The organism is Alishewanella sp. WH16-1, from assembly GCF_001441695.1.
GTDB classification, from domain to species: domain Bacteria; phylum Pseudomonadota; class Gammaproteobacteria; order Enterobacterales; family Alteromonadaceae; genus Alishewanella; species Alishewanella agri.
This window is the reverse complement of record NZ_LCWL01000003.1, coordinates 1-57,671: the sequence shown is the minus strand read 5'-3', so window position 1 is coordinate 57,671 and position 57,671 is coordinate 1. Positions and strand designations below refer to the sequence as shown.

General features: G+C 52.2%; 53 protein-coding genes and 1 riboswitch (1 of these 54 running past the window's edge). Of the genes, 32 read left to right on the top strand and 21 right to left on the bottom strand.

The genetic code is table 11. The features are described 5' to 3' along the window. Positions 1-1,168, bottom strand: the 5' portion of a protein-coding gene (gene malQ, locus AAY72_RS00890; protein ID WP_057785209.1) for a 4-alpha-glucanotransferase. 1,025 nt of this gene lie to the left of the window's left edge; the window shows 1,168 of its 2,193 coding nt (coding positions 1-1,168); it begins with the start codon at positions 1,166-1,168; the stop codon falls past the left edge of the window. Positions 1,169-1,403: 235 nt separating this feature from the next. Here malQ and gap point away from each other — a divergent pair, with 235 nt between their 5' ends. Then, on the top strand, positions 1,404-2,411 hold the full coding sequence (gene gap / locus AAY72_RS00885; protein WP_057785208.1) for a type I glyceraldehyde-3-phosphate dehydrogenase: 1,008 nt from the start codon (positions 1,404-1,406) through the stop codon (positions 2,409-2,411). Between the two features lie 109 nt (positions 2,412-2,520). Further along, a complete protein-coding gene (locus AAY72_RS00880; RefSeq protein ID WP_057785207.1) occupies positions 2,521-3,378 on the top strand; it encodes a D-hexose-6-phosphate mutarotase in 858 nt (285 codons plus the stop codon). Here the strand turns inward: AAY72_RS00880 and AAY72_RS00875 are convergent. Beyond that, a complete protein-coding gene (locus tag AAY72_RS00875; RefSeq protein ID WP_008983286.1) occupies positions 3,362-3,769 on the bottom strand; it encodes a hypothetical protein in 408 nt (135 codons plus the stop codon). The genes AAY72_RS00880 and AAY72_RS00875 overlap by 17 nt on opposite strands. A 290-nt stretch (positions 3,770-4,059) precedes the next feature. Here AAY72_RS00875 and ccoN point away from each other — a divergent pair, with 290 nt between their 5' ends. From ccoN to ttcA, 11 genes are all read left to right on the top strand, one after another. Continuing rightward, positions 4,060-5,487 (top strand): cytochrome-c oxidase, cbb3-type subunit I, encoded by a 1,428-nt coding sequence (gene ccoN / locus AAY72_RS00870; protein WP_008983285.1) that lies wholly within the window; start codon positions 4,060-4,062, stop codon positions 5,485-5,487. A 10-nt stretch (positions 5,488-5,497) separates the two neighbouring features. Beyond that, positions 5,498-6,106 (top strand): cytochrome-c oxidase, cbb3-type subunit II, encoded by a 609-nt coding sequence (gene ccoO, locus AAY72_RS00865; protein ID WP_008983284.1) that lies wholly within the window; start codon positions 5,498-5,500, stop codon positions 6,104-6,106. A 5-nt stretch (positions 6,107-6,111) separates the two neighbouring features. Further along, positions 6,112-6,294, top strand: a complete 183-nt coding sequence (locus AAY72_RS00860; RefSeq protein WP_008983283.1) for a cbb3-type cytochrome c oxidase subunit 3 — start codon at positions 6,112-6,114, stop codon at positions 6,292-6,294. Further along, the gene (gene ccoP, locus AAY72_RS00855) at positions 6,287-7,261 is read left to right on the top strand and encodes a cytochrome-c oxidase, cbb3-type subunit III (protein WP_057785206.1); all 975 of its coding nucleotides are present in this window, start codon (positions 6,287-6,289) and stop codon (positions 7,259-7,261) included. The genes AAY72_RS00860 and ccoP overlap by 8 nt, the downstream gene beginning before the upstream one ends. A gap of 68 nt (positions 7,262-7,329) precedes the next feature. Further along, positions 7,330-7,818, top strand: coding sequence for a FixH family protein (locus AAY72_RS00850; RefSeq protein ID WP_057785205.1), 489 nt, complete (start codon positions 7,330-7,332; stop codon positions 7,816-7,818). A 35-nt stretch (positions 7,819-7,853) separates the two neighbouring features. Then, positions 7,854-10,235: a heavy metal translocating P-type ATPase gene (locus AAY72_RS00845; RefSeq protein ID WP_057785204.1), complete on the top strand. Its 2,382-nt coding sequence runs from the start codon at positions 7,854-7,856 to the stop codon at positions 10,233-10,235. Then, positions 10,232-10,444 (top strand): cbb3-type cytochrome oxidase assembly protein CcoS, encoded by a 213-nt coding sequence (ccoS, locus tag AAY72_RS00840; protein WP_057785203.1) that lies wholly within the window; start codon positions 10,232-10,234, stop codon positions 10,442-10,444. Before AAY72_RS00845 ends, ccoS begins: the two co-directional genes overlap by 4 nt. Then, positions 10,434-11,108 carry a sulfite exporter TauE/SafE family protein gene (locus AAY72_RS00835; protein ID WP_057785202.1) on the top strand — a complete coding sequence of 225 codons (675 nt, stop codon included), beginning with the start codon at positions 10,434-10,436 and terminating at the stop codon, positions 11,106-11,108. Before ccoS ends, AAY72_RS00835 begins: the two co-directional genes overlap by 11 nt. A 36-nt stretch (positions 11,109-11,144) precedes the next feature. Continuing rightward, positions 11,145-11,849: a fumarate/nitrate reduction transcriptional regulator Fnr gene (fnr, locus tag AAY72_RS00830; RefSeq protein WP_057785201.1), complete on the top strand. Its 705-nt coding sequence runs from the start codon at positions 11,145-11,147 to the stop codon at positions 11,847-11,849. Between the two features lie 157 nt (positions 11,850-12,006). Next, positions 12,007-12,939 (top strand): universal stress protein UspE, encoded by a 933-nt coding sequence (gene uspE, locus AAY72_RS00825; protein WP_057785200.1) that lies wholly within the window; start codon positions 12,007-12,009, stop codon positions 12,937-12,939. A gap of 77 nt (positions 12,940-13,016) precedes the next feature. Further along, positions 13,017-13,934: a tRNA 2-thiocytidine(32) synthetase TtcA gene (gene ttcA, locus AAY72_RS00820; protein ID WP_057785199.1), complete on the top strand. Its 918-nt coding sequence runs from the start codon at positions 13,017-13,019 to the stop codon at positions 13,932-13,934. Positions 13,935-13,993: 59 nt separating this feature from the next. Here ttcA and AAY72_RS00815 read toward each other — a convergent pair whose 3' ends face one another. Further along, positions 13,994-14,860, bottom strand: a complete 867-nt coding sequence (locus tag AAY72_RS00815; protein WP_008983274.1) for a glucosaminidase domain-containing protein — start codon at positions 14,858-14,860, stop codon at positions 13,994-13,996. A gap of 224 nt (positions 14,861-15,084) precedes the next feature. Between AAY72_RS00815 and AAY72_RS00810 the strand changes: the two genes are divergently transcribed. Beyond that, complete coding sequence (locus AAY72_RS00810) at positions 15,085-16,302, top strand: pyridoxal phosphate-dependent aminotransferase (RefSeq protein WP_057785198.1); 1,218 nt, start codon at positions 15,085-15,087, stop codon at positions 16,300-16,302. Between the two features lie 53 nt (positions 16,303-16,355). On the opposite strand, the gene AAY72_RS00805 is transcribed toward AAY72_RS00810, so the two are convergent. After that, positions 16,356-16,916 carry a YSC84-related protein gene (locus AAY72_RS00805; RefSeq protein WP_057785197.1) on the bottom strand — a complete coding sequence of 187 codons (561 nt, stop codon included), beginning with the start codon at positions 16,914-16,916 and terminating at the stop codon, positions 16,356-16,358. 167 nt (positions 16,917-17,083) lie between these two features. On the opposite strand from AAY72_RS00805, the gene AAY72_RS00800 reads away from it, so the two are divergent. Next, positions 17,084-18,499: a sodium:alanine symporter family protein gene (locus tag AAY72_RS00800; RefSeq protein WP_057785196.1), complete on the top strand. Its 1,416-nt coding sequence runs from the start codon at positions 17,084-17,086 to the stop codon at positions 18,497-18,499. Positions 18,500-18,575: 76 nt separating this feature from the next. Here AAY72_RS00800 and AAY72_RS00795 read toward each other — a convergent pair whose 3' ends face one another. Next, positions 18,576-18,902 (bottom strand): YebG family protein, encoded by a 327-nt coding sequence (locus AAY72_RS00795; RefSeq protein ID WP_008983270.1) that lies wholly within the window; start codon positions 18,900-18,902, stop codon positions 18,576-18,578. A gap of 124 nt (positions 18,903-19,026) precedes the next feature. On the opposite strand from AAY72_RS00795, the gene AAY72_RS00790 reads away from it, so the two are divergent. Genes AAY72_RS00790 through AAY72_RS00780 form a run of 3 tightly spaced genes read left to right on the top strand, consistent with a single transcriptional unit; the run spans position 19,027 to position 21,726 of the window. Further along, positions 19,027-20,307 carry an anti-phage deoxyguanosine triphosphatase gene (locus tag AAY72_RS00790; RefSeq protein WP_057785195.1) on the top strand — a complete coding sequence of 427 codons (1,281 nt, stop codon included), beginning with the start codon at positions 19,027-19,029 and terminating at the stop codon, positions 20,305-20,307. A gap of 38 nt (positions 20,308-20,345) precedes the next feature. Further along, the gene (locus AAY72_RS00785) at positions 20,346-21,386 is read left to right on the top strand and encodes a hypothetical protein (RefSeq protein ID WP_057785194.1); all 1,041 of its coding nucleotides are present in this window, start codon (positions 20,346-20,348) and stop codon (positions 21,384-21,386) included. A 22-nt stretch (positions 21,387-21,408) separates the two neighbouring features. Next, positions 21,409-21,726: a hypothetical protein gene (locus AAY72_RS00780; RefSeq protein WP_008983267.1), complete on the top strand. Its 318-nt coding sequence runs from the start codon at positions 21,409-21,411 to the stop codon at positions 21,724-21,726. On the opposite strand, the gene btuF is transcribed toward AAY72_RS00780, so the two are convergent. Genes btuF through AAY72_RS00760 form a run of 4 tightly spaced genes read right to left on the bottom strand, consistent with a single transcriptional unit; the run spans position 21,723 to position 24,976 of the window. Then, a complete protein-coding gene (gene btuF, locus AAY72_RS00775; protein WP_231728865.1) occupies positions 21,723-22,595 on the bottom strand; it encodes a vitamin B12 ABC transporter substrate-binding protein BtuF in 873 nt (290 codons plus the stop codon). The two genes, AAY72_RS00780 and btuF, sit on opposite strands and share 4 nt — an antisense overlap. Further along, on the bottom strand, positions 22,549-23,151 hold the full coding sequence (gene cobO / locus AAY72_RS00770) for a cob(I)yrinic acid a,c-diamide adenosyltransferase (protein WP_057785192.1): 603 nt from the start codon (positions 23,149-23,151) through the stop codon (positions 22,549-22,551). The genes btuF and cobO overlap by 47 nt, the downstream gene beginning before the upstream one ends. 35 nt (positions 23,152-23,186) lie before the next feature. Continuing rightward, the gene (locus AAY72_RS00765) at positions 23,187-24,179 is read right to left on the bottom strand and encodes an iron ABC transporter permease (protein ID WP_057785191.1); all 993 of its coding nucleotides are present in this window, start codon (positions 24,177-24,179) and stop codon (positions 23,187-23,189) included. After that, a complete protein-coding gene (locus tag AAY72_RS00760; RefSeq protein ID WP_057785214.1) occupies positions 24,176-24,976 on the bottom strand; it encodes an ABC transporter ATP-binding protein in 801 nt (266 codons plus the stop codon). The genes AAY72_RS00765 and AAY72_RS00760 overlap by 4 nt, the downstream gene beginning before the upstream one ends. A gap of 106 nt (positions 24,977-25,082) precedes the next feature. Further along, positions 25,083-25,264: riboswitch (cobalamin riboswitch) on the bottom strand. 100 nt (positions 25,265-25,364) lie between these two features. Between AAY72_RS00760 and AAY72_RS00755 the strand changes: the two genes are divergently transcribed. Further along, a complete protein-coding gene (locus AAY72_RS00755) occupies positions 25,365-25,919 on the top strand; it encodes an NADPH-dependent FMN reductase (protein WP_057785190.1) in 555 nt (184 codons plus the stop codon). Positions 25,920-26,005: 86 nt separating this feature from the next. Continuing rightward, complete coding sequence (locus AAY72_RS00750) at positions 26,006-26,746, top strand: hypothetical protein (RefSeq protein WP_057785189.1); 741 nt, start codon at positions 26,006-26,008, stop codon at positions 26,744-26,746. Between the two features lie 45 nt (positions 26,747-26,791). Here the strand turns inward: AAY72_RS00750 and AAY72_RS00745 are convergent, their stop codons facing one another. Both AAY72_RS00745 and AAY72_RS00740 read right to left on the bottom strand, forming a co-directional pair. After that, the gene (locus AAY72_RS00745) at positions 26,792-28,810 is read right to left on the bottom strand and encodes a S9 family peptidase (RefSeq protein ID WP_057785188.1); all 2,019 of its coding nucleotides are present in this window, start codon (positions 28,808-28,810) and stop codon (positions 26,792-26,794) included. 51 nt (positions 28,811-28,861) lie between these two features. Next, positions 28,862-30,391, bottom strand: coding sequence for a fumarate hydratase (locus AAY72_RS00740; RefSeq protein WP_057785187.1), 1,530 nt, complete (start codon positions 30,389-30,391; stop codon positions 28,862-28,864). Positions 30,392-30,489: 98 nt separating this feature from the next. Here AAY72_RS00740 and pabB point away from each other — a divergent pair, with 98 nt between their 5' ends. The 3 genes from pabB to AAY72_RS00725 all read left to right on the top strand — a co-directional run bounded on the left by pabB (position 30,490) and on the right by AAY72_RS00725 (position 34,041). After that, positions 30,490-31,869: an aminodeoxychorismate synthase component I gene (gene pabB / locus AAY72_RS00735; protein ID WP_057785186.1), complete on the top strand. Its 1,380-nt coding sequence runs from the start codon at positions 30,490-30,492 to the stop codon at positions 31,867-31,869. Between the two features lie 14 nt (positions 31,870-31,883). After that, positions 31,884-32,444, top strand: coding sequence for a CoA pyrophosphatase (locus AAY72_RS00730; RefSeq protein ID WP_057785185.1), 561 nt, complete (start codon positions 31,884-31,886; stop codon positions 32,442-32,444). Positions 32,445-32,661: 217 nt separating this feature from the next. Further along, complete coding sequence (locus AAY72_RS00725; RefSeq protein WP_040291230.1) at positions 32,662-34,041, top strand: L-serine ammonia-lyase; 1,380 nt, start codon at positions 32,662-32,664, stop codon at positions 34,039-34,041. Positions 34,042-34,066: 25 nt separating this feature from the next. Here the strand turns inward: AAY72_RS00725 and AAY72_RS00720 are convergent, their stop codons facing one another. Genes AAY72_RS00720 through AAY72_RS00705 form a run of 4 tightly spaced genes read right to left on the bottom strand, consistent with a single transcriptional unit; the run spans position 34,067 to position 40,743 of the window. Then, positions 34,067-34,327 (bottom strand): DUF2007 domain-containing protein, encoded by a 261-nt coding sequence (locus tag AAY72_RS00720; protein ID WP_057785184.1) that lies wholly within the window; start codon positions 34,325-34,327, stop codon positions 34,067-34,069. 23 nt (positions 34,328-34,350) lie between these two features. Next, positions 34,351-35,952 carry an L-lactate permease gene (locus AAY72_RS00715; protein WP_057785183.1) on the bottom strand — a complete coding sequence of 534 codons (1,602 nt, stop codon included), beginning with the start codon at positions 35,950-35,952 and terminating at the stop codon, positions 34,351-34,353. Further along, the gene (locus tag AAY72_RS00710; protein WP_057785182.1) at positions 35,952-39,527 is read right to left on the bottom strand and encodes an efflux RND transporter permease subunit; all 3,576 of its coding nucleotides are present in this window, start codon (positions 39,525-39,527) and stop codon (positions 35,952-35,954) included. The genes AAY72_RS00715 and AAY72_RS00710 overlap by 1 nt, the downstream gene beginning before the upstream one ends. A gap of 1 nt (position 39,528) precedes the next feature. Beyond that, positions 39,529-40,743: an efflux RND transporter periplasmic adaptor subunit gene (locus AAY72_RS00705; protein WP_057785181.1), complete on the bottom strand. Its 1,215-nt coding sequence runs from the start codon at positions 40,741-40,743 to the stop codon at positions 39,529-39,531. 385 nt (positions 40,744-41,128) lie between these two features. Between AAY72_RS00705 and AAY72_RS00700 the strand changes: the two genes are divergently transcribed. Continuing rightward, positions 41,129-41,437 (top strand): isoamylase early set domain-containing protein, encoded by a 309-nt coding sequence (locus tag AAY72_RS00700; RefSeq protein WP_008949411.1) that lies wholly within the window; start codon positions 41,129-41,131, stop codon positions 41,435-41,437. Positions 41,438-41,480: 43 nt separating this feature from the next. On the opposite strand, the gene AAY72_RS00695 is transcribed toward AAY72_RS00700, so the two are convergent. Further along, positions 41,481-42,599: a beta-ketoacyl-ACP synthase III gene (locus AAY72_RS00695; RefSeq protein WP_057785180.1), complete on the bottom strand. Its 1,119-nt coding sequence runs from the start codon at positions 42,597-42,599 to the stop codon at positions 41,481-41,483. Positions 42,600-42,865: 266 nt separating this feature from the next. Here AAY72_RS00695 and AAY72_RS00690 point away from each other — a divergent pair, with 266 nt between their 5' ends. Both AAY72_RS00690 and AAY72_RS00685 read left to right on the top strand, forming a co-directional pair. Continuing rightward, positions 42,866-44,566 (top strand): autotransporter assembly complex family protein, encoded by a 1,701-nt coding sequence (locus AAY72_RS00690; RefSeq protein ID WP_057785179.1) that lies wholly within the window; start codon positions 42,866-42,868, stop codon positions 44,564-44,566. Continuing rightward, on the top strand, positions 44,563-48,306 hold the full coding sequence (locus AAY72_RS00685; RefSeq protein WP_057785178.1) for a translocation/assembly module TamB domain-containing protein: 3,744 nt from the start codon (positions 44,563-44,565) through the stop codon (positions 48,304-48,306). The genes AAY72_RS00690 and AAY72_RS00685 overlap by 4 nt, the downstream gene beginning before the upstream one ends. On the opposite strand, the gene AAY72_RS00680 is transcribed toward AAY72_RS00685, so the two are convergent. The 3 genes from AAY72_RS00680 to AAY72_RS00670 are packed head-to-tail and all read right to left on the bottom strand — an operon-like array spanning position 48,303 to position 51,123. Next, positions 48,303-49,082 carry a methyltransferase gene (locus AAY72_RS00680; protein ID WP_057785177.1) on the bottom strand — a complete coding sequence of 260 codons (780 nt, stop codon included), beginning with the start codon at positions 49,080-49,082 and terminating at the stop codon, positions 48,303-48,305. The genes AAY72_RS00685 and AAY72_RS00680 overlap by 4 nt on opposite strands. Positions 49,083-49,117: 35 nt before the next feature. After that, positions 49,118-49,876, bottom strand: a complete 759-nt coding sequence (locus AAY72_RS00675) for a Nif3-like dinuclear metal center hexameric protein (protein WP_057785176.1) — start codon at positions 49,874-49,876, stop codon at positions 49,118-49,120. Further along, positions 49,873-51,123: a glycosyltransferase gene (locus AAY72_RS00670; protein WP_057785175.1), complete on the bottom strand. Its 1,251-nt coding sequence runs from the start codon at positions 51,121-51,123 to the stop codon at positions 49,873-49,875. Before AAY72_RS00670 ends, AAY72_RS00675 begins: the two co-directional genes overlap by 4 nt. A gap of 154 nt (positions 51,124-51,277) precedes the next feature. On the opposite strand from AAY72_RS00670, the gene AAY72_RS00665 reads away from it, so the two are divergent. The 5 genes from AAY72_RS00665 (at position 51,278) to infA (ending at position 54,403) form a co-directional block, all read left to right on the top strand. Next, on the top strand, positions 51,278-51,520 hold the full coding sequence (locus tag AAY72_RS00665; protein ID WP_008983245.1) for a Rho-binding antiterminator: 243 nt from the start codon (positions 51,278-51,280) through the stop codon (positions 51,518-51,520). 124 nt (positions 51,521-51,644) lie between these two features. After that, positions 51,645-52,601 carry a thioredoxin-disulfide reductase gene (trxB, locus tag AAY72_RS00660; protein WP_057785174.1) on the top strand — a complete coding sequence of 319 codons (957 nt, stop codon included), beginning with the start codon at positions 51,645-51,647 and terminating at the stop codon, positions 52,599-52,601. A gap of 50 nt (positions 52,602-52,651) precedes the next feature. Next, positions 52,652-53,362: a leucyl/phenylalanyl-tRNA--protein transferase gene (gene aat, locus AAY72_RS00655; RefSeq protein ID WP_057785173.1), complete on the top strand. Its 711-nt coding sequence runs from the start codon at positions 52,652-52,654 to the stop codon at positions 53,360-53,362. A gap of 4 nt (positions 53,363-53,366) precedes the next feature. Continuing rightward, entirely contained in the window at positions 53,367-54,089 is a 723-nt protein-coding gene (locus AAY72_RS00650; RefSeq protein ID WP_057785172.1) for an arginyltransferase, read from the top strand. Positions 54,090-54,184: 95 nt separating this feature from the next. Then, positions 54,185-54,403, top strand: coding sequence for a translation initiation factor IF-1 (gene infA / locus AAY72_RS00645; protein ID WP_008610216.1), 219 nt, complete (start codon positions 54,185-54,187; stop codon positions 54,401-54,403). 135 nt (positions 54,404-54,538) lie between these two features. On the opposite strand, the gene clpA is transcribed toward infA, so the two are convergent. Together clpA and clpS are read right to left on the bottom strand one after the other, a co-directional pair. Beyond that, on the bottom strand, positions 54,539-56,815 hold the full coding sequence (gene clpA / locus AAY72_RS00640) for an ATP-dependent Clp protease ATP-binding subunit ClpA (protein ID WP_057785171.1): 2,277 nt from the start codon (positions 56,813-56,815) through the stop codon (positions 54,539-54,541). Between the two features lie 64 nt (positions 56,816-56,879). Further along, positions 56,880-57,200: an ATP-dependent Clp protease adapter ClpS gene (clpS, locus tag AAY72_RS00635; RefSeq protein ID WP_008610212.1), complete on the bottom strand. Its 321-nt coding sequence runs from the start codon at positions 57,198-57,200 to the stop codon at positions 56,880-56,882. Between the two features lie 199 nt (positions 57,201-57,399). Here clpS and cspD point away from each other — a divergent pair, with 199 nt between their 5' ends. Beyond that, positions 57,400-57,615, top strand: coding sequence for a cold shock domain-containing protein CspD (gene cspD, locus AAY72_RS00630; RefSeq protein ID WP_008610211.1), 216 nt, complete (start codon positions 57,400-57,402; stop codon positions 57,613-57,615). The last annotated feature ends 56 nt before the right edge of the window (positions 57,616-57,671 follow it).

Sequence of the window (57,671 nt, the reverse complement as noted above, 5' to 3'; positions counted from 1 at the left end):
GGAATTGCAGATAAACGTAAAAATCCAGCTCAGCTGCGTGCTCAGCAGCAAATTTCCGCACGGCGTCGCTGTCCGGATCCCGGTATTGCTCTGGCCAGTTGGGCCAGCCCCAGTATTGGCTGTCTTGCTGATACAGCCAGGCATGCAGCGCATCATATAGCGCCAGCTGCGCTAAACTGTTGCCGCCGGCGGCTTTAAAGGCATCAAAGGCGGCAGCCAGTTCGGGCTGCGACGCTTTGTTGTCGATAAACCACTGATAACACAACTTTAATGCTGGCAGCTTTAGCGCCATCACGGCCGGGTAATCGACCCAGTCCTGCTGCCGCGCTGCCACTATTGCCTGTTGCACCGCAGGTTGCTTTAGATGAGCCTGTAGCGCGGCGTTATCGTTAAAGCCAGGTGTGGCGGTCACATCAAGGTAAATAATATTGAGCCAGCGCCGCGACGACGGACTATAGGGGCTGGCATTATCCGCTAAGGCCGGATAAAGCGCATGAATGGGGTTAAGGCCAATAAAATCTGCCCCCTGCTTCGCCAGATAGCGGATCAGCGTTTGCAGATCGCTAAAATCACCGATCCCCCAGTTGCGCTCCGAGCGCAGCGCATAAAGCTGGATCGCGCTACCCCACTGTTTGCGCTGGCTAAACTCTGCCGGTTGATAACAATGGCCGGGGCTGATAATCAGTTGCTGGTTGACCAGTAAATCGGTACCACTGCAGCGCAGCTCCAGCTGATGGTAACCGGCTGTTAATGGGTAGGCGATATGATGCAGATACTGCTGATACTCTTCGCCCTCTAACACCACCACCTGTGTCAGCTCGCCATCTACCGGCAGCAGTGGCCACTGCTGTGTTGCGCCCTGCTCAGTAGTCAGCGTCAGGGTAAAATCGGTATTCGCCAGCGCCAGTGGCACCATCACTTCCAGCTGCCAGCCCTGCTCATCTTGCTGCTGCACCGATACCGGCGCGATCAGTTGTTGCCAGTAATCCAGTTGCCGCTGTAACAGCTCTTGGCGACAGGCGGCTTCATCCTGCACCGGATATCCCATGGCACTGAGCAGCGCTAACTGATCCGGCTCGCTGACCTGACACGGCTGCCCCCAGGCATCATTAAAGGTGGTTTCAATGCCGTTAAAGGCAATCAGTTCGGCGAGTAAGGCGGCGTCCATTGGAAATCCTTATTTTTATGTGCCTAAAATAGAGTCTGCATGCTTGTTATGCTAACGAGCACTCTATTGTAAGGAGCGGTTTGCTGCTTGTCATGGTCATTTATGTCATTAAATTACAAAATCAGCAACAAAAATGCTTTTAAGCTTGAAAATTGCCATGAATAATGTAATTTTACTACAAAATACCTGATGAATACGTTTTCAAACAGTTTAACACTTTAACAGCGGGGTTCTTATGACTATTCGTGTTGCGATTAATGGTTTTGGCCGGATTGGCCGTAATGTGCTGCGGGCACTGTATGAAAGCAGCAAAAGCTATGACATTAAGATCGTAGCCATCAACGATCTCGGCGATGCGGCGATTAACGCCCACCTGTTAAAGTACGACACCGCGCACGGTATTTTTGCTGCCAACGTCAGCCACGATGACAAAGCCATCTATGTGAACAATGACGAAATCCGTACCCTCAGCGTGCGTAATCCGGCCGAGCTGCCGTGGGCCGAGCTGAAAGTCGATGTGGTACTGGAATGTACCGGCCTGTTCACCGATCGTAAAACCGCAGGCGCCCATTTAACGGCCGGTGCGAAGAAAGTCATCATCTCAGCACCGGGTAAAGATGTCGACGCCACTGTGGTCTACGGCGTGAACCATCAGATCCTGACGCCAGAAATGAACATTATCTCTAATGCGTCCTGCACCACTAACTGCCTGGCGCCGGTTGCCAAGCCACTGTATGAAGCCTTGGGTATTGAATCCGGTTTAATGACCACTATCCACGCCTACACTAACGATCAGCGCTTAAGTGATGTTTATCATACTGATGTGCGCCGGGCCCGCGCCGCGGCAATGTCGATGATCCCGACCAAGACCGGCGCCGCTGCTGCTGTCGGTTTAGTGGTACCAGAGCTAAAAGGCAAATTTGATGGCCTGGCCGTACGGGTGCCAACGATTAACGTATCTTTAGTCGACCTGACCTTTATTGCTGGCCGCGATACCACTGCTGAAGAAGTGAACGATATTATCCGTAAGGCCGCCAGCAGCGGCCCAATGAGCGAAGTGCTGTCGGTGAACGATCTGCCGCTGGTGTCGATTGACTTTAACCACAACCCAATGTCATCGGTATTTGATGCCACGGAAACCCGGGTACTGGGCAGGCTGGTCAAAGTGATGAGCTGGTACGATAATGAGTGGGGCTTTAGTAACCGTATGCTGGATAACACGGTAGAGCTAATGAAGTTCTAATTGTCTCCTGCTAATCACTACAGCCAGCTTTTGCTGGCTGTATGCATTTTAAGGCAGTGGATTTAGCACGTTATTTTACCACCCGTTGAGCGAGTAATAAGGAATCAGGATGTCGCAGACACTATCGCAAATCAGTACTCAGACCGGCTTTGCCCATTTAACTGACCTGCCCTGCCTGAAATTAGTCTGTGGCGAAGCTTCGGCCGTGATCTCGCTGTATGGCGCTCAGTTGTTATCCTATCAGCCAGCGCCCGGAAGGGAGCTGCTGTGGCTATCCCCGAAAGCGGTCTGGCAACAGCAACAAGCGATCCGCGGCGGCGTGCCGGTATGTTGGCCCTGGTTTGGCCCGGCGGGCAAGCCGTTTAATATCAGCGCGGCTAAACTACCCAACCATGGCTTAGTGCGTAACCGACTGTGGCGTCAGGTGCAGGCGGAGCCGTCGACACAGCACGCTTTGGTTACGTTAAGCATCGATGTCGATGATATCCCGACACTGCATAACAGCGTAACGCTAAACCTGACGCTGAAGCTGACCGCAGACACTCTGACTTTACAGCTGGACTGTGCCGAGCCGATGCTGCAACAAGCTGCGTTACACAGTTATTTTGCGGTACCGTCACTGTCAGACACCAGTGTCAGTCCTTTACCCAGCACCTATCTGGATAAAACGCTGGGCGGCGAACGGGTAGAAAGCACTGCGCCGCTTCGCTTTGAGCGGGAAATTGATCGGGTTTATCCGGAGCCTGCGGCAGAGCTGTTGTTGCAAAGTGGCGCACAGCAGTTAAACATCAGCCAACAGGGCCAGGATGCTACTGTGGTCTGGAATCCATGGCGGGAGCGCAGCAAAGCGCTGCCGGATTTAGCGGAAAACAGTTATCAGCAGTTTGTTTGTGTTGAAACCGCAAAACTGGATTTAAACCAACCAGCTGCCTTACAACTGAGTCAACGACTTACCAGCTTGAGGTAAAATCGATCAGCTGCAGTTGCTGCTGCCCGCTGACGGTTGCCATAGTCAGCGTCAACTGCCAACGCATTTGCGGATCGGTACAGGCGCCGAGCAAAAACTCCGCTTGCCAGACGGTGCCCTCTGTGTCGCTGACCTTACGCCAGTGTAACGGGATCCGCCCCATATACATCGAAATGCCGCGAATTTCACCACTAAGTTGCTGAATATCAAGGTTTGTTTTCACCGTTAGCGTCAGCGGGCTTTCTACCGGTATTGTTGCCGGACTGATTTGTACACTCAGGTCAGCGGTTTGCAGCAGGGTCAGCTGGCTGTTATCATTAGCAGCGGGTGTACAAGCCTGCAGTACAAATAAAAAAATGAAACACAACACTAACTTCACTGCAAACTTCATCTCAGGGTAATGCCTGCTAAACTCGTAGAAGTGGCTATCTTAGCGCTAACAACAGGCAAAAAACCAGCAACAGGCCTAATTGCCTGAAAATTGAACAGCGACTTTGTTCTACATCATAAAATAGGCGGCTTTGCCTATCTTTTATGGGGTAAAGGCCTTATCATTCGGGCCAAATAAAGTGGGTACAACCAACTGCGATGGCCTCATCCAGCGGACGTATCCATTTATAACAAGAAGGGCCACCTTCAGGTGGTATTTTAGTAACCAGCAAAACTGCAGCGGAACTCAACATGAGCCAGACCAAACCGTTAAATGTTGAATACAACTATAGCGTTGTCCGCCTCTTTGCCATCACTACCGTATTATGGGGTATTGTCGGCATGGCGGTGGGAGTGTTAATTGCAGCCCAGTTATACTGGCCGGCGCTTAACTTTGATACGCCTTGGCTGACCTACAGCCGTCTTCGTCCTCTCCATACCAATGCCGTTATCTTCGCCTTTGGTACCAGTGCCTTATTCGCCACCTGTTATTATGTGGTGCAACGAACCTGTCAGGTTCGGTTATTTGCAGAAAAGCTCGCCATGTTTACTTTCTGGGGCTGGCAAGCGGTTATTATCGCTGCCGTGATTACCCTGCCAATGGGCCTGAGCCAGAGCAAAGAATATGCCGAGCTGGAGTGGCCAATTGACGTGCTGATTACCATCGTTTGGGTCAGTTTTGCTATCGTGTTCTTCGGTACTCTGGCTAAACGTAAAACCAGCCATATCTATGTCGCGAACTGGTTCTATGGCGGCTTTATTATTACCGTTGCCGCGCTGCATATCGTCAACAGCATGGTGATCCCGCTGAATTTGGGTAAGTCTTACTCAATTTACGCCGGTGCGGTAGATGCCATGGTGCAGTGGTGGTACGGCCACAACGCGGTAGGTTTCCTGTTAACCGCTGGCTTCCTGGGTATGATGTACTACTTCGTACCGAAACAATCAGGTCGTCCGGTGTATTCTTACCGGCTGTCAATCGTCCACTTCTGGGCGCTGATTGCACTGTATATCTGGGCCGGTCCACACCACCTGCACTACACTGCCCTGCCTGACTGGACCCAGTCTTTAGGTATGGTGATGTCTGTGGTGCTGTTCGTACCAAGCTGGGGCGGCATGATCAACGGTATTATGACGCTGTCAGGCGCTTGGCATAAGCTGAAAACCGACCCCATCTTACGCTTTTTAATTGTATCGCTGTCATTCTACGGTATGTCGACCTTCGAAGGCCCGATGATGGCGATCAAATCCGTGAATGCACTGTCACACTACACTGACTGGACCGTAGGTCACGTGCACTCGGGTGCGCTGGGCTGGGTTGCGATGATCTCTATCGGTGCTATGTACCACCTGATCCCGGCGGTATATAACAAAGACGGAATGTATAGCTTAAAACTGATTAACACCCACTTCTGGCTGCACACTATTGGTGTGGTGCTGTACATCGTAGCAATGTGGATCAGCGGTATTATGCAAGGCATGATGTGGCGCGCAGTTAACACTGACGGTACTTTGACTTACAGCTTTGTCCAAAGCCTGGAAGCCTCGATGCCGTTCTATCTGATGCGCTTTATTGGTGGTGCCTTCGTGGTCGCCGGTATGTTGCTGATGGCTTACAACGTCTACAAGACAGTAAGCAGTAAAACACCAGCAGCCCAACCTGCTGCAGCCGCCGCCTAAGGAGAGCCAAATGTCAAAAAATCATCACGAAAAAATTGAAAAAAGCGTTGGTTTACTGGGCATTTTCACCATTATCGCCATCAGCTTTGGTACGCTGGTTCAAATTACTCCGCTGATGTTTCTCGATGAAACCACCCAGCCAATTGACGGCCTGAAGCCATACACTGCCCTGCAGATGGAAGGCCGGGATGTGTTTATCCGTGAGGGCTGCACCAACTGTCACAGCCAAATGATTCGGCCGTTCCGCGCTGAAGTAGAACGTTACGGTCACTACTCGGTTGCCGGTGAGAGCGTATGGGAACATCCGTTTCTGTGGGGCTCAAAGCGTACTGGTCCGGATCTGGCCCGTGTGGGTGGTCGTTACAGTGATGACTGGCATTATGCGCACCTGATGGATCCACGCTCGGTGGTGCCACAGTCGAATATGCCGGCTTACCCGTGGTTAGATACCAACATTCTGGACGGCAAGTACACGGCCCGTAAGCTGGAGATTTTCCGGAGTTTCGGCGTACCTTACACCGATGAAGATATCGCCGGTGCTGCAGAAGCAGTTAAAGGTAAAACCGAAATGGAAGCCCTGATTGCCTACCTGCAATCACTGGGCACAGCGCTGAAGTAACGGTTATGGAATTTGCAACAGTTCACAGCATTCTGACAGTGATCCTGTTCGTTGGCTTTGTGGCGTTTGTGATTTGGGCTTACAGCAAAAAACGTAAGTCTGACTTCGAAGAAGCCGCTAACTTAGTATTTGACGACGAACCGGAATCCGGAAAACAACATTCGAAACGGGAGAAGGAGCATGAGTAGCTTCTGGAATCTTTGGATTTGGGTACTGACCATACCGGTACTGGTATTGTGTTTAGTGCTGTTATTGTGGAACCTGAAAAACTTCGTGGGCGTACCTGAAGATCAGACTACTGATCACGAAGTTGATGGCTTAAAAGAGTACAACAACCCACTGCCAAAATGGTGGACCTATATGTTCTTTGCCACCCTGATTTGGTCAGTGTTCTATCTGGCTGCTTATCCGGGTCTGGGAAATTACAAAGGTTTCCTCGGTTGGACCAGCTCCAATCAGGGCATTAAGTCGCTGGAAGAGTCACGGCAGGCGGTTGAGCTGGCTCGTGCTGAAGGCCGTCACGTGCAGCTGGACGTAGAAAACGCCAAAGCCGACGAAGTCTATGGCCCGGTATTCCAAGCTTTCGCCAAGCGTGATGTACTGGATCTGGCTTATGACACTGAAGCTTTGAAAATCGGTCAGCGCTTGTTCCTGCAAAACTGTGCGCTATGTCACGGCTCAGATGCCCGCGGTCAACGAGGCTTCCCGAACCTGACAGACAACGATTGGCTATATGGCGGTACGCCAGATAAGATCAAAGAAACCTTGCTGTACGGCCGTAAAGCCGCAATGCCAGGTTGGGAAGCCGCACTGGGCGACCAGGGCATCAAAGAAATGACTGCCTATGTGCTGCAACTCTCCGGTCGCGCCGTCAATGAAAAAGACGCCGAAGCCGGTAAAGCCAAGTTTGGTATGTGTGCCGCCTGTCATGGCGCTGATGGCCGCGGTAGCGTCGCCCACAATCTGCCGTTTGGTGCGCCGAACCTGACTGATAATATCTGGTTATATGGCGGCTCTGCCCGGGATATCGAAGAAACGCTGCGCAATGGCCGTTACGGTGTGATGCCTGCCTTTAAAGAAACACTGGGTGAAGACAAGGTACATATCCTGACAGCCTATGTTTATCGCTTAGCGAATCCGGAAGACCTGCGCTAACACCAGGCAGGATGTTCTGATAGAATCTAAGCCCCGTACAGGGGCTTAGTTTTATAATGAGGTTACGAATGCAAAAGGATACCAAACCCTGGTATAAATATGTCTGGCCCTGGGTATTAATTGCGATACCGGTTTTGACGGCGCTAAAAGCGGTGCATACCGTGGTAGTGATGCAACAACACAAACCGGAAGTCGTCATTGATGATTATTATGCGGCGGGTAAAAGTATCAACTTGCAACTTGCCAAGTACCGTGAAGCGGCGTTGCGTAATCTGGATGCCAGCATCCTGGTCGCCGGCAATAGAGCCGTAGTGCGCTTTGCCGAAAATGCGGTGCTGGGCGACAGCATTCATTTAGACTTTTATCATCCAACCCTCGGCGCCCGGGATTTTGCTGTCGATGCAGAACGCAGTGGTGAACTACTTTATGTTGCCACCCTACCCCTGACACCAGATGGTCGTTGGCGCTTAACCGTATCGGATGCGTCCAATGAATGGCGACTCAAAGCCAATCTGGTGCTGCCGGCTGAGCAGGAAATTAAACTGGGTTATAAATAATCACTGTTATCTGTATTGATTAAGGAAGAGGCGTCTTGGGCGACCTGCAGTGTTTCCATTGCCATGAGCCGGTAGCTACCGGCGAGCGTTTTACCCTGCATATCGATGGTAACCGGCAGTTTTTTTGCTGCGCAGGTTGCCAGGCGGTTGCCGATACCATTATTAATAATGGCCTGGCAGACTATTACCGCTTCCGTACCGAAGCCGCGGCTAAAGTTACCGCCCTGCCCGACGAGCTTGCCAACCAGTTAGCCAACTTTGATCAGCCAGACGTACTGGCCGATATCAGCCGCCAGCATGGCGATTTAACTGAACTGGAATTGTCACTATCCGGCATGAGCTGCGCTGCCTGCGCCTGGTTAATTGAAAAGCAACTGAAAAAACTGCCAGACATTGCCAAGGTTACGGTTAACGCCTCTACCCAACGTGCGTCGGTCAGTTGGGACAGCAATAAGCTGCCATTAAGCGGCATTTTACGGCAAATCTCTGAGCTGGGTTATCAGGCCAGTCCTTTTGTTGCCGATCAGGAAGAACAGACCTTTAAACAGGAATTAAACCGCTATCTGAAACGATTGGCGGTATCGGGCATTCTCACCATGCAAGTGATGATGCTGGCCTTCGCACTGTACTTTGGCGAATACACGGGTATCGAAGCCTCGCATGAAGGCTATCTGCGTTGGATCAGTATGCTGTTGACCATACCGGTGCTGCTCTATGCCGCCAAACCTTTCACTCTCAGTGCCTGGCGCAGCATTAAAGCCAGGCAGATGAATATGGATGTGCCGGTTAGTCTGGCGCTCTGGTATACCTTTTTCGCCTCGTCTTATGCCACGCTGTTTCATACCGGTGAAGTCTATTTTGAATCGGTCTGTATGTTTACTTTTCTGCTGCAGTTGGGTAAGTTTTTTGAATACCGCGCCCGGGCCCAGGCACGAGAGGCCACCAGCAACCTGCTAAAGATTATGCCGGTCACCGCCACTTTATTAACTGAGCAGGGCCCAACCAGTGCCTCGGCGCGCCGGTTGCAACCTGACGATCTGATCCTGGTCAAAGCCGGCGAAACCCTGCCAGCTGATGGTATCGTCACAGAGGGGCAAAGCTCGGTTGATGAATCGATGCTAACCGGTGAATACCGGCCCATTAGTAAAGGGCCCGGCGATACAGTACTGGCAGGCAGTATCAATCATGATGGTTTGCTGAAAATTCGCGTTAGCGAGGCCTTGGCACACTCCCGCCTGGGCCAGATTATCCAGTTGCAGCAGCAGACGCTAAATCAAAAACCGCGGTTGGTGGAAAAAACTGACCAGCTGGCAAAATACTTTGTCGAACGCTTACTGGTAATAGCGGTATTGACCTTTGGTTTATGGTATTTCTGGTGGAACCCGGACCGGGCATTCTGGGTTACCTTGTCGGTCTTAGTTGCCACCTGCCCTTGTGCACTCAGCCTGGCAACCCCCACCGCTATTACCTGTGCCTTAGCACGCTTAAACCGTCAGGGGATCCTGATTAAAAATTCTCAGGCGCTGGAAACCTTGCCAGAAATCAGCCATATCGTGTTCGATAAAACCGGTACCCTTACCGAAGGCCAGTTTAGTGTCTGCCAGGTCACCTTACTCAGTACGCAATACGGTGAAGCTGAGGTGCTGAATTTCATTGCCAATCTGGAGCGCTATTCCGAGCATCCCATCGCCCGGGCCTTTGCTCCGTATCTGACCGAACCATTGCAACTGCAGCAGGTGAGCGTCGCCGTTGGCGCTGGGATCAGTGGCAGCTGGCAACAACGACAGCTTAAAGTCGGCAGTGCGGCGTTTTGTCAATTGAGCGAAGTCAGCAATGCGATGGTATATCTGGTGATCGATGGCGAGCCGATTGCTGCGGTAGAGCTGAGTGATCAGATCCGGGCGGAAGTGCCGGCACTGGTCGCCAAACTGCAGCAACAGGGTTATCGTTTAGGCATGTTGACCGGCGACAGCTCTGAGCAAGCAGAGCAGATCAGCCAGCAGCTGCAGTTAGATTTTATGGTAAAGGGCTGCTCGCCAGAGCAAAAAGTCGCGCAGATCCAGCAACTGATTGCCGATGGCCATAAAGTCTTAATGCTTGGCGATGGCATTAATGACAGCCCTGGCTTTAATGCCGCCCATATCTCTGTCGCCGTGCACTCAGGCGCGGATTTATCAAAAAACCAGGCCGATGTGGTGCTGTTAAAGCCAGATGTCAGCCTGGTATTAGATTTAGTTGCCGGTGGTAAACAAAGCGCCCGTACCATCAAACAAAACCTTGGCTGGTCGGTAGGCTATAATCTGATTATTATTCCATTGGCGGTAGCAGGCTTTGTATCACCTTATATTGCCGTGATTGGTATGTCCTTCAGCTCCTTGCTGGTGGTATCTAACTCGTTAAGGTTACTGAAGAAATGAGCATTATTTATGTACTGATCCCGATTGCCATTTTATTTGTCGCCATCGGTATCTGGATTTTCTTTTGGGCGGTACGCTCAAAACAGTTTGAAGATTTGGAAAAAGAAGGCTTAAGCATCCTGTTTGATGAGGATAAGCAGCAGGTGCAGTCTGACAACCCGCGCCAGCAGCCAAACCATAACAGCCCGTCGCGCCAAGATGAGCCCTGATTTTCTCGCCGCTATACTGATTGGTTTGTTGGGGAGCAGTCATTGCCTGGTAATGTGCGGCGGTATCGCCAGTGCCTTACAACTGAGTGTACCGGCAGAACAACGCCGTCACGGCTGGTACTTTCCATTGTTACTCAGTGCCGGACGCTTAACGACTTACGCCTTGTTCGGCGCCCTGGTTGGCTATTTTGGTATTACGGCGATGCAAGTGACCGGGGCATCCATGCTATGGCTGCGTTTGCTTGCCGGCTTGCTGCTGATTGCCATGGCGCTGTACATTAGCCGGCTCTGGTTTGGTTTAACCCGATTAGAAAAGGTTGGTCAGGGCCTATGGCAGCGGCTACAGCCACTGAGCAAAGCGCTGTTACCACTGGATTCCGCCAGCAAAGCTTACCGCTATGGCCTGTTATGGGGCTTTCTGCCCTGTGGCCTGGTTTACTCCACCTTAAGCTGGAGTCTGGCCAGCGGCAGTGCGCTAAAGGGTGCCGCCCTGATGCTTGGCTTTGGCATCGGTACCCTGCCCGCTCTTCTCGCCGTTGGCAGCGCAGCCAACGCCTTACGTCAGCTCAAAGCAAATATGCTGTTTCGTTATGCGACTGCGGCTATACTGGCTATCTATGGCTTTTATACGATATGGCTTGCTTTGCAGAGGTTAGTTTTTTAAGCTAGCAGTCATATTAGGGACTTTAGGATCCATTCGATGCAACGCTCGGCGATTAATTGTCAGGATTGTGGTTTTAGCCAGCTGTGCCTGCCATTTTCACTTAACGATCAGGAAATGACCAAGCTGGATGACATTATCCAGCGTAAACGCCCGCTGCATAAAGGCGATATTCTGTTTGAAAGTGGCACCGCACTAAAATCGCTGTTCGCCGTGCGTACCGGATCCTTTAAAACCTTTACCCTGACCGAACAGGGTGAGCAACAAATTACCGGCTTCCATTTGCCCGGCGATATTATCGGTTTTGATGCGATCAACACCCAGCAACACGTCAGTTACGCTGAAGCGCTGGAAACCGGAATGATTTGTGAAATCCCGTTCAATAATCTCGAACTGTTATTAGATCAACTGCCCAAATTACGGCAACAAATGATGCGGCTGATGAGCCAGGACATTCAGGCAGATCAGCAAATGTTGCTGTTGTTAAACCGGAAAACTGCCGAGCAAAAACTGGCGACCTTCCTCAATCATCTGGCATCACGCTACGGTAACCGGGGCTTTTCGTCTAAGGCTTTCCGTCTGACGATGACCCGCAGTGATATCGGTAATTATCTGGGCTTAACCGTGGAAACCATCAGCCGTTTGCTGAGTAAACTGCATAAAGATCAGATTATTGATGTCGACGGTAAACTGATTACCATTCTTGATGCGTCGGCACTAAATAATCTGGCAGGGAATTGCTAACCCCCCATATTGATTTCAGTAAAGCAACAACGCCTATTGCGCCGCAACGCCGCTTTAACTTTGTTGCTTGTTTATTGATTTAACACAAAGGCCCCGCTACCAACTCCGGTTATTTTGACTACACTTAGGTGAGTTAGAATGGATAGCCGGAGATATTATGTCGATTTACAACAATGTTTTAGTGGTACTGGATCCAACTACGGAACAGCAAAAAGCGCTGGATCGTGCGCTGGAACTAACCCGCAAACAAGGCGGTAAATTAACGGCCTTTCTGTCGGTATACGAGTTCTCTTACGAAATGACCACCATGTTGTCCGGTGATGAGCGCGAAGCCATGAAACAAGCGGTGATTAAGGATCGTGAAATCTGGCTTAGCAGTTTATTAGCACCGGCAACGGCCGCCGGGCTCGACATTGCGATACAGGTGGTTTGGCACAACAGACCTTTCGAAGCCGTGGTCAAGGCGGTACTGGAGCATAACTTCGACTTAGTCATTAAAGGTACTCATGATCATGACGTACTGAAATCGATGATTTTTACCCCAACTGACTGGCATATTTTACGCAAGTGTCCCTGCCCGGTATTGCTGGTAAAAGAACACGCCTGGCCGGAGCAAGGAAATATTATCGCCGCAGTTAATGCCGGCAGCGAACAAGAACATCATAAATCATTAAATAAACGCGTAATTACTAAAGCGTTACAAATGGCTGAATTGCTGCACGCCAAGGTACATCTGGTCAATGCCTATCCGGGTACGCCGGTTAATATCGCCATCGAAATCCCGGAGTTTAATCCGCAGGAATATAACAGCACTATGCAGCGCCACCATAAAGAAGCCGTCAAGCTGCTCGCCGATGACTATGCGATTCCGGCGGACCAGTGTCATGTGCTGGAGGGTATGCCAGAAGATGTGATCCCGAAACTAGCGCGGAAGCTGGATGCGGAAATGGTATTAATTGGTACCATCGGCCGAACCGGTTTATCGGCTGCCATTATCGGCAATACCGCCGAGCATGTGATTGACCGTTTGGACTGCGATGTCTTGGCGTTAAAACCGGAAAACTTTGTCTGTCCGCTGGAGAAATCCTAGAGCAGGATCCTATTCCTCTTTTGCGTAGGCGCACCCTTGGGTATAATGTGCGCCTTTTTTCTGTCTGGTAGTTAATGATGTCTCACGCCGCGCAAGCGAAAGCCCAATACAATCTGAATAAACTGCACAAACGGCTGCGCCGTAACGTTGGCCAGGCCATTGCTGATTTTGGCATGATCAGTGAAGGCGACAAGGTGATGGTGTGTTTATCCGGCGGTAAAGACTCTTATACCCTGCTGGATATTCTGCTGAATCTGCAACAATCGGCGCCAATTAATTTCAGTATTGTGGCGGTGAATCTTGATCAGAAACAACCGGGGTTCCCGGCGCATGTGCTGCCAGAGTATCTGACAGCCATTGGCGTCGACTTTAAAATTGTTACTGAAGATACCTATGCCATCGTCAAGGAAAAGATCCCAGAGGGCAAAACGACCTGCTCGCTGTGTTCACGCCTGCGCCGTGGTATTTTGTACCGCACTGCCAAAGAACTGGGCGCAACTAAAATCGCCCTCGGCCACCACCGCGATGATATGCTGGAAACCTTGTTTTTAAATATGTTTTATGGCGGCAAGATGAAATCGATGCCGCCCAAACTGATCAGTGATAACGGCGAACATATCGTGATCCGGCCTTTGGCTTACTGCAAAGAAAAGGATATCGAAAAATATTCGCAAGCCAAGGCTTTCCCGATTATCCCGTGTAACCTCTGTGGCTCACAGGACGGGTTGCAGCGGCAGGTGGTAAAAGAAATGCTGCAGGACTGGGATAAACGTTTCCCGGGCCGGATTGAAACCATGTTTCAGGCAATGCAGAACATTGTGCCGTCCCATCTGGCCGATAAAACGCTGTTTGATTTTGCGGCGATTAGCAAAGAAAGCGCTCTGCTCAGCGATGGTGATACCGCCTTTGATAAGGTTGCAGTACCTAGCGTACCAGTAGGTTTCGAGCAGGAAGATGACGAGTTAATTGTGCATCAGGCAGTGGAATTAAGCTGAGCGTAACAGGCTACGGCAGCAACACCAGGCCTGCTCAGTTGAGCAGGCTTTTTTATCGCTTAATCTTCCAGTAGACGACGGTTAAAACGAATCATCGCGGTAATTTCTTCGATATATTCATGACCGCGCTCAGAGTAGGCACTCAAACCATGTGCCAGGGCTTCACCACGCAGAGGCCGGTTTTCAGCACGGTGTTGTGCGCGGATCTGCCGCAACTGCTCGTAAGTATGAAAGGTATTCAGATTATAAAAATAACTGCGGATACTGGCTGCCGGACTGTCGAATTTCGCGACCTCGTGAAACTGATCTTCGGCCCGGTTTAGCGGGATCAGGCCACAGCCCTCGCGAAAACACCACTGGCCGAAGAAATTATAACCCTCTATGGCAAAACGGCTGGTGCCCCAGGCAGACTCATTTGCTGCTTGCATTAAGACTAAACTTTCCGGGATCACATCTACCCGCAGTAATAGCTCAGCCAGGGTTTCCTGATCCGTCTCTGCCACGTCTAACTTAAACTCGTCATACAAGCTATACAGAAACGCATATTCCTCAATGCTGAGTCTTAAGTTTTTCTGCTTTTTCTCGGCAATCTCCAGCAGCTGTTCACGTAACCACAATAAACGCTGATTTTCGCGTTTGACATGCGGCCTCAGATAGTCAAAAAACGCTTGTTTCTTGCGATCGACATTCGCGATGGTATTGAAATCAGGTAACGGCTGCTTTGGGATCGCTGCCTTCGGATAAGCGAGCCGCTGCAACAACTTCTTTTGGTCGGCATCCGATAAGGCGGTTAGCCGGCTTGGAATTTGCCATTCCTCCAGTGCTTCAGGCTCTTTTACTGGTTCCAGTTCACTAAAAGGACTAAAGGTAGCCACCGCCACTAACAGCCAAAACAGCACCAGAATCAGGTTACGGATTAAGAGCATTCACCACCTTTTAAAGCAACAGATCGTTTCAGTTAAACCCAAAATAGCCGCATATTCTACCGCCTATAAGGCTTAGATTCGAACAAAAAGTTCGCAGTCGGCTTTTTTTGTATTTTATTGCCTGAAAATATTGCAAATATTTGTTTACTGATAAACACTGCACTGGGCAGCTTTAGCGGTCTGGATGGATAAACAACCCCAAATTGAAGAGTCAGGCGAACAAAATGAAAGCGGTAGAACGGTCAAATAAACTGGATGGAGTTTGTTACGATATTCGTGGCCCGGTGGCACGCGAAGCAAAACGCATGGAAGAGGAAGGCCACCGCATTCTGAAATTAAATATTGGCAATCCGGCGCCCTTTGGCTTTGAAGCGCCGGATGAAATTCTCAAGCATGTGATCCATAACCTGCCAACCGCCCAGGGTTATTCCGACTCGCAGGGTATTTACCCGGCGCGGGTCGCCGTTGCACAGTATTACCAGCAGCGTGGCATTCTGGGTGCCGATGCGGATGATGTCTATATCGGTAACGGCGTCTCTGAGCTGATCCTGATGTCATTACAGGCACTGCTGAACAACGGTGATGAGGTACTGGTGCCAATGCCGGACTACCCGCTGTGGACGGCGGCGGTGAATCTGGCGGGTGGTAAGGCAGTCCATTACCTCTGTGATGAGCAGCAGGATTGGTTGCCGGCACTGGATGATATCAAGGCAAAGATCAGCAAAAAAACCCGCGCCCTAGTGCTAATCAATCCGAATAATCCGACCGGTGCAGTCTATGACGCGGCATTTTTACGGCAATTACTGCAAATCGCCCGTGAACATAAACTGGTGGTGCTAAGTGACGAGATATACGACAAGGTGCTGTATGACGGTACTGAGCACGTTAGCACGGCGGCCTTGGCCGATGACCTGGTGATGCTGACCTTTGGTGGCTTATCGAAGAATTACCGCATCGCCGGCTTTCGCATCGGTTGGTTATTTATCTCCGGCGCCAAGCAGGCGGCACGGCAGTATATTGAGGGTTTGAATATTTTGGCATCGATGCGGCTTTGTGCCAATGTACCCTGTCAACATGCGGTGCAAACGGCACTGGGTGGCTATCAGAGTATTAATGAGCTGGTGGTACCGGGTGGACGCTTATACGATCAGATGGATCTGGCGCACAAGCTGGTGACCGAAATTGATGGCATCAGCTGTATGCGCCCCAAGGGGGCAATGTATCTGTTTCCGAAGATCGATCTTAAAAAATACCGGATTCAGGACGATGAGCTCTTTGTACTGGATTTTCTGCGCCAGCATAAGGTACTACTGGTGCATGGCCGGGCTTTTAACTGGCCAGAGCCGGATCATTTCCGTATTGTCACGCTGCCGCATAAAGAACAACTGACCCAGGCGATTAGCCGCCTCGGCCAGTTTTTACAGAGCTACAGTCAATATTAACTGTTGTTGCAAATCGCGGCCGCGTTAGCGGCCGCCTCTGTCACCCCGGACACCTAATTTAGTTTATCATCGACCCAGAACTTGGTGCCTTTAATGGTGGCCTGCAATGCCAGCCCCGTTTCGGTAAACTGATAAATAGTCACCTCATCGACACTGGCTTCGGCGCCAACCGCGGCGCCTTTATCGCCGGCTTTGGCGGCAGCATCGGCCTGAGCGCCGAAAGCCCAGCCCTGTTCAATAAAGCGTTGTAGCGCCCGCTCAGTATGAAACACCAGTACCAGCCGGAAGTCTTTGACACCCGCTCCCAGACCGACGCCAACCTCGCCCATTTTCATATAGGTATCGGCACCGCTGCGATTATTGCGAACCACGCCATAGCCGCCGCCAAAACTCGCCAGAATCAGATTGACATTAGCATTGCTAAATACCGCATAACCGGGAGCCGCCGCCACTTCCGCCCGAGCACTGGTTTTTTCGCGGTATAGGTCGTTGAGTACCTGCTGGCGCATCTCAGTGATGGCAGCACGCTGTTCTGCCGGGGTGGCATTAATGCCGGCAGCACAGCCTTGCAATACCCACAGCAATAACACCATCAAACTAGTTCGAATCCACATTACAGTTCTCCTTTAACGCGGTCTGCTTGACCCTGAACGGATTAAGCTTAGCCCAACTATCTGAATCCGCGGTTAATCGCAAATCATCGCTGTCCAACTGAGCAATGGTTGTCAGTTCTGGTCTGAGCAGGTATGCTCTGCCAGATTACAGCCATCCGGATAGCAATATGTCTGCTGAATTTTCATTTCAGGCCAGTTTTGAAGCCTTTACCAACCAACTTGCCTCAGTGGTGTTTTATGCCTTTTCGTTTAATGGCGTTGATATTCCGCTGGTAATGATTTGGTTGATCAGTGGCGCTATCATCTTTACCTGCTATCTGGGTTTTATCAATATCAGAGGTTTCGGCTATGCTATTCGGCGGCTGTTTGCTAAACCAGAGCCCGGCAGCAGCGGAGAAATCTCGCCCTATAAGGCGTTAACTACCGCACTGTCCGGTACTGTTGGTACCGGTAATATTGCCGGGGTCGCGGTCGCCATTAGCCTGGGCGGGCCTGGCGCCACCTTCTGGATGATTATGGCCGGTTTGCTTGGCATGTCGACCAAATTTGTCGAATGTACGCTGGCGGTAAAATACCGCCAGGTGAATGCTGATGGTACTGTCTCCGGTGGCCCGATGTACTATATCAAGGCCGCGCTGGATAAGTATCAGCTACCGAAACTCGGTACCGCACTGGCGCTGTTCTTCTCGGTCGCGGTTATTTTCGGCTCAGCCGGTTTTGTGCATGTCAATCAGGGGTTTGTGCAGGTACAAAGCGTCACGGGCTTTGATAATGCCTGGTTATTCGGTGTGATCTATGCGGCGTTAATCGGCGCCGTCATCATTGGCGGCATTAAGAGTATTGCCAATGTTACCAGTAAGCTGGTGCCCTTGATGTGCGCGATATACTTGCTGGCCGCGCTGGTGGTGATTGGCAGCCACCTTACTGCAGTGCCGGCGGCATTATGGCTGATTATACAAAGTGCCTTTGCACCTGATGCGGCCTATGGCGGCTTTATCGGGGTGTTAATTCAGGGCTTTCGCCGGGCGGCATACTCGAATGAGGCTGGTATTGGCTCCTCGCCCATCGCCCATGCCGCGGCAAAAACCAAGGACCCGGTATCACAGGGCTTTGTTGGTTTGCTGGAACCCTTTATCGATACGGTGGTGATCTGCACTATTACCGCGCTGGTGATTATTCTGACCGGCGCTTACCAAATGCAGGGCCTGGATGGTGTACAGATTACCTCCAGCGCCTTTGCTTCAGTGTTTGACTGGTTCCCGCTGGTACTGATGGTGGCTTTGCTGCTGTTCGGCTTTTCTACCGTGCTCAGCTGGTCTTACTATGGTTTAACCGGCTGGCGCTATATTGTCGGCACCCACCCTAAGCTGACCACGCTTTACAAAATATTGTTCTGCGGCATGGTGTCGATGGGCGCGGTACCCAGCATTATGGCAGTATTCGACTTTATTGATTCGATGATTTTCCTCATGGCGATCCCGAATATTCTGGCACTGTACTTATTATTGCCGGAAGTCAAAGCCGACTTGCAGCGCTACTGGCAACAAAAAGTGCTGGCACTGCGCAGCCGTGCGGCCGACTAAGCAAGCTTAGATCAGCCTCAACCTTAGCTGACACAAAGGGCAAGGCGACGACAGCAACAGCGTTGCTGCTCAGCTGTTAAGCCACCTGTTCCGCGACCACGGCTTGCAGTTTTTTCGCTTTAGCTGCCGCCGGCTCTGCGGCCTCGCTGGTTGATTTATCTACCACTTTGGCTGCCTTTTTCACCCCAAGTGCAACCAATAGCTCGTCTTTTTGCTGTGCCAGATATAATGCCAGTGCTTCGGCCTGGTTTTCCTCTGTCAGGATATTGGCATGGCTCAGTAATACTTGCAGCGCATCGGCAGTATCCAGCATTTTATCGTAGGCATCTGCTTCTGCTTTACTGGTAAAGGTCATTTTCTCGACTCCACTGCGTTCCACGACATATTTGGTAATAACAGCCATTTTCGACTCCTTAGCGATTAGACTGGTTATTTATACAGTATAAAATACCCGCTGTCCAGCATCGCTTCTGTTGGCGCTTTACTTTATGATAAGTCATTGAATAATGCATAGTTGGGTGAAGAAGATGACTGCGATCTGGGAAGCAAGACGCTCCGCCATTCCGGATAACCGGCCCAAAGATCACCGTAGCCCCTGGCAACGCGACCGGGCGCGGGTATTACACTCAGCGGCTTTTCGCCGCCTGCAATCGAAAACACAGATCCTCGGCATTGGCCAGAATGACTTCTATCGCACCCGGCTCACCCATTCGTTAGAGGCGGCGCAGATCGGCACCGGTTTAGTTAATCAGCTGCGGCTTAACAGCACGCCGGAATTACGGGCCTTACTGCCGGATGACAGCCTGATGGAAGCGCTATGTTTGGCACATGATCTTGGCCATCCGCCTTTCGGTCATGGCGGCGAAACCGCGCTCAATTTTAAAATGCTCGGCGCCGGCGGCTTTGAGGGCAACGGCCAGACGTTACGCATCGTCGCCAAGCTTGAGCCTTATACTGAACACCACGGTATGGATCTGACGCGCCGCACCTTGCTCGGCTTGTTAAAATACCCGGTACTGCAGCCGCTGATTCCGGCGCTACCTGAGATCAACAACCAGCTTAATCTCTCAGCATGGAAACCAGCCAAAGCCATCTTTGCCGCCGACAGCGATATTCTGGATTGGGTACTGGCCCCCTTAAGTGATCAGGATCGGCAACACTTTCAACAGTTAGAATTGCTGCCAAAATCACCCTGGCAAAAATCCCGCTATAAGGCGCTGGATGCGTCCATTATGGAGCTGGCGGATGATATTGCCTATGGTGTGCACGATCTGGAAGATGCCATTGTGCTGGGGAATCTCCGTTATCAGCAGTGGCTGGACTTCACCGCTGAACCCTTTAGCCAGCTTGATCCCGCTTTGCAACAACAGCTAAGCCAGCTGGGTAGCAAACTGTTCAGTCCAAAACACCATTTGCGTAAAGATGCTATCGGCTCCCTGGTTAATCAACTGATTACCTCGGTTAGTCTGTATCAGAGTTTACCGGCTTGTCAGGAGCCATTGATCCGCTACAATGCCAGGCTGGCTGACGATGAGCAGCATATTCTGCAGACGCTGAAAAATCTGGTTTACCGCTGTGTCATTCAGTTACCGGAAATTCAACAGTCACGTTTTCGTTGCCAGAATATGTTATTAAAGCTGTTTGATGCCTTTCATTCAGATCCACAGCGCCTGCTGCCGTTAAATACTCAGGCCCGCTGGCAAGCTGCAGCAGACTGTACTGCCCAGCTAAGAGTGATCTGTGATTATATTTCCGGTATGACCGATGATTATGCCGAGCGGATGCACCAGACCTTATTCGGTAATTAGTAAGGTGCCTGGCCGTGTTGACGAATTAAGGAGAGGCAGTGCAGTCACCACTGAGGGTGCTCGCCGGTGCAACCGCCTGGCGTAAAATCCAGCAATCAGGATTAAAAGCTGACGATATCGAAGTCATGGTGGGCGCCAGCGGCGGCCCGAAATGGTTTTGCCTGTACGGCCTGGATCAATATTTATTGGGGCAATTTTTTGCGGGCCGCAGTAAACCTTTACATTTACTCGGCAGCTCCGCCGGTGCCTGGCGCTTTAGTTGTTATGCGCAGCAAGATGCGGTGGCAGCGTCAGCTCGCTTTGCCAAAGCTTATTCTGAAATCTGTTATCCGGCAGGGGCTGACGTAAGCTTAGTCACCCGCATTTCACATACGGTGATTGATCAGGTGTTACCTACCGCACAACACTGTGCCGAAGTACTGACAAATCCGGTGATGAAACTGCATCTGATTGTTGATCGCGCCCGCGGTTTAACCAAAGTCAGTAATAGTCTGTTGCAAGGCGCGGCGCTGGGGCTAACGGCCACCGCCAACCTGCTGCATCGTTCCTTACTCCAGTTTTTTTATCAACGGGTACACTTTTATGCCCCGGGTGCCTGTGCGCCCTTTATGCACAGTGCCGAGCTGCCGACAGAACATGTCGCCCTGACCAGTGATAATCTGCGGGCAGCCATTTTAGCCAGCGGATCCATTCCAATGGTTTTAGAGCCTATTGAAAATATCTGCGATGCTAAACCCGGTCGCTATTTTGATGGCGGCATTACCGATTATCATTTTAATCAACGCTTTAGTGAAGACGGCCTGGTATTATATCCACATTTCTATCCCAACCTGACACCTGGCTGGTTTGATAAAGCCCTACCCTGGCGCCGGGTAAAACCCGAACTACTGCATAATGTGATTATTTTGTGCCCAAGCGACAGCTGGGTTCGCAGTTTGTCGTATGGCAAAATTCCGGATCGCAAAGACTTTAAACTACCGGATGCGCAGCGCATTGCCTATTGGCAGGAAGTACTGCAACGCTCACATGAGCTGGCCAGCGCTTTTGCCAGTGGGAATTATCAGCTAGAGTTACTCTAGAACGAACAAGGAAAGTGTAGCTATGCCCATGTTAATCCGCGTCTTCATGCTTAGCGCGCTACTATTGCCGCTTGGCGGCTGTACTGCAATCGGAATGTTGGCTGATAGCCAGTTAGGTGAGCATCAAAACCAGACTGTCGATCCGGCAAAACCATTACAACGAGAGAGTAATCCAATGATCTTGACGGAACTCGGCATGGCAGTGGATGCGACCGTTGTGTCCGGCATCAAAAAAGTCGTCGGCGCCAAGCCGGACAAACCGCAAGAAATTTGCCGTAAAAGAAATAATATTACCGAGTGTCGCCAAGTCGCTAATGCTGAGGACGACTTACTACATTAACCCCGCTCGCGATAGGCTTGTAGCTGACGGCATAACTGCTCGGCGGCGTCCAGGATCCGTGGTGTCGCCCGATATAATTGATTGGCATCCAGGGTAATAAAGGCCTGCTGCCGCACGGCTGGCAGGCTCTGATAACGCTGCCAGAAAGCCGATGACGGCGCCACCGCATCGCGGCTGGCCTGAATAATTACCGTCGGTTGCCGAGCCAGTACTTGTTCTAATGCCACCTGTGGATAATCAGTTTTCGCATCTGCAAAGATGTTAGCGGCCGCGCAAAGCTGCATCACCTGTGCTGGCCAGGCATGATTGGCCACCGTTAACAACGGCTCTGTGCCCATAGCAAAGAACGCCGCTAGCGGTGGTGCCTGCTGATAGATTTGCTGTAATTGCTGATAACGCTGCCGGAACAGCCTGGCCTGTTGTGCGCCCTGCTCTGGTACACCCAATACCACCGCTAACTGCTGTAACTCGCTGGCAATATCGTCCAGTAACACCGGCTCAGAATAGAAAATCGTAATGCCAAACTGCTGCAAGCGTTGCAAATCTGCTTCCGGGTTGCCCCCGCGCCAGGCTAACACCAAGTCGGGCTGCAGCGCCAGGATCGCTTCAACATTCAGTGCCCCGAACGTATTAAAGGATGGCAGATGTTGTGCATCTTCCGGGTAATCGGAGTAATCACTGACCGCCACCAAACGATCGCCGGCACCGAGTAAAAATACCCACTCCGTCAGATGCGGGGTCAGGGTGATTACTCGCTGAGGTGTGGCTGCGGCGGCGCAAGCACTCAGCAATACCAGGGCGACAATAATCAGCTTTCGCATCTTACCAATCCAGGCCGCGCTGCGCTTTGACGCCATTGTCAAACGCATGCTTAACCACCTGCACTTCGCTTACCGTGTCGGCCAGTTCAATTAACCGTCGGTGACAAGCCCGCCCGGTGATCACAACGTGCTGTTTCGCGGGCCGCTGTAATAGCGCCTGCTCAATGCGCTCTAATGGCAAATAATGGAAGGTCAGCATATAGGTGAGTTCGTCTAACAACACCAAATCGATACTGTCATCGGCCAAAAAACGTTCTGCCTCCAGCCAGGCGCGCTCGGCAGCAGCCATATCTGCGGCCCGGTCCTGGGTATCCCAGGTAAAGCCGGTGGCCATCACCGCAAATTCAACCCCATGTTGCTGCAGCAAATTACGCTCACCGCAATCCCAGCTCCCTTTAATAAATTGCACCACCGCCGCGGTTAAACCATGACCGACGGCCCGGGCGACGGTACCAAAACCTGCGGTCGACTTGCCTTTGCCATTCCCGGTTAACACCAGAATCAGGCCTTTTTCAATGGTGGCTCTCGCGACAGCCGCATCAACCTGCGCTTTTAAGCGTTGTTGTCTGGCCTGATGTTGCTGTTGTTTTAATTGTTCGGACATGACTCCATCCTCTGTTAAACCCATTGCCGTAGCACTTAAAGCCGTCGCCGCAGCAACATTAAGAAAAAGATACTGCCAATGACAGAGGTGATAACCCCCAGCGGAATTTCCTGTTGCGCCAGCACACTTCGCGCCAGATTATCCACCCACAGCATAAAACAGGCACCGAGTAACGCTGAACCGAGCAGCAGCGGCAACGCGGTCACCCCAAATAACGCCCGCACCATATGGGGTACCAATAAGCCTACAAAGGCAATACCACCGCACTGTGACACGATCACGGCGCTAACCAGAGCGGTGCTAATCAGCAATAGCAGACGCAGACGCTGCGGCCGGATCCCCAAACTGCGGGCGCTGGTATCCGACAGTAACAAGGCATCCAGCTGCCGGCGTAATGCCACGGCCAGCAGCAAGAGCGCCATCACCGGCGGGGCAATCAACGTCAGGCTTTGCCAGCTACTGCGGCTTAAACTGCCCATTAGCCAAAAAATCACCTTATTGGCAGCAAAGGGCTCGGCAAAATACAAAATAAAACTGCTAATGGCACTGAGCATAAAGGACACGGCAACACCGGCCAGCAACGTGACTTCAATCCGTTGCCGGCCCTGCCCAAACGCGACGGCTAAAACTAAAGCAATGGCCAAGATGGCACCGGCAAAAGCCCCCAGCGCCATACTCAGTTGCTGCTCAGGCAGCACAATACTGACAATAGTTGCACCGAGCGCGGCACCGGCCATCAAACCAAATAAGTAGGGATCCGCCAAGGGATTACGGCTGGCATTTTGTAACACGGCACCGCTCACTGCCAACCCGGCCCCGACCAACAAGGCAGTCAAAATCCGCGGCAAACGTAATTGCCAGATAATGGTTTCAGCCAGCGGCTGTTCACCATTAAGCTGCAATGCAGCAAAGAGTACAGGCCAGCTTAAGTCAGCACTACCCAGTAACAAGCTGACGAGCACACTACCCAGCAGCAAGCTTGCCAGCACAGCCAGTGCCAATGGATATTGGCCCGCCCAGCGACTCACTTTGCCACCTGTGGACTGATAAAGTTGACCTGCCACCAGCCATACTGTGGATGGCGACTGACCTCGACTGGCAATTCAAACACTTCACTTAGCAGCACCGGTTGCAACACCTGCTCCACACTGCCGAAGGCTTTCAGTTGCCCTTGCTGCAACAGCAGCAGTTTATGGCAGTAACGGGCAGCTAGGTTGAGATCATGCAGCGCACAGATCACGGTTTTGTTGAGGCTCAACAACAACTGTAATAACTGATGTTGGTATTTGACATCCAGATGGTTGGTCGGCTCGTCCAGCAGTAACACTCTGGCTTGCTGCACCAAAGCCCGCGCCAGTGTCAACCGCTGCCACTCGCCACCCGACAGCGTATCCGAGCGTTGTTGTTGTTTAGCCAACAAACCGGTGTGTTGCAGCGCCAGTTCTACTTGCTGTTTGTCATGATCATTATCTGCTTCAAACCAGTGCTTGTGCGGCAGCAGCCCCATGGCCGCCACCTGATAGCAGCTGAGTCCGGGTAAGGGCGGATTATGTTGCGGTAAGAAGGCTAATTGCTGTGCGAGTTGCCGCGGTGGATAGCTGTGCAGTGGCTTACCCGCGAACTGCACTTTGCCGTGACTGGGCGCCGGACAACCACTTAACAGCGACAACAAGGAGCTTTTACCCGCGCCGTTAGGACCGATAATGCCAATTAATTCCCCGGCAGGCAGACTACAGCTGATACCCTGCAGCACCAGGCTCGCCGCACCATGGCTGGACGACGGGTAACTGAGACTAACCTGATCAAGGGTAAAAATTGCGCTCACGCTGCTGTCCAGATGCAATATTAATGGCAGCAGCCAAGCCTCCACCGACTGGCAGAGTAACAGGCGCTACCGTGTCTTCCCGCACGGGCGTTTTCACTCTTTCGCAAAAGAGCGTTCAGTGTCTGGCAGGTCTCCTGACTTAACGCGATAACCCACAACCACCTTCCCGTAATCAAGACTGATACAGTGGTATTAGCTGCAGCGCGTTTCACAGTTGCGGGTACAGTTCAGGTTTTACACCTGATTCCCTTTTCAAGCATCTTGCTCACCAGAGCAGGTCGCATTCTAACAGCTCGGGGCGATAACAACCAGTTTAGGCTGTTAATAAAATGCGGCAAAAAGTTCAGCTTCGGCTAAGCTAAAATTGTCCGTTATCGAGGAGCCGCTTATGACAATCAGAGTGTTAGCGCTATGCGGTAGCTTGCGCGCCAAATCAACTAACCGTGGTTTAGTGCGCTATGCGCAGGCACATGCACCAGCAGGTATGAAAATTCATGTTGCAGATTTATTGGATGTACCGTTTTATAATGCCGACTTAGCGGCTAAACCCGCTGCCGTCGACACCTTGCTACAGGAATTTGCCGCGGCTGATGCGCTACTGCTGGCCTGTCCTGAGTATAATTACTCCTTAGCACCCGCCTTAAAAAATGCCTTGGATTGGGCATCCAGAGAGCCGGATAATTATTTGCTACGCGGTAAAGCCGTTGCCATCATGGGGTCCGCCGGCGGTATGGGTAGTTCGCGCGCCCAATATCACCTGCGGCAAGTCTGCGTGTATCTGGACTTACACCCGTTAAATAAGCCTGAGGTATTCGCTAACGCTTTTAGTGGTGCCTTTGATCATGACGGTGATCTGATTGATGACAAAATCCAGGAAAATGTGCGGCTGTTATTGCTGGCGTTGGCAGACTGGCATCGCCTGCTGCGTGGTGGCCGCGGATAATCAACCCGGAACCGGCCTGCCGACGACAGACTTATTCAGTTAACGGCGCACCTGGTTGCGCCCCAATAAGGATACTAGAATTCAGGATGAAATGGCTGTTGGTATTACTCTCCTTACTCAGTGTCACCACTTACCCGCAACCCCAACGCTGGCAGGAATCCCCTTTGCAATTCAGACAAGCGCTGGGGTCCCCAGCCTCGTTGTATAGTCAGGCGCTGCTGAGTGAAGCGTATCATCGCTTAGGTATCAGGGTAGAGTTTATCGAGGTTCCTTTTGGTCGTAGCCTGCTTGAATCAAATAAAGGTGAGCTGGCTGGCGAGCTGGCGCGGGTTCTCCGAGTAACGGAACGCTATCCGGCGCTGCTGCCGGTGCCCTATGTGCTGTTTGATACCGATGTCTTTTTATATGTCAATCAGCAGCGCTGCGCCGGCTGTCAGTTACAGCAAGTGCAAAGTCTGGCCTATGTCCGCGGTGCCATGGTGGTGGAAGAGATTTTGCGGACCTTACCGGCGTCGCGTCAGGTGATCAGCACCGGCAGTTTGGAGGCCACGAAGAATTTGTTTTTAACCGGTAAGGTTGATGGCGTGGTCTTCGCAGCCTATCAGTTAGACGCCAGCACCGGTTTTCCGATTGCTGAACAACGCTTACAAAGCCTGCCGGATTATCATCTGTTACATCAAAGCCACCAGGCGTTAATCCCGGAATTAACCGCGATGTTATATCAGCTGGAGCGCGAGGGCTTTGCCGAGCGACTCAGGTTACGCTTCGGCGTTGCGACGCCGAAACGTCAGTTGTCACGCAATGAAAAGCCCTTTGCGGAGTATTAAAAACCCCGCTAACGCAGAGCGGGGTTTGCTACTTTTAATAGTGGCTTAACGGGTATATTTGTCCAGCCACTGGAACACTTCGTTATACCAGCGCACCCGGTTATCCGGCTTCAGGATCCAGTGATTCTCATCCGGGAAAATGACCAGGCGCGAGTCAATACCCTTGCGCTGCAAGTTGGTAAAGGCGCCTAAGCCTTGCACATAAGGTACCCGATAGTCTTTCAGCCCATGGATCACCAGCATCGGCGTTTGCCATTTATCGGCATGCGCCGCCGGATTAAACTTCTGATAATCCGACTCCGGATTCCAGGCCGGGCCACCTAAGTCAAACTCCGGGAACCAAAGCTCTTCGGTGCTGCCGTAGAAGCTTGGCATATCATATAAACCGGCATGATTGACCAGACACTTAAAGCCATCCGGCCAGTTACCAGCAATCCAGTTCATCATAAAGCCGCCATAAGAGGCGCCGAGCGCACAGGCACGGTTGCCGTCAATCCACGGATAAGCTTGCACCACATGCGCAAAGCCTTTTTGTAAATCAACCAGCGGCTTGCCACCCCAGTCACGGCTAATCGAGTCGGTAAAGGCCTGACCATAGCCGGTAGAGCCATGGAAATCGACCATCACCACGGCATAGCCTTTGGCAGCATACAGCTGGGCATTCCAACGCTCGTTAAACATATTGCCAAAGCTACCCTGCGGGCCGCCATGCACTAAAAACGCCATCGGGTATTTTTTGTTTGGCTCAAAGTTCCAGGGTTTTACCAGATAACCATAGACGGTGGCATCTTCAGCGCCTTTAAAGCTGAATTGCTCAAAGTCACCAAACTGAATGCCTTCGGCCCATTTGGCATTTACCTGAGTTAATTGCTGCGGCTGCGAGCCATCCGCATTAGTCTGGAAAATCTCGGCCGGCATATTCAGCCGGTGATTGGTAAACACCAGTTTATCGGCGCCAACCTGCAGGTTTCCGGCATAGCCATCGCCGTATAACTTAATCTGATCGCCAAAGCTGGTGTTAATGGCATAGATACTGTACTGACCAAGATCCTGGGTGGTGGCGTAGATAGTGCGGTTATCCAGCCCAAAGTAGAAATCAGAAATCGAACGGTCCCAGTTTGGCGCCACTTCTTTTTTCTCGCCGGTAATCAGATCCAGCAACATCAGGCCAAAGCGATCGGCCTCAGCACCCGGCTTTTTCATCGCCAGATAGGCCAGAAAACGGCCATCATTCGAGAACTTCGGCTTGGCATCCCAGGCCGGATTATCGGCCGTCAGATTGACCTTCTCACCACCATTAATCGATACCTGAAACAAATCGAAGTTAGTGTGCCAGGCTTGATCGTTCGCCGGGATCTTGGCACTGAATACCAGCTGTTGATTATCCGGCGTAAAGGCCACTTCACTGATACCAGCGATATTGGTATTCCAATCAGCCATCAGGTTTTTCGCATCGGTAACAGGGGCATCACCCAGCACCGCTACGTGCAGATGTTCACGATACTGATCCAGCCAGTGATCCCAGTGCCGTACCATCAACTGGTCATAGGCCAGCGCCGTATCTTTGCGCTCAGCTTCTTTGGCTTTAGCATCCAGCGTACATTGCAGCGTCTGACAACCGGGTTTCACCGTTAAACTCAGCGCCAGGGTTTTGCCATCGCTAGCCAGTTTAAAGCCGTTAATTGGTAAAGGTAGCCGGGTCACCTGCCGGGCTTCGCCCCCGTCCAGTGCCAGTTGCCACAGCTGGGGGCTGCCAGTGCGGTTGGCTAAAAAGAAAATACTCTTGCCATCCGGATGCCACTGCACCGCGCTTTCGCGGCTACTGTTCTCGGTTAACCGCCGCACCTGACGCTCATCACCCAAGGTCATTAAATATAAATCATGGCTGGTATCAGCCGGCGCAAAGCCGCCGTTTGTCTGACTGTAAACCAGCGCGCGGCCATCCGGCGACAAGGCCAGATTACCAACTTTATTATGTTGATTCAGATGTTCGACCGTCAGTGGTCCCTTGGCCAGCGCACCAGCACTGAAAAGTGCTAACGCCACTAAACTCAAATGTTTCATGGTTCCCCCAGTTAGTAAAAAGCCGCAGTCATCGCTGCGGCCTTGTTAGAATCAGGCTTTCAGTTTGGCATCCAGCTCAGCAATATTGGCTTTCCAGATCGCCGGGCCCTGCTTATGCACGTTATTACCGTTGCTGTCCACCGCTACGGTTACCGGCATATCTTCGACTTCAAACTCATAGATCGCTTCCATCCCCAGATCGGCAAAGGCCACAACCCGGGCTTTCTTAATGGCTTTCGACACCAGATAAGCGGCGCCGCCCACGGCCATCAGATAAACAGCTTTATGCTGTTTGATACTCTCAACCGTTTGATCACCGCGCTCGGATTTACCAATCATGCCCAGCAGACCAGTTTGCGACAACATCATATCGGTAAACTTATCCATCCGGGTCGCGGTTGTCGGGCCGGCCGGGCCTACTACTTCATCACGAACGGCATCAACCGGGCCAACGTAATAGATAAATTTATTTTTCAGATCCACGCCCTGCGGTAAACCTTCGCCTTTATTCAGCATATCAGCAATGCGTTTGTGCGCCGCATCACGGCCGGTTAACATCTTACCGCTTAACAGCACAGTTTCACCGGCTTGCCAGCTTTGTACATCCTCTGGCGTTACGGTATCCAGATTGACCCGGCGCACATTGCTACCTAGCTCCCAGGTCACCTGCGGCCAGTCTTCCAGTTTTGGTGGCGTAATATCGGCCGGGCCAGAACCATCTAAATGGAAATGCACATGGCGGGTGGCGGCACAGTTCGGGATCATCACCACCGGCAACGAGGCGGCATGAGTCGGTACCGATTTGATTTTGACATCGACCACCGTGGTTAAGCCACCCAAGCCCTGGGCGCCAATACCCAGTTTATTGACTTTCTCATATAACTCTAACCGCAGTTTTTCTTCCGCGTTTTGCGGCCCTCTGGCCAGCAGCTCCTGAATATCCACCGGCTCCATCAGCGATTCTTTCGCCAGCACCGCGGCTTTTTCCGCTGTACCGCCAATACCGATGCCGAGCATGCCCGGCGGACACCAGCCCGCACCCATTTTTGGCAAGGTTTCCAGCACCCAATCGACAATCGAATCGGACGGATTCAACATTGCCATCTTGGTTTTATTTTCTGAGCCACCGCCTTTGGCGGCAATCATCACCTCAACATGATGGCCAGGCACCAGATCAATATGCACTACCGCTGGCGTATTATCCTTGGTGTTTTTGCGTAAGCCAGCCGGATCGGCAACAATAGAGGCCCGCAGCGGGTTATCCGGGTTCATATAAGCACGGCGGGTGCCTTCATCCACCATTTGCTGCACCGTCAGATCCGTTTTATCCCATTTCACATCCATGCCAATCTTAACGAAGCAGGTAACAATACCGGTATCCTGACAGATTGGACGATGGCCCTCTGCTGACATCCGCGAGTTAATCAGAATTTGGGCAATGGCATCTTTTGCGGCCTGGTTTTGCTCTTTGTGATAAGCCACTTCCAGTGCCTGAATAAAATCCAGCGGGTGATAATAGGAAATGTACTGCAGCGCATCTTCGATGCTGTCAATAAAATCTTGTTGGCGAATAACCGTCATGCTTGCCCTTCCTCTGTCGCCCAAGCGGCGAGACATTTAACTATTAGTGTAGGTGCTGGTATGATAACGCGCATCCCCAACAGCGGCTAGTCCAAATCATGCAGCAGTATCTGATATACGACGCCAAATCTGAACCTGAATTTTCTCTGCTGGAGTTGTTTGCTCATTTTGCCAGCCAGCCCTGGTCAATGTTGCTTGACTCGGCAGACGCCAGTCACCCGAACAGCCGCTATCAAATTATGGTAGCTGAACCGGTAGCGACCCTGCACTGTCAGGCCGGTGTCACTATTCTGACCGATGAGCACGGCAGCCATCATTACACAGCTGATCCCTTTAAGGTATTAGACTGTGCGCTAAAGCGTTACTTCCCCGAGCAGCGCCACAGTGATTTACCTTTCGTTGGCGGAGCCCTGGGTTATTTTAGCTATGATTTGGGCCGTTATCTGGAGCGCTTACCGTCAGAGGCCAGCGCCGATTTAGCACTACCCGATATGGCGCTGGGTTTATATCACTGGGCGCTGATTTATGATCAGCAGCAGAAGCAGCTTTGGTACACCGATTACCGGCAAGATGCCGAGCGCCACTGGCATCAGCTGCAGCAAAAATTACACCCGGAGCCCCCCCAGCAACAGTGCTTTAGCCTGCAAAGCGACTGGCAAGCCAATATGACACCGCAAGAATATCAGCAGAAATTTGCCCGGGTGCAGGAAGAGCTAAAAAGCGGTAACTGTTACCAGATTAATCTGGCGCAACGTTTTAGCGCAGCTTATCAGGGCGACGAATGGCTGGCCTACCTGCAGCTGCGCCAGAAAAATACCGCGCCGTTTTCGGCCTTTATCCGGCTTCCGGCAGCGGCAGTGCTCAGTATCTCGCCGGAGCGATTTTTACTGCTAAAAGACGGCCAGATTGAGACCAAACCGATTAAAGGCACCCGGCCTCGCGGTTTTTGTGCCGAAACTGACCAGATTGAAGCCGATACCCTGCGCAGTTCCACTAAAGATCGCGCTGAAAATGTGATGATTGTCGACCTGCTACGTAACGATCTGGGTAAAGTGTGTCAGCCGGGCTCGGTTGAGGTGCCGGAATTATTTGCCATTGAAAGCTTTCCGGCCGTGCATCATCTGGTTAGTACTGTTACCGGCACTCTGGCGCCTCCGAATAGCGCCTGTGATTTGCTGCGGGCAGCCTTTCCCGGTGGCTCGATTACCGGCGCCCCGAAAATCAGTGCCATGCAGTTAATTGAACAATTAGAGCCGCACCGGCGCAGTGTCTACTGCGGCGCTATTGGCTATATCAGTAGCACCGGTCAGATGGATACCAATATCGCGATCCGTACTCTGGTATGTGAACAGGGACAAATTCATTGCTGGGCCGGCGGTGGTCTGGTGGCGGATTCAAAGGTGGACAGCGAGTATCAGGAAACGCTGGATAAGGTGGCGAAAATCCTGCCGGTGTTAAGCGCCATGCAGCCAGATTAGACAGCGGAGCGCCGATGCAGCTACAGCAACTTGTCAGCCACTTTATCCTCAGACCACTACCACAGCAGAGCCCGCTGCCTGTGGCAGGCCTCAGGCAAAGCGCGGTACTGGTGCCACTGGTCTATTCTGCTGATAAGTTGAACATCTTGTTTACCCGCCGTGCCCTCACCTTGGCGCATCATCCCGGGCAAATCAGCTTTCCAGGCGGCATGCTGGAACCCGGCGAGAGCGCTGCTGATGCAGCGCTGCGCGAAACCGCAGAAGAAATTGGCATTAGCGCGGTGCATATCCGCTTGCTCGGTGCTTTACGCGCGCACAATACGCTGACCGGTTTTCAAATTCAGCCCTACCTGGGCTTAATGCACGCCGGTCAGAATTACCAGCTGTCCAGCGAGGAGGTCAGTGAAGTATTTGAAGTACCCTTAAGTTTTTTTCTACCGCCACAACACCGTTTACAACTGACGGTGCCACTGCACGGTAAGTCACGACAGATCCATTTTATGCCCTATCAGGATAAACTGATTTGGGGTGCCACGGCGGCCATTATTCAACAGCTAGTCACGCACGTCTCGTAACGCGAACTGTATACAAAACGTTACGCCTGCACCGCCATTTCTGGCCGTTAAGCCCGCTACCACTGGTACTGAACAGACCTGTGCAGCGCTTACAGTTATGCTGGCTATCCGCTACAATGGCGCCATTAAGAATGGTGTTAACCCTACACTGTCTTTGCCAAGCAAAGCTTTCAGCGCTTGGCAGAGCAGCGAACAATAGAAAAGTATAATAATTATGATAATCAGTGCATTTGATATGTTTAGTATTGGTATTGGCCCCTCCAGTTCCCACACGGTGGGCCCGATGCGTGCGGCAAAGAAATTTACGGAGCAGTTGCAACAACAGCAACTGTTAAGCCGTTGTGATAGCGTAAAAGTGGAATTATTCGGCTCGCTGGGCCAAACCGGTATTGGTCACGGCACTGGCAAGGCGGTGATTCTGGGCTTGTCCGGCTACTTGCCGGAAAGTGTCGACCCGGATGCGGTAGAAGGCATTCTACGCCAGGTGCATGACAGCCAAAAGTTACAATTGGCGCAGCAACACGCGGTGAATTTCCCGCGTGATGGCGCCATTGTGTTCCACCGCCGGAAAACGCTGAAAGAGCATTCCAATGGCATGGAGCTGATTGCTTATGACAGCGAGAAAAACGTACTGCTAAGCGAAGTCTACTTCTCCATTGGTGGCGGTTTTATCGTGAAAGCCGAAGATTTTGCCAAAGAAAAAGAAGCGGCCAGTCAGTTTGCCGCCGCTAACCCACCACCCTACCCATTTGAATCCGGCGCAGAGTTATTGGCGCTCTGTAAAGAGCATGGCCTGTCGATTTCGGGTTTGATGCATGAAAACGAAAGAGTGCTGCGCAGCAGTGCGCAAATTGAAAGTGAGCTGAATAATATCTGGCTGACCATGCGCGCCTGTATTGAGCGCGGTATTCGCACCGAGGGCATTTTACCCGGCGGCTTAAAAGTAAAACGCCGCGCCCCGGCCTTACATAAAAAGCTGATGGCGGAGAAAAGTGCCGATCCACTGCAGGTAATGGACTGGGTCAATCTGTTTGCGCTGGCCGTAAACGAAGAAAACGCCGCTGGCGGCCGGGTCGTTACTGCGCCGACTAACGGTGCTGCCGGTATTATTCCGGCGGTATTAATGTACTACGACAAATTTATTCAGCCGGTCAGTCCGGAAATCGCCAGCCGCTATCTGTTAACCGCGGCCGCCATTGGTATTTTGTATAAGAAAAATGCCTCTATCTCCGGCGCCGAAGTCGGTTGTCAGGGCGAGGTTGGCGTAGCCTGCTCAATGGCCGCAGCGGCACTTACCGAAATTCTTGGTGGTAGCCCGCAGCATGTTGAGAACGCGGCCGAGATTGGCATGGAGCATAACCTGGGGCTAACCTGTGATCCGGTTGGCGGTTTAGTGCAGGTGCCTTGTATTGAACGCAATGCCATGGGTTCAATTAAAGCCATTAACGCCTCACGACTGGCGCTGCGTGGCAGTGGCGATCACAAAGTATCGCTGGATAAGGTGATTAAAACCATGTGGGATACCGGTAAGGATATGCAGACCAAGTACAAAGAAACCTCACGCGGTGGTCTGGCGGTAAATATTATCGAGTGTTAATGTGCTGCAGCATTATGGGTACCGGCTAGCCGGCCGGTGCCAGACCATCTTCATCAGTAAGCGGAAAATCAACCAGTTCCGCTTGCTGATAATCCTGCAGTAGTTGCTCCGCTTGCTCTGCCTGCTCATCGGCGACAAACACATTGGCAAAACCCAGTGCTGCCAAATCCCCTACCGCACCTTGCAGATAGTGACCGCCGACATAGGTCTCAACGCCCTGGCTGTTTAACATACCGGCAATAATATGAGCTTCCAATATATCGTTGGCACGAAAGATAATTTTCATAAGGAACTCTTTTTTCTTTCAGCTTAGCTGAAAAACCAGTAAGCCACCAGTGCCGCCGCACTGCAGTAAAACAGCATCGGCCACAGGGTGTAGCGGATAATCTCGCCCTCGCGGCCATGTAAATTCACTACGCTGGCCGCCGCTACCACATTGACCACACAAATCATATTACCGGCATTGGCACCGAGCATTTGCAGTGCCAGCACCAGAGACTGCGGCAGTTCCGCCTGCAGTGCCATCTGCTGCTGAAAACTGCCAAACATCAGATTAGAGAAGGTGGCGGAGCCGGCAATAAAGGACCCCAAGGCGCCAACAATGGCGGCAAAACCCAGCCAATAGTCTGCCAGGTGTGCCGCCGCCAATTCAGCCAGCGCCAGCGGCATTGCCGGTAAACCGGCGCTGTTAACCTCAGAATGCAGAAAAATCCGTACCATCGGCACCGCCGCACCGAGCGCAATACAGGACGGTAATAACATCTGGCTGCTTTGGCTCAGCGCCTGACGCAGCACCTTAAACTTGCAGCGAAATAGCCAAAGTGCCAGCAAGGCCGTCAGCAGAAAGACGCTACCAGGTAAATATAGCGGCGCCACGCTAACACTAAGCTCAGAGCCTAAAATCTGCTGCCATTGCCAATTTAGTCCCCGTAACGCAGCTTTGAAAGGTAGCTCCGGTATCCGGGTTAACACCAGTAATGCAGCAACCAACGCATAGGGCAACCAGGCTTGCCAAAGCGGGATCTGGGCGCTTTGCGCGGTAATCTCAGGCTTGTGTTCTGTAGCTGGCAGAGTGTTTTCAGCTGCCACAGGCTTTGGCACTAACCAGCCCCGCCTTGCAGCCGTTGCCGTTAGCGCCAGCCCCAATAAGGCACCCAGTACAGAGGGAAACTCCGGACCAAGCAACCAGGTGACCAGCCAGGCCGGTAGGGTAAAGGCAAAGCCGGCGAGTAAGGCAAAGGGCGTCGCAGCCAAGCCATAACGCCAGTTGGCTTGAGCGCTGAAATAACGGCTGTACAGCAGTACCATCAGCAGAGGTAAAAAACTGGCGACAAAGAGATCAATACTGATTGCCAGCAGTGCCGTTTGTTGCAGCTCTGCCGCGCTGATCCCAGGTACACCCTGTGCCAACCCGACCAGCACCGGCGTTCCAACGGCACCAAAGGACACTGCCGCCGAATCCGCGACCAGTGCCAGCACTACAGCCGAGAGCGGAGTAAAGCCCAGCGCCACTAATAAGGGCGCCACGATCGCCGCCGGGGTACCAAAACCGGCCGCCCCCTCCAGAAAGCCAACAAAGAGCCAACCGATAATCAACAGCTGGACTCTTTTGTCGGCAGAAAGCCGGGCAAAGCCTTGTTTAATTACCTCCATGGCGCCGGATAACAGCAAGACCTTTAACAGCACCAAAGCGCCGAAGATAATCCACAGAATAGTGGCAGCGATCACCAGGCCTTCCAGGGTGGCGGCCGTTAAGTGTAATAGCGGTACCTGCCATACCAGCAGAGCTAATAGCGCAGATAACAGTAAACTCAATGGCATCGCCTGCCGGGCCGGCAGGCGCAATAATACCAGTAGGATAAAAACGCTGAACAGCGGCATTGCCGCTGTCAGCAGTTGTAACAAGGTCATTATTTTACGTTGATCGGATTTAGTTCCGCCATCTCCGCTCCGGGGCTATCGCTTGTTGGCAGCGTTGGTTTCAGCGCAAACTCATCGGCTACGCCAAAACGCTCTGCTTTACTACTCGTCGGCAACATCGCCAGGCATAACACTATCAGATAACCCAGCAGCGGGATCGCTAACAGCAGCAACCACCAGCCAGATAAGTTCGCATCATGTAAACGACGACTCATGGCAGCGATCGTCGGAATACTGATAGCAATCGCATAAGCCAGCGGCACAAACTTTAATACGCTCAACCAGGAGTAACCCAACCAGCTTGCCCAGGGTAAAGCAGTAAACACCATTACCAGACCAAACAATACCAGCACTTTCAGGGTCCAAAAGGTCCAAAACCGTGCCTGATTATCACGGCCTTTGTACTGTAAATAATTTTTCAGCACAAAGCTAAAACTCTGGATGGCGCGGGGCATAAACTTCTTCACGTCTTCCAACATCACATACAGCGCCGGGATCAGCACCAGGGTAATCACGGTTGCAAACAAGATACCGAATGCCAGCGATACCGCCATCGGGATCACGATTTTTGCCTGCAAACTACGCTCCAGCACAATAGGTGCCAAACCGACGAAGGTCGTTAATGACGTCAGTAAAATTGCCCGAAACCGCTGGGTACCGGCCTGAACCACAGCTTGCTTGATCGCCACGCCTTCGGCTCGGGCCCGGTTAACAAAGTCCACCATAATCAGACTGTCGTTTACCACCACCCCGGCCAGAGCCACTAAGCCAAACACCGACATAATGCTCATTGACAAGCCCAGCACCATATGGCCAATCACCGCACCAATCAGGCCAAAAGGAATCACGCTCATTATAATCAGCGGCTGAGCATAGGATTTTAATGGCACCGCCATTAACGCATAGATACAAAATAGCGCAAACACAGCGGCTTTCATTAAGTCACGCTGGGCGTCCATTTCATCCTGACTGGCACCATCCAGCTCACCGGTGACACCAGGATATTTCTGCTCCAGCTCTTTTATCACGGTGCGGCGCACTTCTGCTACGACTTTGCCTGGTTCAATCCGGGCTTTGTCTGCCGCGGCAGTTATAGTGACCGCGCGCTCGCCGTTAACCCTGTTAATGGCACTAAAGCTCGGTTGCAAGGTGTAGGTAGCAATTTGTGAGAATGGCACTTCGCTACCATTAGCCGTGCGGATCCGCATATTCTCCAAATCACCAATAGAGCGGCGTTCTTCCCGCGGATAACGCACCATCACTTTGATTTCTTCGCCGTTACGCTGAATACGCTGCGCTTCAGCGCCATAAAAACCGTAGCGAACCTGCCGTGCCAAATCAGCCAGCGTAATGCCCATCAGATCGGCCTCGGGTTTTAACGCCAACACAATCTCGTCATTACCACCGAGCAGGTTATCTTCGATATCAAATACACCTTCATAGGCGGCTAATGCCAGCTTTAGCTCTGCCGTGGCTTTTTGCAGATTATCCAGGTTGGTGCCTCTGAGTTGCAGCGCAATATCTGCCCCACCGCCAAAACCAGAGTTACTGAGTTTAAAGGCTTTCAGACCGGGAATTTCCGGGATCTGTTCACGCCAGCGCCGGCCGATCTCAAAACTATCCACCTCGCGGCCTTCGCTCTTATCCAGTTCCACCACGATTTGACCGGCGGTATCGCTGTTCAGGAACACCAGGCGGTGTTTTACCACCATATCCTCGCCCTCGCTCAACAACTGCTGGTCGACCCGCATCAGTGCCGCCTCAATTTCCTTAATTGCCAGCACCGTTGCTTCGTTCGAGGCGCCCTCTTCCATCTGCACCGTCGCCTGCATAAAGTCGTTCGGCACATCCGGGAAGAACACCCAGCGCACAAAGCCAGCCGACATCACGCCAAACATCAGGATCAACATGGCAAAGAACGCAGCCATGGTGACATAACGGAACTCAATACATTTTTCAATCAGTGGCCGATAGCGCTGTTCAATAAAGTTGTTCAGACCGCGCGATACTGCGCCACGAATTTTTTTCAGGGTGTTACTACCAAAACGACCGAGCGCGTAGATCCCGCCCTTATCCGGATCCCAGGGTTTGGTATCCATATTGGCAATGTGCGCTGGTAGGATAAATTTGGATTCGATAATGGAGAACGTCAGACACAACACCACTACCCAGGCAATCGAACCCCAGATCGCCGATTGCGCGCCGCCGACCATCAGCATCGGTACAAAGGCGGCAATAGTGGTTAACACACCGAAGGTGGCCGGCATCGCAACTTTTTTCGCGCCGGCAATGACCGCATCGGTAGATTTACCGCGCTTTTCAATTTCGCTGTAGGCACTTTCACCGATGATAATCGCATCGTCGACCACTATCCCCAGTACCAGGATAAAGCCGAACAAGCTAATCATATTGATAGAGACATCAAAAAACGGCAGTGGCAACATGGCCAGGGCACCGAGAAAACAGACCGGGATCCCCACCATAACCCAGAATGCAATGCGAAACTCCAGAAACAGCGTTAAGGCAATCAGGACGAGTAACACCCCCATTAACAGGTTGTCGGTCATCAGATCCAGGCGGCCTTGCAGGTAATAACTGGAGTCGCCCCAATAGTCGAGCGACACCGAAGGTGGCAGCTCAGTGCGTTTTTTCTCAACATACTGCTTCACCGTTTCGGCAATGCGTAAGGTATCGTCTTCACCTACGGCGTCAATGCGAATCGATACGCTGTTCTGACCGTTAAAGGTGGCCAGTCGTACCCGCTCGATAAAGCCGTCGGTTACCGTGGCGATATCACTTAGCAGCAAGCGGGTACCATCAGCATTTTTTACCAACACGATGTTATCAAAATCGTTCTGGTAGTAGGCCTGGCCTTTAGTACGCAGCAGGATATTGCCGCTCTCTGAGCGTATCGAGCCGCCGGGTAAGTCTACTGAACTGCCGCGGATGGCGCTGACCACTTGCTCAAAGGTTAAACCGTACTCACGTAACCTATGCTCCGGGATTTCCACTGCCACTTCATAGTTACGGGCAGCGACGACATCGACCTTACTGACGCCGGGTTGTTTTTTAATTTCATCACGTATTTGCTTCGCCAGCTCTTTCAGCGTTTGCTCAGTAGCATCACCAAACAACGATAACCAGAGCACATTACTCTGGAAGCGAATGCGATAAACAACGGGGCGTTCAGTTTGCTCCGGCAAGGTGGAGATGGAGTTAACCTGGGTTTTAATCTCCTCCATCACTTCCTGGATATCGTAACCCGAGGCGATTTCCGCGACTACGGTACCCAAGCCTTCCACCGCGGTGGAACGGATCCGTTTAATACCGTTAACACCGCGGATGCTCTCTTCAATTTTATCAATCACACCACTTTCAACTTCTTGTGGTGCCGCCCCCAGGTAAGGCACCCGGATATTCACCTGCTCCAGCTGAATTTCCGGAAAAGCTTGTTTTTTAATAGTGAGTACTGCCCCCAGGCCGGCCAGTAACAAAATGATCATCAGCAGATTGGCTGCCACGCTATTGCGGGCAAACCAGGCAATAATTCCCTTATTGGTATCCATCTTAGTTCGCCTCGTTCAGCTGTTGCGGCTCAGTGGCTTTAGCGGCGATAGCGGTTTCTGCTGCTTCGGCAGGCGCATCACCTGCTACCCGCACCGTGGTGCCGGCCAGCGGATTCGTTACCGGTGATACCACCAACCGATCACTCGCCACCGTACCGCTACCGACATAAGCAAAGTTGGCATCGGCACGATTAAGCTCGACAGCACGGAATTGCAGCAGATTGTCAGCATCGACTACCAGCAATTGATTACCGGGACGTAATAAATGCCGTGGTACCTTAGTAACCTGAGATGCGGCAACCCCGGTAATTTCTGCCTGCACAAAACGGCCAAATTGCAGTGGTGGCTGACTGCCGGCTAATTGATAGGGATCGCGCACTTCGGCCACCGCGTAGATCACCCGGCTACGCTCGTCTAACACGCCTTCAGTCCGAACAATGCTGGCTTGCCATTGTTGTGGCTGCCCCGCAACCACGGCGCTCAGGGTGACGGGGATGTCTGAAACTGAACCCAGTTGCTGTGGTAAAAAGCCAAAATCAGTATCCGTCAGTGGTAAGCGTACTTCTGCGACTTCAGTGCCCAGGATGGCTCCTAGCTGGCTGCCGCGGCTGATAAACTGCCCCAGATTAGCCATACGACTGCGCACCATGCCATCGTAGGGCGCGCGAATTTCTGTGCGGGCTAAATCACGCTGTGCGCGCTCTAACTCAGCTTCTTTTGATTGCACATTGGCCAGCGCACTGGCCAATTGTGGCTGACGTAAACCTAATGCCGGCGCCTTACCTTCAGTAAAGGAGCGCCATTCGGTCTCTGCCACCCGGGCACGGGCCCGCTCTTCTTCCAGCTGCGCTTTGGCACCTGCCAGTGCGGCTTCAGCAGCCTTAACGGCCGTCAGATAATCGGCCGGCTCAACCTGCACCAACAAATCACCCTTTTTGAAAAAACCACCGGCAACAAAGTTGTCAGACACTGCCAGAATGCGACCATTGACCTCGGAAATCAGCGTCGTTTCTAACTTGGGTGTGACAGTGCCCTGTGAGGCTATGCGGTAAGTCAGATCCTGCGGTTGCAGCTCAGCCGTATTGACCAGTAAGGGTAAGCGCTGCTCAGCGACTTTGGCCGGTGGCTTGCGCAGGGCGCCCAGCCCCGCTGCTAATAACACCGAGCTGATGATAATAATGACCGGTAAGCCGACTTTAATAAATTTTGAGGCCATGCGTTTTGTATCCTGCAATGTGATTTTTCTTCTACTGGCAACCATTTTACCCGCTTAGCAGCGAGCTGCAGCAGGCGGAATGTTAATCTTTGTATCAAGTCAAAGTGTAATACTGAAACCACTCTGGCGCTGCGCTTGAGCGCAACTTAACCCAAGATACGTAGCAAAGCCTGTGACAGCTTGCTTTGGCGCACTAATACAGCGCCGGTCACGCTAAGCCAGCTAATACGCGATTCGGCACAACTAAAATATTTTGTTACAAAGTTCTTTTTTAGCGACTGCATACCTATGCTGCTTTTTTGCGCATTGGCAAAGCCGAAACTTTAAGGTAGCTTAAACCGGTACCGAATACAGTTTTCGGTATGCAAAGCAACAGGAGCTAGCTATGAGCATAAGTAAGCAGTATTTAAAGACCAAGCCCGCTTGCAAAGTGACCTTTAAACTGACTGCCGACAGGCTACCAGCCGCGACACAGGTTGCTTTATTGGGGGAGTTTAACGATTGGGATCCGGCAGCCTTGCCGATGAAGAAAAGTAAAAGCGGCGAGTTTAGCGCTACTGTCACCTTGCCGGTAAACAGCGAATATCAGTTCCGCTACCTGGTCGATGGCGGCACCTGGCTTAATGACGAAGACGCCGATGCTTATCTACCCTCCCGGGTATCGTACGATGAGAACTCGGTGATCCGACTCTGAGCAAAGGGGCAAAGCCCCTTTCATTTATCTAACCCGATATAACTCAGCACTTTTCCAGTACCACACACCCGACCGAATAACCCGCGCCGAACGAGCACAGTATCGCTTTATCACCACTTACCAGACCTTGCTGGTACTTATGGAAGGCGATAATGGAGCCGGCCGACGCCGTGTTAGCATAGGTATCCAGCACCAAAGGCGCCTCTTCTGGTAAGGGATCGCGGCCAAGAATTTTCTTCGCCGCAAAGATATTCATATTGATATTGGCCTGATGCAGCCATAAGCGTTTTAGATCGTCCGGCGCCAGGTTCTGGGCTGCCATCTCATCCTGAATCACGTCAGCCACAATAGGTAATAACTCTTTGAAAACTTTACGGCCCTGTTGTTTGAAAAACGGCGCTTTCGGATCCTGCTCGGTAAAACAATGCTCGGTGTAACCGATATCACAGCGGATATTATTCGAAAACGTGGTTTTCAGGCGCATCCCCAAAATACGAAACGCCTGCTGACTGCTGCAGCTGTTTTCCGCTTCAATAATGGTCGCGGTACAAACATCACCGAAAATAAAATGGCTATCGCGACTGCGATAATCCACCTGGGGTGAGGCAAATTCCGGATTGACCACCAGCACCACTTTCGCGGTCCCGCCACGGATGGCATTAACGGCATTACTGATCGCGAAAGTGGCGGAAGAACAGGCCACATTCATATCAAAGGCATAGCCGCCGGCACCTAACGCCTGCTGCAGCTCCACTGATAACGCCGGATAAGGGCGCTGCATATTAGATGCAGCACAAATAATTAAATCAACATCAGCAGCGGTTTTGTTGGCTTGCGCTAAGGCTTGAGTCGCGGCCTGCACAGCCATTTCAACCATCTCTGGTAACTCATCCTCACCGCGCTTGCGAAATACCGGATGCATAATCTTTGGATCTAAAATACCGTCTTTATACAACACATGACGGGCCTTAATGCCGGAGGCTTTTTCAATAAACTCGGTACTGGAGTATTCCAGCGCTGCGATCTCACCGGCGGCAATGGCCGCGGCGTGTTCTTCGTTAAACTGATCGACATATTGATTATAACTTTGCACCAGTTCTTCATTACTGATGCGATGTTGCGGCGTAAATAATCCTGAGCCGCTAATCACTACCTGCTGCATGCTGCCACCTGTTCTATGCTGAATTCAGTACCGGAAACTGAACCTTTGTCTGTTTTGCTAATCAGTATAACTGAAATGCTGGTCAGAGGTGATGCTTTCAAGCGGATGTTCCAGGCATAACTGCCTAAAATTCCCTCAGTTAGCCGCAGTTTTACTGAACTCTCCCCCAGCTTAAGGTAAACTCTTTGTAATCAGAAAACAGAATGAGTACGGCGGCCTGCACCCGGCCGGCCGCTCCGCCGGTTTAGTCACGGCACAGGAATCCGATGCGTTATTTGTTGCTGACATTGCTGCTGTTTACTGTGCCTGCGCAGGCACAAACTACGCTGCGACTCAGCGGCTTGACGGGTGAGCTTGAAGCCAATGTGCAACGTTATCTGGACCGCTATGCCGCAACAGAAATCTCAACCTCACTGCGTTTTCAATCCCGGTTAGAGCAGGATATTGGCACCGCACTGCAGGCGCTGGGTTATTATCACAGCGAAATTGATATCAGCTTGCAGCGCAATGGCCGCAATGGCAGCCGCCTGCTGATTCGTGTCACGCCGGGTGAGCCTACCAGAATCAAAGAAACGGATCTGCAAATTCTTGGCGATGCGCAAAACGATGCGGATTTTCTCGCCATACTGGCGCAAGCACCGAAAGTTGGCGACATTGTGCATCATGGTCGCTATGACAGCTTTAAAGCCTCGCTAAATAGTCTGGCACAGCGTAAAGGCTACTTTGATGCCCGCTTTAGCATACAGCGGCTGGAGGTCGCACCGTCGCGCCGCGAAGCCTTTGTCCGCTTACATTTTGACAGTGGCATCCGCTACCGTTTTGGCCAGGTGAGCTTTAGCGGCCAGCAAATTGCCAGTGACCGCCTACAATCACTGGTGCCCTTTCAAGCCGGCGCACCTTATCTGGCCAGTCAATTAGGTGAATTGAATCAGGCGCTGGCCAACACCAATTGGTTTTCTTCTATTCTGGTTACCGCTGATACCGAAGCGATTACTGAGCATACGTTGCCGATCAATATTGAATTGGCGCCACGCAAGCGTAATAGTATTGAGACCGGTATCGGTTACTCGGACGATGTTGGCGCCCGTTTAAAGCTGAATTGGTTAAAGCCCTGGCTCAACGAGCGTGGCCATAGCCTGAACACCAAACTGGCAATTTCCGGCGCAGAGCAGAGTGTTGAAGCCGCCTATAAGCTGCCGTTGCAATCAGTCGCCACCGATTTTTGGCAGTTGCAATACGGTTTACGCAACCGCGACTATCAGGATACCCGCGCTATCGAATCAAACCTGGCGCTGGAGCGCCATTGGCTGCTGGCTAACGACTGGTATCGTACTGCCAGTATCCGCTGGTTGTATGAAGACTATACTCAGGCCGACCAGGAGGATAGCAGTAGCCTGCTGATGCCCGGCATCAGCTTTTCTCGATCCAGACAAAGTGGCAGTGGTATGCCGCGTCAGGCCGATCGGCTGTTACTCGGTATTGAGGTGTCAGATCCGTCCTGGGGTTCGGATGCCAGCTTTGTAAGACTGCGTGGCCGTGCCGGCTATATTGACAGCTTCGGTGATCGCCATCGCATGGTCAGCCGGCTGGACGCCGGCGCCATCCTGATGGAAACGGTCGAGAATCTGCCCCCTTCACTGCGGTTTTTTGCCGGCGGTGATAATAACCTGCGTGGTTATGCCTATGAGTCGGTATCCCCGCTGAATCAACAGGGTGAGTTAATCGGTGGCCGCTATATGGCAACCGCGTCTTTGGAGTATCAATACCGGGTAACGGGTAATTGGTGGCTGGCAACCTTTGCCGACTACGGTAGCGCCTGGACCGACAGCCCGGACTGGAAACGTGGTGTCGGCTTTGGTGTACGCTGGGGCTCGCCGATTGGCGCGGTACGAATCGATTTTGCCTGGGGTCTTGATGCTGAAGGCTCGCCGTTTCAACTGCACTTTTCATTGGGGCCGGAACTATGAGGCGTGTGCTAACCTGGCTTAATCGCGGTTTGCTGCTGCCACTGCTGGCGCTGATTTTGTTGCTGCTAGGGTTGCTGTTTACCCAACCGGGTTTGCGGCTAAGTATCTATGTGGCCGAAAAAGCCTTGCCGGCATTACAAGTAGCGGAGGTTGAAGGTGCCTGGCTAAGCGGTGCGAGCTTCCGCCAGCTCACCTATCAGGACCCGCAGTTTCAGCTGAGTGCGCAAGAACTGAGTTTGCGCTTACAAAAGCGCTGTCTGGTGCAGTTCCGGGTTTGTATACCCGAGATAAAAGTGGCCGGGTTACAGCTAAATCAGCGTCATGACGTGCCGCCAGCAGCGCCAAATGACAGCACTGAACTGGTCAGTGAGCCGGCATCTGCTGCAGGCTTGGGTATTGCCTTTCCGGTCCCGGTGCGGATTGACCGCCTGATACTGGACCAGATTGAGATTGCCTTAGCTGAGCAGCACCTTGCCTGGCAACATTTTAGTATTGGCGTTAATGCTTGGGGTAACCGCTTGCAGCTCAGCCAGGGCCGCTGGCACGGCCTGAAGCTAATCCTGCCGGAAGCCAGCGCCAGTGAACCGGTTAATGCTTATATGCCGCCGGTATTACCTGAGATCCGACTACCTTTTTCAATTTATCTGGATGATTTTCAGCTTACTGAGCTGCAGTTTATGCAGGGCGAGGTGCAGCAACAACTGCAAAGGGCTAATATCAGCGCCCAGCTAACGCCGCAACAGATCCGCATCCTCGACTTACAACTGGAGCATAGTGCATTTCAAGCCCAGGCCGCAGCCAATGTGCAGCTGAGCCAGCATTTCCCGCTAAACGCCCGCTTTGATTTGCAGCTGGCCGATAACCTGCTGCGCGATCAGCGCGTACAAGGCGAGCTGTCCGGCGATCTTGCCAGGCTACTTTTGACGCTAAACAGCAGTGGCCCGATTACACTAACGGCCCAGGCGGAAGCCGCGTTGTTAAGCGCGGATCTGCCCCTGCAGCTGAACGTTGGTGCCACGACACTGTCCTGGCCCCTGACCGAGCCGCAATACCAACTCAGCGACACCTCATTACAGCTCACCGGTTCATTGAGCGATCTGCAGCTGCAACTTGACTCTACCGTCAACGCGACTGCACTACCCGAAGCTAAGCTAGCACTTACCGCGAACTGGCGGCACTGGCAACAACAAGCCTTGATTACCAACCTCAGCCTGCTGACCCTGCAAGGTGAGGTGCAAGCTCAGGGCGAGCTGGCGCTGAGCCCTATGCTGAGCTGGCAGTTAAAACTCGCGCTCAGTGAGATTGCGCCCGAACAGTACTGGCCAGAGTTTCCCGGGCGCTTAAATGGCGAACTGGAGCTGGCAGGTCAATATCAGCCGGAACAAGGCCTACAACTTAGTGTGCCGCAGTTGGCGCTGCAGGGCGAACTCCGGCAGCAGCCGTTACGTTTACAGGGGGCACTTGAATTAAGTGGCGAACAGGCGCTGACACGCTGGCAGTTCAGCTCTCCGGGGTTGCAGTTACAACATGGTAGCAACCAACTGTCACTGCGCGGTCAGTTGGCTGAAGACTGGCAGCTTGACTCAAACTTAAACTTTCCGGATCTGGCGCAAAGTCATCCTGGCCTTGCCGGTAAGCTACAAGGCACTGCCAGTCTGCGTGGCGCCGCAGCAACACCCAAGCTGGAGCTGCAACTGAGTGCCGAGCGTTTGGTTTTTGCTGATGCCAGGCTGCGGGCGGCAGAGCTAACTGCCAGTGTAGATTTGGCCCGGCAGTGGCAAACTGAGTTATCGCTAATGCTGCGTCAAGGCCGTTGGCAGCAGCAACGGTTACAGCAGCTGGATCTGAACCTTAGCGGTAACCAGCAACAGCATCAGCTAAAGCTGGCATTGCAAGCCGATGAGCTAAACACTGCCCTGACGGCAACGGGTAGCCTGGAACCCGGACAGCAATGGCAAGGTAGCCTCGAACAGGCCAGCATCACCAGCTTACTCGGTGAATGGCGCCTGACTGCACCACTGGCGATAGTAGCCATGCTACCGGAACAAAGGCTGACCCTGGACCGGCATTGCTGGCAGCAGGAATCGGCCAGTCTCTGTTTAATCGACGCCGCCAATATCTCGGCCGGGCAGGTTAACGCAGCATTGCAACTGAGTGATTATCCTCTCCAGAGACTCAACAGCTTATTGCCGTTACAAAGCACTATTGACGGCGTGCTGCAAGCTAAGCTGGATCTGAGCTGGCAAGTCAATCAGGCACCTACTGCCGTGCTGTCGGTGCAGGCACCGCAGGGCCGGTTTGTGCAACAACTGGATGTCCCTGTTACCCTGCCCTGGCAACAACTGGAATTTAACGCAGAGTTGGCAGCGCATCAGCTGCGCAGTCACCTCAGCGTACAGCTCAGTAATAGTGGTCAATTACAGGCGCAGGCGTTAGTCAGCGATTTGGATCAAAGCAATAGACCACTGCGCGCAGAACTGACACTGTCAGATCTGACCTTAGAGTTTTTAAAGCCGCTATTAGACGAGTATAGTGAACTCAGTGGCCAAGTCTCCAGCCGGCTAAGCGTCGATGGCTCCCTCGCCGAACCCCAGGTACAGGGCGAGTTCCGGCTGGCTGATTTGCGGGTCAAAGGTAAACTGGCTCCTACCGATATTGAACAAGCCGATCTGGTGTTGAGTTTCCGTGGTGAACGTGCCGAGCTGGAGGGTTTGGTAAAGACGCCAGAGGGTCAGATCGAATTAGTGGGTCTGGCAAACTGGCAGGATTTGGCGGCCTGGGATGCCAGCCTGGCAGTCAGCGGTGATCAGTTAAAGCTACAAATCCCGCAAGCTGAACTCTATCTCAAGCCCGATTTACGTTTAGATGCGGGTCCCGGTCGCGCTCGTTTGAGTGGTGTAGTACAAATTCCACGGGCGGCAATCAGTGTCGACAGCCTGCCGCAGAATGCGGTGGGATTATCCGATGACCATATTCTGCTGGATCGCCGGCTGCAACCGGTTAGCGATCCTCAGGCCGCACAGTTTGCCATTGAAACCGATATCCGGGTGCAATTGGGACCGCGGGTGCGCCTGGAAGCCTTCGGTTTAAAAAGCCGCTTAGCCGGTGAACTCAGGGTACAGCAACAACAATTTAATCCAACAGTGCGCGGCGAAGTGTCATTAGTCGACGGCACTTTCCGGGCTTATGGTCAGGACTTATTAATTCGTCAAGGCAAACTAACCTTTAACGGCCCGGCCGATCAACCCTTTTTAAACGTCGAAGCAATCCGCAATCCGGCCAATATGGAAGACGACGTTATTGCCGGTATCCGGGTCACAGGCCCGGCTGATGAGCCAGTAGTCGCCATCTTCTCTGAACCAGCCAAACCCCAGGCCAATGCCCTGTCCTATCTGATTATGGGCAAGGATCTGGACAGCGAATCGGGCTTTAATGCTAACAGTGTTACCACCAGCCTGATTGGTATGAGTATCTCCTCCAGCGGCAAGCTGGTTGGCGAAATCGGTGAGGCCTTTGGCGTCAGTGATTTAATGTTGGATACCGAAGGTGCCGGTGATAATTCGCAGGTAACGGTAAGTGGCTATTTAACCCGGGATCTGCAGCTAAAATACGGCATTGGCATCTTTCAGCCGATCGGTCAGTTTACGCTGCGATACCGGCTGCTGCGTAATTTGTATCTGGAAGCAGTATCGGGTCTGGATAATGCTGTCGACTTGTTGTACAAGTTTGAGTTTGATTAGGCCCGTAACAGCAAATGGATATAACGGCCCAGCGACGCATAAGGCTCCTGCCGGTTATACTGCAGCTCCAACGCTTCTAACTCAGCATAATGACTTTGCTGCTGACTACGATCGCGCAAATAATCATGAAAGCAACGCACCCCGGTTTTGCCAAGCAGACTAAAGCCCGACTGCTGACACCACTGCAATACCTGCTGGGGCGATAACGGCTGCTGCGGATTTAACCGAACCGGTTTTTTCGCTTTTAACCCGGCCTGCACATAGGCAAAGTTACCGTAAATGATATTGCTTAAACGATGTGCATCCTGGTTATAAAACATCAGCGACACTATGCCGCCCGGCTGCACTAGTTGCCGTAACTGGCTAATCGCGGCTTCTGGTTTGGCTAGCCATTCCAGCACTGCATGACACAGCACCAGCGGGTAAGCTTGCCCGCCAAGCCGCTGCGGTAAGTCTTGCAGTGAACTCTGACTGATCTGTAACTGCGCGCTCAGCCCCTGAAGCTTTGCCTCCTCTGCCGCCAGTTGCAGCATCTCAGCCGAAATATCAGTCAGATGCAGTTGATGCCCCAGCGCAGCCAGCTTTAGCGCCAGCTGGCCCTGGCCGCCGCCAACATCGAGAATGGCGGTTGGCGTAGCGAGCTCGGGTAATTCCAGCAAATCACGCAGCAATACCGCTTGGCGAATTTTACCCTTGGTAGTCTGGTAAATATTGCTGGCAAAGCGGCTGGCCAGGTTATCAAAATTACGATCTTTTAATGGCTTAGATTGGCTCATAGTGGCGTTGGCTAAAGCATCTGGTTAGGCCGGCTCTAGGCCGGATTAGGAATATCGATAAAGTGGACGCTGAGGCCAAGTTCAGCCGCCAGGTATTCGCCCAGCGCTTTAATACCATAGCGCTCGGTGGCATGATGGCCGGCGGCAATAAAATGGATCCCCAGCTCGCGCGCCACATGAATGGTTTGCTCCGACACTTCGCCGGTAACAAATAACTGCGCCCCGGCCGCCGCCGCTTGTTCAATATAGCCCTGGCCGCCACCGGTACACCAGGCGACAGTGCGGATCTCACCAATACCGGCATCTTCGAGCAAAACCTCACGCTCTAGCTGCTGGCTAAGCGATGCCGCAAGCTGTGTGAGCTTTGCCGGCGCGGGTAATTGCCCCATTTGCAGTACGCCAGCAGGCTCAGCGGTTAACACCGGCTGCGGCGCCGTGATCCCCAGTATTTTGCCAAGCTGAGCGTTATTACCCAGCTGTGGATGCACATCCAGTGGCAAATGATAGGCCAGTAAATTGATATCATGTTTCAGCAAGGTGGCCAGGCGCTGCTTTTTCATCCCCACCACCGGCATCGCTTCGTTTTTCCAGAAATAGCCATGGTGTACCAGCACCGCATCGGCGTTGAGCGCCACCGCCTGCTCCAGCAGGGCCTGACTGGCGGTCACGCCGGTCACTACCGTACGGATCGTGTCGCGCCCTTCTACCTGTAAGCCATTCGGGCAATAATCTTTAATGCGGGCACTGCCGAGTTTTTCATCAATAAAAGCGACGAATTGCTGCCGTGTAATCATGTTGAAACCCTGTTTTTTGCGGTGATCCACAGCCCCATATAGTGGCTGCTGCGATAAGCGTGTGATTGTAACATCAGGCCGGTAAAATTGCGTTGCCGCCGCGCAGCGGTTTGCTCAGCACTAGCATTGAGCAAAGCTGCTAATTGTCGCCAAACCCGGCTTGCCTGCTCAGCGCCAAAGCGCTGCTGCAGGATCTGATAGCCCTGCTGCTGTGCTGCCAGCCAGGGCGTTTCATCCTGATATAAAGCCACGGCGGCCTGACAAAACGCCTCTGCAGTATCGGCAATAGCGCCGCCCCAGCCTGCGCCAGCCTGCATGCCCTCGGCGCCAATTGAGGTGGTAACACTGGGAGTGCCGCATTGCATCGCTTCGAGCAATTTGCCTTTTAACCCGGCGCCAAATTGCAGCGGCGCCAGGCAAAGCCGCGCCTGTTGCATCACCGCTACCGCGTCCGCAGCCCAGCCTTTCACCAAAAAACCGTCACGGGCATTATGCAATGCCGTGGCTTTAGGCGGCGGATAGGCGCCGTAAATATGTAACTCGGCCTGTGGTAAGGCCTTACGGATCTGCGGCCAGAGTTGTTGTTTCAGCCAGAGTACCGCCTGCCAGTTCGGGCCATGGCGAAAATTGCCGATACTGATAAAGTGTGCGCGCTCAGCAAAAGCCGGCACGGCCGGCACTCTGGCTGCATGCCAGAACGGACAGTAACAGAGCAGCTCAGATGGCACCCGGTAATGCTGCTGTAGCAACTGCATCTCATAATCGGAAATCACCAATGTCAGATCACAGCGATAGATGGCGGCAATTTCCCGCAGCGCCAGCTCGTTATTTAGCCGCGCTACCGCTACCTCTTTTGCCACCAGCGCGTCCCCGGCTTTAACGGCGTCGAGCCTTGCCTGACGCAGCGCATGTAAGTCTTCCATATCCAGTAAGCGCAAGGCATCCGGGCAACTTGCCGCGACCCGCCAGCCAAACTGTTCTTCCAGCATAAAACGGTCAAATAACACCGCCTGCGGGTTCACTTCTTTCAGCCACTGGTCAAAGCTATCGCAATTTAGGGCAATGCGCTGTTCCGTTACACCAATGGCCGGTAAATCCACCCGATGCGGCCCGGGCTCAGCCGTGCTGGCAAAGCAAACCTGCCAGCCTTGCGCCTGAAACAGCTGAATTAAACTCAGCATCCGGCTGCCCGCCGCGGAAGACGCCGGCTCAGGCCAGACATAGCCGATCACCACCAGTAATGGCATAAGGCCTCCTTACAAAAGAGCGTATTGTAGCGGCTCAAAGCCGCAGGGTATAGCAAGCAGACCAGGCGGCTAGCTACAACAGACTGATAGGTTGCAGTTCAGAGTGAGTTTGGCTATACCTTGCTGAACTGAACGAGCCTGGGATGACACGACTATGCTGGATTGTGACAAACATGATTATATCGAGATTGTCTGCCTCTATCGTTATCCGCTGCTGCTGACACTGCACAATGGCGATATGCTAAGTGGCACCGCCATAGACACCCGCTATAACGCGACGCGACAGGAATGTTTGGTGCTGCAGCAGCAGAGCACGCAACAGCTGCTACCACTGTCTCAGATCCGCCAGCTAAAGGTAACCGTCGATAATCCTCATCTGCAACAACTTATTTTTTAATGCTGCGTGCGCCTTTATTTACAGTTATACCGTCGCCATTTCCCGACAACGGGGTTTCGCTTTGTGCTGGCTTTCCGTAGAATCCCGCTATCTTTTTTGCATTATTTTCCAATGGAGTGCTCTGATGTCAGAGGTTAAACACAGCAAACTGCTTATTCTGGGCTCTGGCCCTGCCGGTTACACTGCCGCCGTTTACGCGGCTCGCGCCAACTTACAACCGGTACTGGTAACCGGGATGCAGCAAGGCGGTCAGCTGACCACCACCACCGAAGTCGAGAACTGGCCCGGTGATGCGCACGGTTTAACTGGCCCGGCGCTGATGGAGCGGATGCGTGAGCATGCGGAAACCTTTAATACCGAAATCGTGTTTGACCATATTCATACCGTTAACCTGCAACAGCGGCCCTTTATCCTGACCGGCGACAACGGCCAGTACAGCTGTGATGCGCTGATTATCGCCACCGGCGCTTCCGCCAAATATCTGGGCTTACCGTCGGAGCAGGCGTATAGCGGCCGCGGTGTATCAGCCTGTGCTACCTGTGATGGTTTCTTCTACCGCAATCAGAAAGTCGCGGTAGTCGGTGGTGGTAATACTGCGGTGGAAGAGGCGCTGTATTTATCCAATATCGCGGCCGAAGTGCATTTGGTGCACCGTCGTGACAGCTTTAAAGCCGAGAAAATTCTGATTGACCGCTTAATGGCTAAAGTTGCCAGCGGCAATATTATTCTGCATACCCACCGCGAACTGGATGAAGTGCTGGGTGATGAGATGGGCGTGACCGGTGTGCGGTTAAAGTCGACTCAAGGCGAAGCGGCAAAAGAGCTGGCACTACAAGGCGTCTTTATCGCCATCGGCCACAAACCCAATACCGATATTTTTGCCGGTCAGCTGGAAATGAATGGTGGTTATTTGAAAGTGCAAAGCGGCACTGAAGGCAATGCCACCCAGACCAGCATCGCCGGGGTGTTCGCTGCCGGTGATGTGGCAGACCATATCTACCGTCAGGCCATTACCTCAGCCGGTTCCGGTTGTATGGCTGCGCTGGATGCCGAGCGCTATCTGGACGCCCTGGGTAAATAACAGCGTATGAAGCCGCAACATGCGGCTTCAGCTTGCCCGCGCCCTGCCTGATGCCTATCTATCTGCCGGAGCTATTAGCAGATGAACTCTGGTTCCCGCCCGTACAACAGGCGCTGCGGGAGCCCGATGGCTTGCTGGCGATGGGCGGTGATCTCTCGGTCGCACGCCTGCAGCTGGCCTATCAAAGCGGTATCTTTCCATGGTTTTCTGAAGGCGACCCTCTACTCTGGTGGAGCCCTGCTACCCGCGCTGTCTTTGCACCCGATACGCTCAGCTTAAACCGTACCTTGCGCAAGCAATTACGCCGTGAGCAGTTAACCGTCACGCTAAATCAGGCGTTTGCCGCAGTGATCAGCAAGTGTGCCGAACCCCGGCCCAGTCAGGCACAAACCTGGATCCTGCCACCGATGCAGCAAGCCTATCTGGCGCTGCACCAACAGGGACTGGCGCACAGTGTCGAAGTCTGGCACGACAAGCAACTGGTCGGTGGCTTATATGGCGTGCAGCTGGGGCAAATTTTTTGTGGCGAATCGATGTTTAATCGCATCGATAATGGTGCCAAATTTGCGTTGATAGCGCTGCAACAGCATTTGCAGCGCTATGCCCCCGGCTGGATTGACTGCCAGTTACCCAACCCGTTCTTAATGCGCTTGGGGGCGACCGTGTTGCCGCGCCACGATTATCTGCCGTTATTGACTAGCTTAAGTTCACAAGCGGCCCCTCCGGGGCACTGGCGACCGCAACCTTTGGTGTTGGAGTAACGCAGTGACTGAGCAAAGCCTGCAATTTGGTTTAACACCGCCCGCAGCGTGCAGTTACCTGGCAACGGAACAGGAACAACTAGCCGTGCTGTTAACACCAGAACCGCTGGATGCCAGTTTATACCAATTACTGATCAAACATAATTTCCGGCGCAGCGGCAATCAACTGTACCGGCCACATTGTCCCAATTGTCACGCCTGCCAGTCATTGCGGATCCCGGTAACCGATTTTAAAGCCAGTGCCAGTCAGCGCCGCCTATTGAACAAAGCGGCACGCAGCGGCTGGCATTATCAACTGACTAAAGTGCCCGCTTCGCCCGCGGAGCGGCAACCGTTATTTCATTTATTTGCCGATTATATTGCCTTTAAACATTCGGATGGCGTAATGCACCCAGCAACTCAGGAGCAACTGGACTCCCTGCTGGACAGTACATGGCAGCCGATCAGATTACTGCAGCTGTATCAGGCCGGGGTGTTACAGGCTGTAATGGTGGTGGATGAACTCGCCGGCGCTTATTCAGCAGTGTATACCTTTTTTAGCCAGCAAAGTGAGCCCTTCTCGCCCGGTAAACTGGCGATCTTATATCTGCTACAACTGGCAACAAGCCAGGATGCCGACTATGTTTACCTTGGCTATCAGGTCGATGGTTGTCGTAAAATGGCGTATAAACAGCAATTCTTACCGCATCAGCGTTATTTTAACGGTAGCTGGCACTCATTTGCTTAAAAAAGCGCTTGCTGCTTTACTTATCGGCTGCTTTTCGGCACAATCTGCGCTGTTTTTCCAAAGGCACCAAATTTTATTAGAGGCGAGTACGCTGAATGGCGAAAGAAGATGTAATTGAAATGCAAGGTACCATTTTGGATACCCTGCCAAACACCATGTTCAAAGTTGAGCTGGAAAATGGTCACGTGGTGATCGCACATATTTCCGGCAAAATGCGCAAAAACTATATCCGCATTTTAACCGGTGACAAGGTTACCGTAGAACTGACGCCTTATGATCTGACCAAAGGCCGGATCGTATTCCGCCAGCGTTAAGCAGCCTTAGCCGCCGCCAAATATCAGGATGTTGGCAGCGCACCAGGCAAACCCGGCTTAGCCGGGTTTTTGCGTTTTAGCTGCCAATACCGTCACTGTAATCGCATTATGGCTGTTGTTGCAGTCGCCGGGTGATCAGCCCGGCTGTGCTTCGGTGGCAATGGCTTTAGCCGTCTGGTAGTGAAATTCCAGTTTATCCGCCACCAGTTCAACCCGCACATCACCGCCTTCCGTTAGCACCCCAAACAGGATCTCATTAGCCAACGGCTTTTTCAGTTGCTCCTGGATCACCCGCGCCATCGGCCGGGCACCCATCGCATGATCATAGCCCTTAGCCGCCAGCCACTGCCGCGCTTCGCTACTGAGCTCCAGTGACACCTGTTTCTTATCCAGTTGTACCTGCAAGTCACAAATAAACTTATCAACAATTTGCAGAATAATCTCCTGATCCAAATGTTGAAACCAGATAATGCCATCGAGCCGGTTACGGAACTCCGGACTAAAGGTTTTATTGATTTCACTGAGCGCATCATGACTATGATCCTGCTGTTTAAAACCAATCGACTTACGCACCGTTTCCTGTACCCCGGCATTGGTCGTCATCACCAGGATCACATTGCGAAAATCAATCTTGCGACCGTTATTATCGGTCAGGGTGCCGTGATCCATTACCTGCAACAGGATGTTGTAGATATCCGAGTGCGCCTTTTCGATTTCATCCAATAGTACCACCGAGTACGGATGCTTGGAGACCGCATCAGTCAGCAAGCCGCCCTGCTCAAAACCAACATAGCCCGGTGGCGCGCCAATTAAGCGACTGACTGCATGGCGCTCCATATATTCTGACATATCAAAGCGCAGCAGCTCTACGCCCATCACCTTAGCCAACTGCTTGGTGACTTCGGTTTTCCCGACCCCGGTAGGCCCGGCGAACAGGAAGCTACCAATAGGTTTTTCCTCATTACCCAAGCCGGAACGTGATAAGCGGATCGCCGCCGTTAGCGCTTCAATCGGTTCGTTTTGGCCAAACACCACCAATTTCAGGTTACGATCCAGATTGGCCAGCACATCTTTATCCGAGGCGGATACGGACTTCTCCGGAATACGGGCGATTTTGGCAATCACTTGCTCAATCTCAGCGACATTAATCACTTTTTTGCGCTTCGATGCCGGTAACAGCCGTTGTGAGGCACCCGCCTCATCAATCACATCAATGGCTTTATCCGGTAAATGCCGCTCGCTGATATATTTTGCCGACAGTTCAGCAGCAGCGCGCAGTGCTTTCTGGGTGTATTTGACATTATGGTGTTGCTCGTAACGTTCTTTTAAGCCCAGCAGTATGCGGGTGGTATCTTCGACACTGGGCTCTACCACATCGATTTTTTGAAAGCGCCGCACCAGTGCGGTATCTTTTTCGAAGATATTTTTAAATTCCTGATAGGTGGTCGACCCCATACAGCGTAAGCGGCCGCTCGACAGCAACGGCTTAATCAGATTCGAGGCGTCCATCACGCCGCCTGAGGCCGCACCGGCCCCAATCACGGTATGAATTTCATCAATAAACAGGATGGCATTTTTCTCGCGCTCAATTTCTTTTAATAGCGATTTTAAGCGCTTTTCAAAATCACCGCGGTATTTGGTACCGGCCAGCAAAGCGCCCATATCCAGCGAGTAGATGGTGGCATCAGCAATCACATCCGGCACTTGCTGCTTGATAATACGCCAGGCCAGACCTTCGGCAATGGCGGTTTTACCGACACCCGCTTCACCGACCAGCAAGGGGTTATTTTTCTTACGTCGACAAAGGATTTGTACTGCCCGCTCTACCTCTGCATCACGGCCAATCAGCGGATCAATCAGGCCATTTTTTGCCTGCACATTCAGGTTAGCAGTAAAGTTTTCCAGATAGCGATGCTCTTCACCGCCCTGCTCGCCAATCTCGTCCTGAGGGACGTCTTCGTGTTGTTCCAGCTTTTCAGTTTTGGTAATGCCGTGCGAAATATAATTCACCACATCCAGCCGGGTGATATCAATTTTCTTCAGCAAGTAAACCGCCTGCGATTCCTGCTCAGAGAAGATCGCCACCAGCACATTGGCGCCATTGACTTCGGACTTACCTGAGGATTGCACATGAAAGACCGCGCGCTGTAATACGCGCTGAAAGCCCAGTGTCGGCTGCGTATCCCGCTCCAGCTCGCCTTCCGGCAACACCGGGGTGGTAGAATCGATAAAGCTGGCCAGCTCCTGACGTAATTTATCCAGATTGGCGCCGCAAGACTTTAAGGCCGCACCGGCCGAAGGGTTATCCAACAACGCTAATAACAAATGCTCAACCGTCATAAACTCATGCCGGCGTTCGCGCGCAAACCTGAATGCCATATTCAGCGTTAACTCAAGATCTTTATTTAACATACATCACTCCTAATCCACCTGAGTTAGAGACATCCTTGACCACAGCCCCGGGATGCCAACGGTTTTAAGCGCGTTCCATGGTACAAAGCAACGGATGCTGATGCTCTTTAGCATAGGTCATCACTTGCTGCACCTTGGTTTCGGCAATTTCGGCAGTAAAAACCCCACAAACCGCACTGCCTTCGTAATGTACTTTCAGCATAATTTCGGTGGCTCTTTCATACTGCATATTAAAGAACCGGCTCAGTACATCGATGACAAAGTCCATCGGGGTATAGTCATCGTTATGCAAAATCACCTTATACATCGGTGGCGGTGCCAGCCGCTGCCGGGTGAGTTCTGCAATATCATCAAAATGTACGTTGGGATTCTGCTTACCGCTCATAAATTAACTATAGCCATGCGAGCGCCATCCAGCAAAGGCGCGTGTTATTAAAATTGCGTAAAGGTTTTAGCTTATTTTTGCAAATACCTTGACTGTTTGCTCAAATTATCTACATTAAATAACGGGGCCTGTTGCGGCTCCTGCTATGTGCCTCACTAGCATACAGAATATAGCTAACTTAGAGAAGGAAGTAAGTAGTATGGCTACCGGTAAAGTGAAATGGTTCAATAATGCCAAAGGATTTGGATTTATCCGGGAAGACGGACGTGACGAAGATATCTTCGCACATTATTCAACCATTAACATGGATGGCTACCGCACGCTGAAAGCGGGCCAGGACGTGGTATTCGACTTGTCTGAGGGCCCCAAAGGCTTACACGCTGTCAATATCAAACTGCCCGGTGTCGATGAATAGCACAGCGGACCTGAAAACAAAAAAGCAGGCGGCGCCTTAATGCCGGTCAGTTAAGC

Coding starts and splice junctions, on each gene's coding strand:
- AAY72_RS00700 (WP_008949411.1), top strand. CDS start 41,129: ATGAGCATAAGTAAGCAGTATTTAAAGACCAAGCCCGCTTGCAAAGTG.
- infA (WP_008610216.1), top strand. CDS start 54,185: ATGGCGAAAGAAGATGTAATTGAAATGCAAGGTACCATTTTGGATACC.
- ccoP (WP_057785206.1), top strand. CDS start 6,287: ATGAGTAGCTTCTGGAATCTTTGGATTTGGGTACTGACCATACCGGTA.
- AAY72_RS00750 (WP_057785189.1), top strand. CDS start 26,006: ATGAAATGGCTGTTGGTATTACTCTCCTTACTCAGTGTCACCACTTAC.
- trxB (WP_057785174.1), top strand. CDS start 51,645: ATGTCAGAGGTTAAACACAGCAAACTGCTTATTCTGGGCTCTGGCCCT.
- AAY72_RS00860 (WP_008983283.1), top strand. CDS start 6,112: ATGGAATTTGCAACAGTTCACAGCATTCTGACAGTGATCCTGTTCGTT.
- AAY72_RS00740 (WP_057785187.1), bottom strand. CDS start 30,391: ATGACGGTTATTCGCCAACAAGATTTTATTGACAGCATCGAAGATGCG.
- aat (WP_057785173.1), top strand. CDS start 52,652: ATGCCTATCTATCTGCCGGAGCTATTAGCAGATGAACTCTGGTTCCCG.
- AAY72_RS00710 (WP_057785182.1), bottom strand. CDS start 39,527: ATGGATACCAATAAGGGAATTATTGCCTGGTTTGCCCGCAATAGCGTG.
- AAY72_RS00880 (WP_057785207.1), top strand. CDS start 2,521: ATGTCGCAGACACTATCGCAAATCAGTACTCAGACCGGCTTTGCCCAT.
- AAY72_RS00790 (WP_057785195.1), top strand. CDS start 19,027: ATGACTGCGATCTGGGAAGCAAGACGCTCCGCCATTCCGGATAACCGG.
- pabB (WP_057785186.1), top strand. CDS start 30,490: ATGCAGCAGTATCTGATATACGACGCCAAATCTGAACCTGAATTTTCT.
- AAY72_RS00665 (WP_008983245.1), top strand. CDS start 51,278: ATGCTGGATTGTGACAAACATGATTATATCGAGATTGTCTGCCTCTAT.
- cspD (WP_008610211.1), top strand. CDS start 57,400: ATGGCTACCGGTAAAGTGAAATGGTTCAATAATGCCAAAGGATTTGGA.
- gap (WP_057785208.1), top strand. CDS start 1,404: ATGACTATTCGTGTTGCGATTAATGGTTTTGGCCGGATTGGCCGTAAT.
- AAY72_RS00730 (WP_057785185.1), top strand. CDS start 31,884: ATGCAGCTACAGCAACTTGTCAGCCACTTTATCCTCAGACCACTACCA.
- AAY72_RS00810 (WP_057785198.1), top strand. CDS start 15,085: ATGAAAGCGGTAGAACGGTCAAATAAACTGGATGGAGTTTGTTACGAT.
- AAY72_RS00680 (WP_057785177.1), bottom strand. CDS start 49,082: ATGAGCCAATCTAAGCCATTAAAAGATCGTAATTTTGATAACCTGGCC.
- AAY72_RS00705 (WP_057785181.1), bottom strand. CDS start 40,743: ATGGCCTCAAAATTTATTAAAGTCGGCTTACCGGTCATTATTATCATC.
- fnr (WP_057785201.1), top strand. CDS start 11,145: ATGCAACGCTCGGCGATTAATTGTCAGGATTGTGGTTTTAGCCAGCTG.
- clpA (WP_057785171.1), bottom strand. CDS start 56,815: ATGTTAAATAAAGATCTTGAGTTAACGCTGAATATGGCATTCAGGTTT.
- AAY72_RS00695 (WP_057785180.1), bottom strand. CDS start 42,599: ATGCAGCAGGTAGTGATTAGCGGCTCAGGATTATTTACGCCGCAACAT.
- AAY72_RS00675 (WP_057785176.1), bottom strand. CDS start 49,876: ATGATTACACGGCAGCAATTCGTCGCTTTTATTGATGAAAAACTCGGC.
- clpS (WP_008610212.1), bottom strand. CDS start 57,200: ATGAGCGGTAAGCAGAATCCCAACGTACATTTTGATGATATTGCAGAA.
- AAY72_RS00755 (WP_057785190.1), top strand. CDS start 25,365: ATGACAATCAGAGTGTTAGCGCTATGCGGTAGCTTGCGCGCCAAATCA.
- AAY72_RS00850 (WP_057785205.1), top strand. CDS start 7,330: ATGCAAAAGGATACCAAACCCTGGTATAAATATGTCTGGCCCTGGGTA.
- AAY72_RS00795 (WP_008983270.1), bottom strand. CDS start 18,902: ATGGCTGTTATTACCAAATATGTCGTGGAACGCAGTGGAGTCGAGAAA.
- ccoN (WP_008983285.1), top strand. CDS start 4,060: ATGAGCCAGACCAAACCGTTAAATGTTGAATACAACTATAGCGTTGTC.
- ttcA (WP_057785199.1), top strand. CDS start 13,017: ATGTCTCACGCCGCGCAAGCGAAAGCCCAATACAATCTGAATAAACTG.
- uspE (WP_057785200.1), top strand. CDS start 12,007: ATGTCGATTTACAACAATGTTTTAGTGGTACTGGATCCAACTACGGAA.
- AAY72_RS00690 (WP_057785179.1), top strand. CDS start 42,866: ATGCGTTATTTGTTGCTGACATTGCTGCTGTTTACTGTGCCTGCGCAG.
- AAY72_RS00715 (WP_057785183.1), bottom strand. CDS start 35,952: ATGACCTTGTTACAACTGCTGACAGCGGCAATGCCGCTGTTCAGCGTT.
- AAY72_RS00745 (WP_057785188.1), bottom strand. CDS start 28,810: ATGAAACATTTGAGTTTAGTGGCGTTAGCACTTTTCAGTGCTGGTGCG.
- AAY72_RS00815 (WP_008983274.1), bottom strand. CDS start 14,860: ATGCTCTTAATCCGTAACCTGATTCTGGTGCTGTTTTGGCTGTTAGTG.
- ccoO (WP_008983284.1), top strand. CDS start 5,498: ATGTCAAAAAATCATCACGAAAAAATTGAAAAAAGCGTTGGTTTACTG.
- AAY72_RS00720 (WP_057785184.1), bottom strand. CDS start 34,327: ATGAAAATTATCTTTCGTGCCAACGATATATTGGAAGCTCATATTATT.
- AAY72_RS00800 (WP_057785196.1), top strand. CDS start 17,084: ATGTCTGCTGAATTTTCATTTCAGGCCAGTTTTGAAGCCTTTACCAAC.
- AAY72_RS00670 (WP_057785175.1), bottom strand. CDS start 51,123: ATGCCATTACTGGTGGTGATCGGCTATGTCTGGCCTGAGCCGGCGTCT.
- cobO (WP_057785192.1), bottom strand. CDS start 23,151: ATGTCCGAACAATTAAAACAACAGCAACATCAGGCCAGACAACAACGC.
- ccoS (WP_057785203.1), top strand. CDS start 10,232: ATGAGCATTATTTATGTACTGATCCCGATTGCCATTTTATTTGTCGCC.
- AAY72_RS00875 (WP_008983286.1), bottom strand. CDS start 3,769: ATGAAGTTTGCAGTGAAGTTAGTGTTGTGTTTCATTTTTTTATTTGTA.
- btuF (WP_231728865.1), bottom strand. CDS start 22,595: ATGCGTTTGACAATGGCGTCAAAGCGCAGCGCGGCCTGGATTGGTAAG.
- AAY72_RS00780 (WP_008983267.1), top strand. CDS start 21,409: ATGCCCATGTTAATCCGCGTCTTCATGCTTAGCGCGCTACTATTGCCG.
- AAY72_RS00835 (WP_057785202.1), top strand. CDS start 10,434: ATGAGCCCTGATTTTCTCGCCGCTATACTGATTGGTTTGTTGGGGAGC.
- AAY72_RS00685 (WP_057785178.1), top strand. CDS start 44,563: ATGAGGCGTGTGCTAACCTGGCTTAATCGCGGTTTGCTGCTGCCACTG.
- AAY72_RS00805 (WP_057785197.1), bottom strand. CDS start 16,916: ATGTGGATTCGAACTAGTTTGATGGTGTTATTGCTGTGGGTATTGCAA.